The organism is Terribacillus halophilus (assembly GCF_900101385.1).
Taxonomy (GTDB): Bacteria; Bacillota; Bacilli; order Bacillales; family Amphibacillaceae; genus Terribacillus; species Terribacillus halophilus.
Window position 1 is genome coordinate 56545 of record NZ_FMZB01000011.1, and the last position, 56484, is coordinate 113028.

The 56484-nt window shown below is 45.8% G+C and carries 65 protein-coding genes and 1 riboswitch (2 of these 66 cut by a window edge); of the genes, 58 read left to right on the top strand and 7 right to left on the bottom strand.

Annotated elements, in window-relative coordinates; genetic code table 11:
• The 3 genes from BLQ53_RS16030 to BLQ53_RS16040 form a co-directional block, all read left to right on the top strand.
• Positions 1 to 188: the end of an ATP-binding protein gene (locus tag BLQ53_RS16030; RefSeq protein WP_280137079.1), read on the top strand. The gene continues 1612 nt to the left of window position 1, outside the view; the window shows 188 of its 1800 coding nt (coding positions 1613-1800); the start codon falls outside the window, past its left edge; the stop codon is at positions 186 to 188.
• A gap of 18 nt (positions 189 to 206) precedes the next feature.
• A riboswitch (cobalamin riboswitch) is annotated at positions 207 to 385 on the top strand.
• A gap of 75 nt (positions 386 to 460) precedes the next feature.
• Positions 461 to 853, top strand: a complete 393-nt coding sequence (locus tag BLQ53_RS16035; RefSeq protein ID WP_093728322.1) for a DUF4430 domain-containing protein — start codon at positions 461 to 463, stop codon at positions 851 to 853.
• Positions 853 to 1386, top strand: a complete 534-nt coding sequence (locus BLQ53_RS16040; RefSeq protein ID WP_093728323.1) for an ECF transporter S component — start codon at positions 853 to 855, stop codon at positions 1384 to 1386. The genes BLQ53_RS16035 and BLQ53_RS16040 overlap by 1 nt, the downstream gene beginning before the upstream one ends.
• Positions 1387 to 1402: 16 nt before the next feature.
• Here the strand turns inward: BLQ53_RS16040 and BLQ53_RS16045 are convergent, their stop codons facing one another.
• The gene (locus tag BLQ53_RS16045) at positions 1403 to 1651 is read right to left on the bottom strand and encodes a ferredoxin (protein ID WP_093728324.1); all 249 of its coding nucleotides are present in this window, start codon (positions 1649 to 1651) and stop codon (positions 1403 to 1405) included.
• Positions 1652 to 1755: 104 nt separating this feature from the next.
• On the opposite strand from BLQ53_RS16045, the gene BLQ53_RS16050 reads away from it, so the two are divergent.
• The 25 genes from BLQ53_RS16050 to BLQ53_RS16170 all read left to right on the top strand — a co-directional run bounded on the left by BLQ53_RS16050 (position 1756) and on the right by BLQ53_RS16170 (position 25475).
• Positions 1756 to 2754: a YpbB family protein gene (locus BLQ53_RS16050; protein WP_093728325.1), complete on the top strand. Its 999-nt coding sequence runs from the start codon at positions 1756 to 1758 to the stop codon at positions 2752 to 2754.
• Positions 2751 to 4271 (top strand): RecQ family ATP-dependent DNA helicase, encoded by a 1521-nt coding sequence (locus BLQ53_RS16055; RefSeq protein WP_093728326.1) that lies wholly within the window; start codon positions 2751 to 2753, stop codon positions 4269 to 4271. Before BLQ53_RS16050 ends, BLQ53_RS16055 begins: the two co-directional genes overlap by 4 nt.
• A gap of 27 nt (positions 4272 to 4298) precedes the next feature.
• Positions 4299 to 4598: a hypothetical protein gene (locus BLQ53_RS16060; RefSeq protein ID WP_093728327.1), complete on the top strand. Its 300-nt coding sequence runs from the start codon at positions 4299 to 4301 to the stop codon at positions 4596 to 4598.
• Between the two features lie 196 nt (positions 4599 to 4794).
• Positions 4795 to 5376 carry a genetic competence negative regulator gene (locus tag BLQ53_RS16065; protein ID WP_093728328.1) on the top strand — a complete coding sequence of 194 codons (582 nt, stop codon included), beginning with the start codon at positions 4795 to 4797 and terminating at the stop codon, positions 5374 to 5376.
• Positions 5377 to 5537: 161 nt separating this feature from the next.
• Positions 5538 to 6809, top strand: coding sequence for a Glu/Leu/Phe/Val family dehydrogenase (locus BLQ53_RS16070; RefSeq protein ID WP_244499370.1), 1272 nt, complete (start codon positions 5538 to 5540; stop codon positions 6807 to 6809).
• 93 nt (positions 6810 to 6902) lie between these two features.
• On the top strand, positions 6903 to 7880 hold the full coding sequence (locus tag BLQ53_RS16075; RefSeq protein WP_093728330.1) for a YpdA family putative bacillithiol disulfide reductase: 978 nt from the start codon (positions 6903 to 6905) through the stop codon (positions 7878 to 7880).
• A gap of 18 nt (positions 7881 to 7898) precedes the next feature.
• Positions 7899 to 8858, top strand: coding sequence for an asparaginase (locus BLQ53_RS16080; protein WP_093728331.1), 960 nt, complete (start codon positions 7899 to 7901; stop codon positions 8856 to 8858).
• A 100-nt stretch (positions 8859 to 8958) separates the two neighbouring features.
• Positions 8959 to 9636: a glutamic-type intramembrane protease PrsW gene (gene prsW / locus BLQ53_RS16085; RefSeq protein WP_093728332.1), complete on the top strand. Its 678-nt coding sequence runs from the start codon at positions 8959 to 8961 to the stop codon at positions 9634 to 9636.
• Between the two features lie 91 nt (positions 9637 to 9727).
• A complete protein-coding gene (gene sleB, locus BLQ53_RS16090) occupies positions 9728 to 10564 on the top strand; it encodes a spore cortex-lytic enzyme (RefSeq protein WP_093728333.1) in 837 nt (278 codons plus the stop codon).
• Positions 10565 to 10579: 15 nt separating this feature from the next.
• On the top strand, positions 10580 to 11929 hold the full coding sequence (ypeB, locus tag BLQ53_RS16095; protein ID WP_093728334.1) for a germination protein YpeB: 1350 nt from the start codon (positions 10580 to 10582) through the stop codon (positions 11927 to 11929).
• 84 nt (positions 11930 to 12013) lie between these two features.
• Complete coding sequence (locus BLQ53_RS16100) at positions 12014 to 12688, top strand: flagellar brake protein (RefSeq protein ID WP_170829740.1); 675 nt, start codon at positions 12014 to 12016, stop codon at positions 12686 to 12688.
• Between the two features lie 84 nt (positions 12689 to 12772).
• The gene (gene cmk, locus BLQ53_RS16105; RefSeq protein WP_093728336.1) at positions 12773 to 13453 is read left to right on the top strand and encodes a (d)CMP kinase; all 681 of its coding nucleotides are present in this window, start codon (positions 12773 to 12775) and stop codon (positions 13451 to 13453) included.
• A gap of 12 nt (positions 13454 to 13465) precedes the next feature.
• Positions 13466 to 14050 (top strand): lysophospholipid acyltransferase family protein, encoded by a 585-nt coding sequence (locus tag BLQ53_RS16110; RefSeq protein WP_093728337.1) that lies wholly within the window; start codon positions 13466 to 13468, stop codon positions 14048 to 14050.
• A gap of 108 nt (positions 14051 to 14158) precedes the next feature.
• Complete coding sequence (rpsA, locus tag BLQ53_RS16115) at positions 14159 to 15304, top strand: 30S ribosomal protein S1 (protein WP_093728338.1); 1146 nt, start codon at positions 14159 to 14161, stop codon at positions 15302 to 15304.
• 104 nt (positions 15305 to 15408) lie between these two features.
• Positions 15409 to 15996: a YphA family membrane protein gene (locus tag BLQ53_RS16120; RefSeq protein ID WP_093728339.1), complete on the top strand. Its 588-nt coding sequence runs from the start codon at positions 15409 to 15411 to the stop codon at positions 15994 to 15996.
• A 105-nt stretch (positions 15997 to 16101) separates the two neighbouring features.
• Complete coding sequence (gene der / locus BLQ53_RS16125; RefSeq protein ID WP_093728340.1) at positions 16102 to 17412, top strand: ribosome biogenesis GTPase Der; 1311 nt, start codon at positions 16102 to 16104, stop codon at positions 17410 to 17412.
• Positions 17413 to 17433: 21 nt separating this feature from the next.
• The gene (locus BLQ53_RS16130; protein WP_093728341.1) at positions 17434 to 18471 is read left to right on the top strand and encodes an NAD(P)H-dependent glycerol-3-phosphate dehydrogenase; all 1038 of its coding nucleotides are present in this window, start codon (positions 17434 to 17436) and stop codon (positions 18469 to 18471) included.
• 51 nt (positions 18472 to 18522) lie between these two features.
• On the top strand, positions 18523 to 18789 hold the full coding sequence (locus BLQ53_RS16135) for a stage VI sporulation protein F (RefSeq protein WP_425288313.1): 267 nt from the start codon (positions 18523 to 18525) through the stop codon (positions 18787 to 18789).
• Positions 18790 to 19127: 338 nt separating this feature from the next.
• Positions 19128 to 20606, top strand: coding sequence for a stage IV sporulation protein A (gene spoIVA, locus BLQ53_RS16140; protein ID WP_093728343.1), 1479 nt, complete (start codon positions 19128 to 19130; stop codon positions 20604 to 20606).
• 226 nt (positions 20607 to 20832) lie between these two features.
• Positions 20833 to 21105 carry an HU family DNA-binding protein gene (locus BLQ53_RS16145; protein WP_093728344.1) on the top strand — a complete coding sequence of 91 codons (273 nt, stop codon included), beginning with the start codon at positions 20833 to 20835 and terminating at the stop codon, positions 21103 to 21105.
• Between the two features lie 137 nt (positions 21106 to 21242).
• Positions 21243 to 22034, top strand: coding sequence for a heptaprenyl diphosphate synthase component 1 (locus BLQ53_RS16150; protein ID WP_093728345.1), 792 nt, complete (start codon positions 21243 to 21245; stop codon positions 22032 to 22034).
• Between the two features lie 2 nt (positions 22035 to 22036).
• Positions 22037 to 22756: a demethylmenaquinone methyltransferase gene (locus BLQ53_RS16155; protein WP_093728346.1), complete on the top strand. Its 720-nt coding sequence runs from the start codon at positions 22037 to 22039 to the stop codon at positions 22754 to 22756.
• Between the two features lie 35 nt (positions 22757 to 22791).
• A complete protein-coding gene (gene hepT, locus BLQ53_RS16160; RefSeq protein WP_093728347.1) occupies positions 22792 to 23763 on the top strand; it encodes a heptaprenyl diphosphate synthase component II in 972 nt (323 codons plus the stop codon).
• Between the two features lie 65 nt (positions 23764 to 23828).
• A complete protein-coding gene (ndk, locus tag BLQ53_RS16165; RefSeq protein WP_093728386.1) occupies positions 23829 to 24278 on the top strand; it encodes a nucleoside-diphosphate kinase in 450 nt (149 codons plus the stop codon).
• A 423-nt stretch (positions 24279 to 24701) separates the two neighbouring features.
• Positions 24702 to 25475 carry a CheR family methyltransferase gene (locus BLQ53_RS16170; RefSeq protein ID WP_093728348.1) on the top strand — a complete coding sequence of 258 codons (774 nt, stop codon included), beginning with the start codon at positions 24702 to 24704 and terminating at the stop codon, positions 25473 to 25475.
• A gap of 229 nt (positions 25476 to 25704) precedes the next feature.
• Here the strand turns inward: BLQ53_RS16170 and BLQ53_RS16175 are convergent, their stop codons facing one another.
• The gene (locus tag BLQ53_RS16175) at positions 25705 to 25938 is read right to left on the bottom strand and encodes a DUF2798 domain-containing protein (RefSeq protein ID WP_093728349.1); all 234 of its coding nucleotides are present in this window, start codon (positions 25936 to 25938) and stop codon (positions 25705 to 25707) included.
• Positions 25939 to 26050: 112 nt separating this feature from the next.
• Here BLQ53_RS16175 and BLQ53_RS16180 point away from each other — a divergent pair, with 112 nt between their 5' ends.
• The 12 genes from BLQ53_RS16180 (at position 26051) to BLQ53_RS16235 (ending at position 36425) form a co-directional block, all read left to right on the top strand.
• A complete protein-coding gene (locus BLQ53_RS16180; protein ID WP_212733374.1) occupies positions 26051 to 26344 on the top strand; it encodes a MerR family transcriptional regulator in 294 nt (97 codons plus the stop codon).
• Positions 26345 to 26457: 113 nt separating this feature from the next.
• The gene (aroC, locus tag BLQ53_RS16185; RefSeq protein ID WP_093728351.1) at positions 26458 to 27624 is read left to right on the top strand and encodes a chorismate synthase; all 1167 of its coding nucleotides are present in this window, start codon (positions 26458 to 26460) and stop codon (positions 27622 to 27624) included.
• Positions 27624 to 28703 carry a 3-dehydroquinate synthase gene (aroB, locus tag BLQ53_RS16190; protein WP_093728352.1) on the top strand — a complete coding sequence of 360 codons (1080 nt, stop codon included), beginning with the start codon at positions 27624 to 27626 and terminating at the stop codon, positions 28701 to 28703. The genes aroC and aroB overlap by 1 nt, the downstream gene beginning before the upstream one ends.
• A complete protein-coding gene (gene aroH / locus BLQ53_RS16195; protein WP_093728353.1) occupies positions 28700 to 29074 on the top strand; it encodes a chorismate mutase in 375 nt (124 codons plus the stop codon). Before aroB ends, aroH begins: the two co-directional genes overlap by 4 nt.
• Entirely contained in the window at positions 29071 to 30171 is a 1101-nt protein-coding gene (hisC, locus tag BLQ53_RS16200) for a histidinol-phosphate transaminase (RefSeq protein ID WP_093728354.1), read from the top strand. Before aroH ends, hisC begins: the two co-directional genes overlap by 4 nt.
• A gap of 1 nt (position 30172) precedes the next feature.
• Positions 30173 to 31270 carry a prephenate dehydrogenase gene (locus BLQ53_RS16205; RefSeq protein WP_093728355.1) on the top strand — a complete coding sequence of 366 codons (1098 nt, stop codon included), beginning with the start codon at positions 30173 to 30175 and terminating at the stop codon, positions 31268 to 31270.
• A gap of 11 nt (positions 31271 to 31281) precedes the next feature.
• Positions 31282 to 32571 (top strand): 3-phosphoshikimate 1-carboxyvinyltransferase, encoded by a 1290-nt coding sequence (gene aroA, locus BLQ53_RS16210; protein ID WP_093728356.1) that lies wholly within the window; start codon positions 31282 to 31284, stop codon positions 32569 to 32571.
• Between the two features lie 115 nt (positions 32572 to 32686).
• The gene (locus BLQ53_RS16215) at positions 32687 to 33940 is read left to right on the top strand and encodes a tetratricopeptide repeat protein (RefSeq protein ID WP_093728357.1); all 1254 of its coding nucleotides are present in this window, start codon (positions 32687 to 32689) and stop codon (positions 33938 to 33940) included.
• Between the two features lie 44 nt (positions 33941 to 33984).
• Positions 33985 to 34554 carry a ReoY family proteolytic degradation factor gene (locus tag BLQ53_RS16220; RefSeq protein WP_093728358.1) on the top strand — a complete coding sequence of 190 codons (570 nt, stop codon included), beginning with the start codon at positions 33985 to 33987 and terminating at the stop codon, positions 34552 to 34554.
• Positions 34555 to 34699: 145 nt separating this feature from the next.
• Positions 34700 to 35281: a lipoprotein heptaprenylglyceryl N-acetyltransferase LhaT gene (gene lhaT / locus BLQ53_RS16225; protein ID WP_093728359.1), complete on the top strand. Its 582-nt coding sequence runs from the start codon at positions 34700 to 34702 to the stop codon at positions 35279 to 35281.
• Positions 35282 to 35351: 70 nt separating this feature from the next.
• Positions 35352 to 35672: a sporulation protein YpjB gene (locus BLQ53_RS16230; RefSeq protein ID WP_093728360.1), complete on the top strand. Its 321-nt coding sequence runs from the start codon at positions 35352 to 35354 to the stop codon at positions 35670 to 35672.
• Between the two features lie 66 nt (positions 35673 to 35738).
• Positions 35739 to 36425, top strand: coding sequence for a zinc metallopeptidase (locus BLQ53_RS16235; RefSeq protein WP_093728361.1), 687 nt, complete (start codon positions 35739 to 35741; stop codon positions 36423 to 36425).
• 29 nt (positions 36426 to 36454) lie between these two features.
• On the opposite strand, the gene BLQ53_RS16240 is transcribed toward BLQ53_RS16235, so the two are convergent.
• Together BLQ53_RS16240 and BLQ53_RS16245 are read right to left on the bottom strand one after the other, a co-directional pair.
• Complete coding sequence (locus BLQ53_RS16240; protein ID WP_093728362.1) at positions 36455 to 36979, bottom strand: type 1 glutamine amidotransferase domain-containing protein; 525 nt, start codon at positions 36977 to 36979, stop codon at positions 36455 to 36457.
• Between the two features lie 66 nt (positions 36980 to 37045).
• On the bottom strand, positions 37046 to 37918 hold the full coding sequence (locus BLQ53_RS16245; protein WP_093728363.1) for a YitT family protein: 873 nt from the start codon (positions 37916 to 37918) through the stop codon (positions 37046 to 37048).
• A 144-nt stretch (positions 37919 to 38062) separates the two neighbouring features.
• Between BLQ53_RS16245 and BLQ53_RS16250 the strand changes: the two genes are divergently transcribed.
• The 15 genes from BLQ53_RS16250 to nth all read left to right on the top strand — a co-directional run bounded on the left by BLQ53_RS16250 (position 38063) and on the right by nth (position 51492).
• Entirely contained in the window at positions 38063 to 38401 is a 339-nt protein-coding gene (locus BLQ53_RS16250) for a nucleotide pyrophosphohydrolase (RefSeq protein WP_093728364.1), read from the top strand.
• Between the two features lie 4 nt (positions 38402 to 38405).
• Entirely contained in the window at positions 38406 to 39212 is an 807-nt protein-coding gene (dapB, locus tag BLQ53_RS16255) for a 4-hydroxy-tetrahydrodipicolinate reductase (RefSeq protein WP_093728365.1), read from the top strand.
• A gap of 10 nt (positions 39213 to 39222) precedes the next feature.
• Positions 39223 to 39636, top strand: coding sequence for a methylglyoxal synthase (mgsA, locus tag BLQ53_RS16260; protein ID WP_093728366.1), 414 nt, complete (start codon positions 39223 to 39225; stop codon positions 39634 to 39636).
• A complete protein-coding gene (gene bshA, locus BLQ53_RS16265) occupies positions 39633 to 40760 on the top strand; it encodes an N-acetyl-alpha-D-glucosaminyl L-malate synthase BshA (protein WP_093728367.1) in 1128 nt (375 codons plus the stop codon). The genes mgsA and bshA overlap by 4 nt, the downstream gene beginning before the upstream one ends.
• Positions 40757 to 41926 (top strand): CCA tRNA nucleotidyltransferase, encoded by a 1170-nt coding sequence (locus BLQ53_RS16270; RefSeq protein WP_093728368.1) that lies wholly within the window; start codon positions 40757 to 40759, stop codon positions 41924 to 41926. Before bshA ends, BLQ53_RS16270 begins: the two co-directional genes overlap by 4 nt.
• Positions 41910 to 42890 carry a biotin--[acetyl-CoA-carboxylase] ligase gene (locus BLQ53_RS16275; protein ID WP_093728369.1) on the top strand — a complete coding sequence of 327 codons (981 nt, stop codon included), beginning with the start codon at positions 41910 to 41912 and terminating at the stop codon, positions 42888 to 42890. Before BLQ53_RS16270 ends, BLQ53_RS16275 begins: the two co-directional genes overlap by 17 nt.
• Before the next feature lie 4 nt (positions 42891 to 42894).
• Positions 42895 to 43725: a 3-methyl-2-oxobutanoate hydroxymethyltransferase gene (gene panB / locus BLQ53_RS16280; protein ID WP_093728370.1), complete on the top strand. Its 831-nt coding sequence runs from the start codon at positions 42895 to 42897 to the stop codon at positions 43723 to 43725.
• A gap of 2 nt (positions 43726 to 43727) precedes the next feature.
• The gene (gene panC / locus BLQ53_RS16285) at positions 43728 to 44597 is read left to right on the top strand and encodes a pantoate--beta-alanine ligase (protein ID WP_093728387.1); all 870 of its coding nucleotides are present in this window, start codon (positions 43728 to 43730) and stop codon (positions 44595 to 44597) included.
• A gap of 16 nt (positions 44598 to 44613) precedes the next feature.
• The gene (gene panD, locus BLQ53_RS16290; RefSeq protein WP_093728371.1) at positions 44614 to 45000 is read left to right on the top strand and encodes an aspartate 1-decarboxylase; all 387 of its coding nucleotides are present in this window, start codon (positions 44614 to 44616) and stop codon (positions 44998 to 45000) included.
• Positions 45001 to 45077: 77 nt separating this feature from the next.
• On the top strand, positions 45078 to 47843 hold the full coding sequence (gene dinG / locus BLQ53_RS16295; protein WP_093728372.1) for an ATP-dependent DNA helicase DinG: 2766 nt from the start codon (positions 45078 to 45080) through the stop codon (positions 47841 to 47843).
• Positions 47844 to 48044: 201 nt separating this feature from the next.
• Entirely contained in the window at positions 48045 to 48218 is a 174-nt protein-coding gene (locus BLQ53_RS16300; protein WP_093728373.1) for a YpmA family protein, read from the top strand.
• Positions 48184 to 48714 (top strand): cell wall elongation regulator TseB-like domain-containing protein, encoded by a 531-nt coding sequence (locus tag BLQ53_RS16305; RefSeq protein WP_093728374.1) that lies wholly within the window; start codon positions 48184 to 48186, stop codon positions 48712 to 48714. Before BLQ53_RS16300 ends, BLQ53_RS16305 begins: the two co-directional genes overlap by 35 nt.
• 39 nt (positions 48715 to 48753) lie before the next feature.
• Positions 48754 to 50046, top strand: coding sequence for an asparagine--tRNA ligase (gene asnS / locus BLQ53_RS16310; RefSeq protein ID WP_093728375.1), 1293 nt, complete (start codon positions 48754 to 48756; stop codon positions 50044 to 50046).
• Positions 50047 to 50116: 70 nt separating this feature from the next.
• Positions 50117 to 50821, top strand: coding sequence for a DnaD domain-containing protein (locus tag BLQ53_RS16315; protein WP_093728376.1), 705 nt, complete (start codon positions 50117 to 50119; stop codon positions 50819 to 50821).
• Positions 50822 to 50838: 17 nt separating this feature from the next.
• Positions 50839 to 51492 (top strand): endonuclease III, encoded by a 654-nt coding sequence (gene nth, locus BLQ53_RS16320; RefSeq protein WP_093728377.1) that lies wholly within the window; start codon positions 50839 to 50841, stop codon positions 51490 to 51492.
• 48 nt (positions 51493 to 51540) lie between these two features.
• Here nth and BLQ53_RS16325 read toward each other — a convergent pair whose 3' ends face one another.
• Together BLQ53_RS16325 and recU are read right to left on the bottom strand one after the other, a co-directional pair.
• The gene (locus BLQ53_RS16325) at positions 51541 to 54153 is read right to left on the bottom strand and encodes a PBP1A family penicillin-binding protein (RefSeq protein WP_093728378.1); all 2613 of its coding nucleotides are present in this window, start codon (positions 54151 to 54153) and stop codon (positions 51541 to 51543) included.
• The gene (recU, locus tag BLQ53_RS16330) at positions 54153 to 54761 is read right to left on the bottom strand and encodes a Holliday junction resolvase RecU (protein WP_425288314.1); all 609 of its coding nucleotides are present in this window, start codon (positions 54759 to 54761) and stop codon (positions 54153 to 54155) included. The genes BLQ53_RS16325 and recU overlap by 1 nt, the downstream gene beginning before the upstream one ends.
• Positions 54762 to 54852: 91 nt before the next feature.
• Here recU and BLQ53_RS16335 point away from each other — a divergent pair, with 91 nt between their 5' ends.
• A complete protein-coding gene (locus BLQ53_RS16335) occupies positions 54853 to 55815 on the top strand; it encodes a DUF2515 family protein (protein ID WP_093728380.1) in 963 nt (320 codons plus the stop codon).
• 18 nt (positions 55816 to 55833) lie between these two features.
• On the opposite strand, the gene BLQ53_RS19085 is transcribed toward BLQ53_RS16335, so the two are convergent.
• Positions 55834 to 55944 (bottom strand): spore protein, encoded by a 111-nt coding sequence (locus BLQ53_RS19085; protein ID WP_212551786.1) that lies wholly within the window; start codon positions 55942 to 55944, stop codon positions 55834 to 55836.
• A 137-nt stretch (positions 55945 to 56081) separates the two neighbouring features.
• Here BLQ53_RS19085 and BLQ53_RS16340 point away from each other — a divergent pair, with 137 nt between their 5' ends.
• Together BLQ53_RS16340 and BLQ53_RS16345 are read left to right on the top strand one after the other, a co-directional pair.
• The gene (locus tag BLQ53_RS16340; protein ID WP_093728381.1) at positions 56082 to 56297 is read left to right on the top strand and encodes a hypothetical protein; all 216 of its coding nucleotides are present in this window, start codon (positions 56082 to 56084) and stop codon (positions 56295 to 56297) included.
• Positions 56298 to 56342: 45 nt separating this feature from the next.
• Positions 56343 to 56484, top strand: partial view of a DUF1798 family protein gene (locus BLQ53_RS16345; protein ID WP_244499371.1) — the start only. Its footprint extends 266 nt past the window's final position; the window shows 142 of its 408 coding nt (coding positions 1-142); it begins with the start codon at positions 56343 to 56345; the stop codon falls past the right edge of the window.

Consider the following 56484-nt stretch of genomic DNA (forward strand, 5'->3'; position numbering starts at 1 on the left):
TTGTTTTCGAACGATTTTACAAGGCAGACAAATCGAGGACGAGAAAGACTGCAAGAACCGGTAATGGATTAGGTCTGGCCATCGCTAAAAATATCGTGCAGGCCCATGATGGTACGATCAAGGTGACGAGTAAGCTTCATGAGGGAACTACATTCACCATTCGTCTTCCACAGGATACAAACCAATAATAATATGATAAAATAAGCTGGATTCAAAGCATGCAAGGTGTCGAATGGACTTGATAGGGAATACGGTGTGACTCCGTGACTGTCCTCGCAGCTGTGATTACCGACGAACAGGACAAAACCACTGTCTGTTATGATGGGAAGGGTTCTTAGTAGGTGAAGGTATCAGTCAGCAGACCTGCCCTGTGTGTTTTTTGTTTCACCGCTTCGAGGACTGAGCGGGTGGAGCGGCAGCTTCTGATGCTCTTTCCTTTCCAAAAAGGGAGGATTTTTTTATGAAGAAAGCACTACATATGCTCTCGGCACTACTGCTGGCAGCAGGTATACTGGCGGGCTGCGGGACGACAGAAGAGCCCAAGCAAAAGAACCAGCAGGCGGAACAAAAGACCGAACAGCAGGTCACTGTTACGCTGACTGAGGACGGCAAGGAGATTTCCTCAAAGGTAGTCAGCTTTGAGGAAGGCGACAGTTTGATGGATGTGATGAAGGAGAACTTTGACGTGGAAGATGATGGAGGCATGATCACATCCATTAATGGTCATAGTCAGGATAAAGGCAAGAACAAATACTGGCTGTATACAGTCAATGGAGAGATGGCAGAGGTCGGGGCTGCTGACCTGGAGCTGTCAGAAGGCGATGACATTGCTTTCAATTTGCAAGCTTCTTAATGTTCTCTACTCGTAAACTGACGCTGATGGCAATGCTTACAGCACTAGCAGCGGTAGGAAGGATATATGCCAATGTGCTGTTTCCCTTTCTGTCGAATATGCAGCCGATGACGAGTGTCATCATCATCTGTGCGCTGCTTTTAGGGCCGATTGCTGGTATCATTATTGCTGTGCTGTCAACACTGCTGTCGAATATGATACTAGGGATGGGGATATGGACAGTATGGCAGATGCTTGCTTGGGGATTGATCGGGCTGTCATTCGGTCTCATGGGCAAGCTTTGGAGAAATCCGCCGCCGTTGATACCGATGACCATTGCCAGCATTCTTACAGGATATGCGTACGGATTTTTGATTTCCCTGCCGAATGTGTTCATAATGGAACATTTCTTAGCCTATTATGTAGCAGGCTTAAGCTTCGATACGATGCATGCAATCGGCAATGGAATCTTCTTTTTCATCCTGTACCCAGTCCTTCGCAGGTTATTTGCCAAGTGGATACCTGCCCCAATGAAAAGAACCACTTCCTCTTGATGAGGGAAGTGGTTCTTCATATATGAGATAATGCTTCTTTTCCGATTACTAGATCACTTAACTTGATCGACTCGGTCGGACAGCCTTCATGGGCCTCCATTACATCCTCCTGCAATTCCTCGGGTACTGAGAAAGTACCGGTATTGCGGTCAAGCAGGACAAATGCCAGACCTTCATCATCATAATCGTATACATCAGGCGCGACAGCTCCGCATGTACCGCAGGCAATACATGTATCCTGATCGACATATGTATACATTGCCATCTGCGCTTTTCCCCCTTCCGCTTTCAACAAAGCTGCTTCTTGCTTTATACTAAGTGTATCGCGTACCGAAACGGAATACAAGCTAACAGAAAGGTTTGATTCGCATGCTACTGGCGTCCATCATCATGCATGCCGCCCAGCCCATCCGCAAAGAACGGAGTGCGGCTTCCATTTATCATCTGCTGCAAGGCAAGCGTTCCGCTCAAACGCTGCAAGATGCCCATATGTACGGTCTTACCCATTTGTTCGGCATTTATCCAAAGCTATCAAGACAGCTGTTCGACCAGGTGGCGGCCAGTGTAATGAATGAAGCGGAACGATATGAAAACCAAGACATCCCATATTTTGAAGGCATGACCTATCAAACTCAAACGGAGTCTTTCTTATACCGCTTGCTGCTGCTCATTCAGCTGCTCTCCAATCATGTAAGGGAGGAAAAGCGGTACATACCTGTAACCGATAATCCGGCTGTCAAGCATTGGATAAAGCAATGGTACCGACAGGAGCAGCACCGATTGGATGATTGGCGCAATGCCATATATAAGGAGCTTTACGACCTGCTCGGAAAATTACCCCCGCTGCAAGCAGCATTATTCGTAGATCGACTGACCGGATACCAGCACATCGGCTTGACACCCGGACAGCTTGCAGGAAAGTACAATATCCATGAAACGGATGTGCTATTGTACCAGACATCGACAGTTCACCATCTTCTGCATCATGCTGAAAATAAGGCTGCGATTTTTCCGTATCTTGCTGCACTAACGAATCAACCTGTGCACAAGACGCGTACGATCACCTCCACTGCTCAAAAGACACGGACAATGCTCGAGCGGGGCTTGACGCTGGATCAGATTGCAGCAGTCAGGGGCTTGACGGAAAATACGATCAAGGATCATATTGTGGAAATGGCTTGGCTGGATGGAGAGGAACTGTCCAGGAGATTCCTTTCCGATACCGATGCCAGCATCATTCTGGAATGTGCGGCCGGGGCCGGTACGAAAAAACTTAAACAAATACACGCTTTATTGGATGGAAAATATAACTATTTTCAAATCAGATTAGCGTTGGCATTACGTAGAGGACATGGGGTGGAAGCATGAAGACAGAGCTGCAGCAAGCATTGCAGACCTATTATGGATACGGGACTTTCCGGACAGGTCAGGAGGAAATCCTGGAGAGTGTCATGAAAAACCATCATACATTGGGAGTCTTACCGACTGGAACGGGTAAGTCTGTCTGTTACCAGCTGCCTGCTTTCATGCGAAGCGGACAAGTTATCGTGGTTTCCCCATTGCTGTCGCTGATGGAAGATCAGGTAAAACAATTGCGTGCCAGGGGATTCAAACGGGTTGCTGCCCTTAATAGTTTTCTTGATTTTGAAGATAAGCAGCAGATCATGCGGAAACTGCATAACTATGATTTATTGTATGTCTCTCCGGAAATGCTTCAAAATGAGTATCTGATCAAACATTTGCAGCAGTTGCACATCCAATTGTTTGTCGTTGATGAAGCACACTGTATCTCTCAATGGGGACAGGAATTCCGGACGGATTATCTGCGTCTGGCCGAAGTGATTCGGAATCTTGGCAGTCCGCCGGTACTTGCATTGACCGGTACAGCCACTCCTGAAGTCCAGGCGGATATTCAGCATTTGCTCGGTGATTTGGACATGGATGAGCATATCTATCCAATGGATCGGGAAAACACTTCTTATTTCGTACAGGAAGTGCAGGATCAGCAGGAAAAAAATGAAACGATGCTTGCGCTGCTCCATAAAATACAGGCACCGACCATCATCTATTTTTCCAGCCGCAATATGGCAGAAAGCACAGCAGCCATCATCCGGGCAAAAATGCCGGAGATGCCTTGTGCATTTTATCATGGGGGCATGGAAAACGAGGACAGGATCCTGATCCAGCAGCAGTTTTTGGCCGGTCAGCTGCAGATCATTTGCTGCACAAGCGCATTTGGCATGGGAGTGGATAAGGAAGATGTGCGTCTGATCATCCACTATCATTTGCCAAGTGACAAAGAATCCTTCATCCAGGAGGTCGGCAGAGCTGGAAGGGATGGAAAAGAAAGTGTCAGTGTAGTACTTTATAGTCCAGGAGATTGGCAAATTCCGATACATCTGATCGAACAAGACCTGCCGGAAAAATCTACGATCCAGCAAATGATGCGTTTTCTGTATCAAAGGGTAAAAGCACATCAAATCGAATTGCCTGCGTATGAATTGGTCGTCCAGCATATTCCCATCAGTGAGACGCAATGGCGATTTTTACTTTATCAAATGGAGAAACATGATATAGTAAAGGGAAATCATCTGCTTTATGGAGCGAAAGCTTGGAAGGATTTCCTGGATCAAATAGAGAAGTTTGTTGGAGACAGGAAAAAGCATAAGCTGAAGCAGCTGCAGGGGATGAAAGACTGGGTCTATACGGATACATGCAGGCGACAGTCACTTTTTGCAGCATTCCAACAAACAGTGCGCCAAGCTAAGGGGCGCTGCTGTGACAATTGCGGCGATACACTTGCTGGATGGCAGGTGAGCTTCACGAAACCGCAGCCGGAACGAATTGGCTGGCGTGAACAGCTGCATCACCTCCTGTATCAGTGAAAACGGAAATGGAAGGATGGACACTTCATGGCAAAGACAGAAGAGAAGGACCAGAATCTAGAGGAACTGGTTGCGTCGGTGACGCAGTCTCCGGATGAAGAAGAATCACAACCTGGACAAGAGGAATCGGAAACTGAGGTCCAGCGCATCGACGTTCTTAATTTACCGCCGCGCCGTGCAGTTCATGACGGGCAGCGGACAGGCTTTCGACTGCATTGGAACGGAAGCCTTGCCAGGTTCATCCTCCTGACGGTCATCGTTTTGGCGGTGATTGGTTTCATCTTGCTGTACACGGATGTGCCGCAGTCGATCCCGACCTTGTTCTAGACCGTTTCCAGTTTGGACAACAAGGGTATTTTTAACACAAAGATTAATATACTAATTATACGTACAAATCCTTTCTGTTCGAAAGCTAGAGCGTATCAGCAAAATGGACGCACCCATCTGGGGTTGTGCCGCGTACAAAACATAAAGCGAATCATATGCTATCTATATCTAGAATGGCATCCAAGGGGGAAAAGTGATGAAGTTAGAGCGCGTATCATTAAATCAATTCAAGATCTTTCTTACCTTCGACGATTTAATCGAGAGAGGCTTGACTAAAGAAGATCTGTGGCATGATCTTCCAGGCGTTCATCAGCTTTTTCACGATATGATGTATGAAGCAAGCGATGAATTGGGCTTTGAATTGGAAGGAACACTTCTTGTTCAGGTGCATATTCTGCAAGCGCAAGGGATGCAAATCATCGTTACACAGTATCCGCAGACGGAAGACTTCGAAGAAGAAGAGGATTATATCGAGATGAAAGTGACACTGGACGAAAGCAGGGAGCTAATCTTCTCATTCACTGATTTTGAGGATATCATCAGCGTTTCGCGTCAGCTGGACCAAATCGGCATCGAAGACGCCGCTGTGTATTTTATGAATGATCTATATTACATGGAGATCCGGACATTGCTTCATCCGTCCGCAAGGGAAAACTTGATTGCGGTCATGTCGGAATTCGCCAACCCGAGTATCGTTACCTCGGTCCGCCTGAACGAATACGGCAAGATCATTTTTGAAAAAGATGCAATACGGCAGATATGCACGTATTTTGCATAAATCGATGAAGGTACCGGCGCCTCTGCCGGTATCTTTTTAAATTCGATCAAATAATCAGTTCTCATTATCCATACGTCTGCTTTTTTGTTAGAATGGATGTGGAGATCAGAAGTGATTATATTGTTATACAAGATGGGGAAATATATAGGAGGTACAGAACAGTGGCCGACAAAGCTGCGGAATCTACCAACAACAAGCATAGGGACTTATTAGAATCGACACAGAGGGTCGTTCAATCTGCTTTACAGAAACTTGGCTACCCGGAAGAAGTGTATGAATTACTGAGAGAGCCAGTTCGATTGATGACAGTGCGTATACCAGTGCGGATGGATGATGGCAGTACAAAAATTTTCACCGGGTACCGGGCCCAGCACAATGATGCAGTCGGTCCTACCAAGGGCGGTGTGCGTTTCCACCCGGAAGTAAGCGAGGATGAAGTGAAGGCATTATCAATTTGGATGAGTCTGAAAGCAGGAATCGTCGACTTGCCTTATGGCGGCGGTAAGGGCGGCATCATTTGTGATCCCCGCGAAATGAGTTTCCGAGAGCTTGAAGGGGTGAGCCGTGGATATGTACGGGCCATCAGTCAGATTGTGGGCCCGACGAAAGATATACCAGCACCTGATGTGATGACCAATTCTCAAATCATGGCATGGATGATGGATGAATACAGCCGGATGGATGAATTCAATAATCCAGGTTTCATCACTGGAAAGCCGATTGTACTTGGTGGTTCAGAGGGCAGGGAAACAGCTACTGCCAAGGGTGTCACAATCTGCTTAAGGGAAGCTGCCAAGCAAAGGGGCATCAGCATCGAAGGAGCTCGGGTCGTCATCCAGGGTTTCGGAAATGCCGGCAGTTATCTGGCTAAGTTCATGCATGAAGCCGGGGCCAAAGTAATCGGTATCTCAGATGCTTATGGAGCACTGCATGATCCGGATGGGTTGGATATCGATTATTTGCTTGATCGGCGCGATAGTTTTGGAACGGTGACCAACTTATTCAAGTCCACCATCTCCAATAAGGAATTATTGGAGCTTGATTGCGATATACTGGTGCCAGCAGCAGTGGAAAACCAGATCACCAAGGATAATGCACATAACATTAAAGCCCAAATCGTCATTGAAGCTGCGAATGGGCCGACTACGTTCGAAGCAACCGAAATATTGACTGAACGCGGTATCCTGTTAGTTCCGGATGTGCTTGCATCGGCAGGGGGCGTGACTGTCTCCTATTTTGAATGGGTGCAAAACAATCAAGGTTACTATTGGGAAGAGCAGGAAGTGGAAGAAAAATTGGAGAAAGTCATGCTGAAAGGATTTCAAAATGTCTACCAGACTGCACACACAAGGCGAGTCGATATGCGCCTGGCAGCTTACATGGTCGGGGTTCGGAAGATGGCGGAAGCTTCCAGATTCAGAGGCTGGATCTAATTCCATCAATCGTAAAGATGCTCTTATCCTGAACGTAAGGGATAAGAGTTTTCTCTTTTTCTTTAGGAAAAGAGACAGAAAGGAGCAGTACATATGCAAAAAGAGCAAGTAATCATCATTGGAGCAGGGCCATGCGGTTTGTCTGCAGCAATCGAGCTGCAAAAAGTCGGCATCGAACCGCTTCTGATCGAAAAAGGCAATGTCGTTAACAGCATTTATCGCTACCCTACACATCAGACATTTTTCAGTTCCAGTGAACGGCTGGAAATAGGCGATATCGCCTTTGTTACCGAAATGAAGAAACCAGTCAGGAATCAAGCGCTTGCCTATTACAGGACAGTGGCGCAGCGTCGGGATTTGCGGATACATACATTCGAGCGTGTCACACAGGTATCTGGCAGTAAACATGACTTCACGGTAACGACCAAGACAATCGGAGAAGAAGAAAAACAGTACAAAGCCGATTATGTTATCGTTGCAACAGGGTATTACGACCAGCCTTATTTGATGCAGGTGCCTGGTGAAGAACAGTCCCATGTTTTTCATTATTTCAAGGAAGCCCATCCGTATTTCGGCAAGAATGTGACGGTGATCGGCGGAAAGAATTCGGCTGTCGATGCTGTGCTTGAACTTCATAAAGCAGGTGCCAATATCACTGCTCTCTATCGCGGCAGCACGTACTCCAAAAGCGTGAAGCCGTGGATCCTGCCGGAATATGAATCATTGGCTCGTAATGGGTACATCGATCATAAATTTAATGCACATATTAAAGAAATCACAAAAACACAGGTCATTTATGAAATGGAAGGAACGACGCATGCCGTCGATGCTGATTTCGTCTTTGCGATGACAGGCTATCGTCCTGATTTGAAGCTGTTGCAACACATGGGCATCTTAATCCATCCGGAGACAGGCAAGCCTGACCATAATCCGGAAACGATGGAGTCCAATGTTCCTGGCATCTTCATAGCTGGGGTAATTGCAGCTGGTAATAATAACAACGAAGTGTTCATCGAGAATGGACGTTTCCATGGCGGACAGATTGCCCGGTCGATTGCATCACGCAACTGAAGAAAGGGAGAGCTGCATATGAAAGGGAAAGTTGTATTGGTAACTACAGGCGGTACGATTGCCAGTGTGCCGAATGAAGAAAGCGGGAAGCTCGCTTCTGGTGAAATGACTGGTGATCAGCTGCGGAGTCAGATTGACTTGCCAGATCATATCGAAGTGACGGTTGTGAATGCATTACAGAAACCGAGTATGCATATTACATTCGATGATCTGCTAACGTTAAAAGAAATGATTGAGAAGCAATTCGAGGATCCGGAAGTCAACGGTATCGTAGTTACGCATGGAACGGACTCTTTGGAAGAAACAGCTTATTTTCTTGATTTGACCATTCAGGATGATCGGCCTGTCGTAGTGACCGGTTCACAGCGAGCAATCCATGAACTCGGATCGGATGTTTTCATCAATCTGCGCCACGCAGTGCTTGCGGCCAATGATGATCAGTTGATTGATTGCGGAACAGTGGTTGTCTTTAACGAGCGCATTTTCCCGGCTAAATATGTAAAGAAAGAACATGCCTCTAATATACAGGGCTTCAATGCGTTCGGATTCGGCTATTTGGGCATTATCGACAATGATAAAGTGTATCTTTACCAAAGACCAGTCAAACGGTATACATATGAGCTGAAGCGCAAACTGCCGGACGTGGATATCATTAAGTGCTACTTGCGGGCAGACGGAAAATTCATCAAAGCAGCGCGTGAAGCAGGTGTCCAGGGGATCGTGCTGGAAGGGGTTGGGCGAGGGCAAGTTGCGCCGAAAATGAAAGAAGAGATTCTCCTTGCCCTGCGAGATGGTATTAAAATCATCCTGACGACCGCATCGGAAGAAGGCAACGTTTACACCACTTATGATTACGAAGGCAGTGCTTATGATCTGCATAAAGCCGGTGTTCTGTTAGGTAAGGACCAGGATAGCAAAAAGGCACGTATAGAACTCGCTATTGCGCTTGCATCCGATCAAATGGACAGACTTCTATAGACCTCAGGACCTATTTCCTGTTTCTTTCCAGCAACATATTCCAAAAGGATTGAGCACATGGTACGATAAAGGTAGTTTGTTAGTTGGAAGAGGTGCTATCATGCTTACCATCCTTTCCGCTGCGATTGCCCCAGCACTTGCGCTGCTTACCTTCTTCTATCTGAAGGATCGTTTGGAGCCCGAGCCGCTCGGCATGGTATTGCGGACTTTTCTATATGGCGCGCTGCTTGTATTTCCAATCATGTTCATTCAATATGCATTGAAAGCAGAAGGAGTCAGTACGCATCCACTCGTCTATTCTTTTTTTACCATCGGATTCATGGAGGAATTCTTCAAATGGTTCATTTTCCTGTATACTGCTTTCCGGCATACAGAAATGGACTCTGTTTATGATGGAATCATCTATGGTGTCAGCATAAGTTTAGGTTTTGCTACGGTAGAGAATGTTCTTTATTTATTTGCTCATGGTGTTGATTATGCTTTTACACGTGCCCTGTTCCCAGTATCATCCCATGCCCTGTTCGGCGTATTGATGGGATATTACCTCGGCAGGGCAAAGTTTGGGAGCAGTCATCCCCGTTTGCGCGTGTTTGGTGCGATGTTGATTCCTTTTTTGCTGCATGGATTGTACGATTACATCCTTTTGGCAGTGACATTCAACTGGGTTTTTGTACAGGCACCATTCATGATCATTCTTTGGATCATCGGACTGCGTAAAGTGCGAGCAGCAATCCGCCATCCTATTGAACAGATACAAATGAAAGAGTCAGGCAGCTAATCTGTCTGACTCTTTTTTTGTTGCATAATATGGACGCTCTGGAAGAAAGCTATCGGTAGTCAGATCATAGTTAGGTTGGAGGAAATGAACAATGGAATTCAAGAAGTTTCGGCTTTGTAAATTGTTTTGTGCTGCTCTGCTCCTTTTAGGTTTAATCCTGTCGGCACCTGTGCAGACCAGTGCCTTTTCCGAACAGGTGATCCAGCACGGAGCCACAGGGGATGACGTGGTGGAATTGCAAGCCCGTTTGCAATATGCAGGATTCTATAATAAAAAAATAGACGGCGTTTTCGGCTGGAGTACGTATTGGGCATTGCGCAATTTCCAATATGAATTCGGAATGGAAATCGACGGTGTCGCAGGCAAGCAGGCAAAAGATAAATTGGTATCCATTACAAATTATGATAAAGCCTTTGTCATGCGTCAAATCCAAGAAGGAAACACATTTACCTATTATGGCGGCACACCGCAGGAGCAGCAAGTGAAAAAGCGCGGTAACGGCGGTAATGGAGGTAATGAAGGCAGTAAGGCAAATCCGTCGAATACATCCGCGGTCAATGTTCCCAATGGTTATTCCCAGAATGATATCAAACTGATGGCAAATGCTGTCCATGGGGAAGCACGCGGAGAACCATATGAGGGACAGGTGGCAGTCGCAGCCGTCATCCTGAACAGAGTGGAAGATCCATCGTTTCCGAACACGATTTCAGGTGTCATCTTTGAACCAAGAGCTTTTACGGCAGTTGCGGATGGGCAAATATGGCTGACGCCGGATGAAACAGCCGAACAGGCGGTAATCGATGCAATCAACGGCTGGGATCCATCAGGTGGAGCGATTTATTATTTCAATCCGAACACAGCCACTTCCCCATGGATTTGGGGCAGACCGCAAATCAAAACGATTGGTGAGCATATTTTCTGTATGTAGAAAGGAGAGCGAAGAATGTACAAATGGGTGATAATCGGAGTTCTTGCTTTGGCGCTTACAGGAACCGCAATCTGGGGTATGAATGAACGTCAGGAAAAGAACGACATTAGGATGCAGGCAGAAAACAACTATCAGCGTTCCTTCCACGAGCTGACTTATCGGATTGACACGCTGCATGATAAAATCGGAGCGACGCTCGCAATGAATTCCAGGGATTCTCTGTCACCGCAATTGGCGGAAATTTGGCGGTTATCCTCTGAAGCGCATACGGATGTCGGTCAGCTTCCGCTGGCACTGATGCCCTTTGAAAAAACGGAGAAATTTTTGACCAACATCGGGGATTTTACGTACAAAACAGCTGTAAGGGACTTGGACAAGGAACCGTTGTCCGAGGAAGAAATGCAGCGCTTGGAGAAATTGCATGATAACGCAGGGCAAATCAAGGATGAACTTCGGAATGTCCAAAATACTGTCCTCGGTAATAATTTGCACTGGAGCGATGTGGAAATGGCATTATCGGATGACGAACCGGATCACTCGGATAATGCCATCATCTCAAGCTTTGAGACAGTAGAGAATAGTTCAGGCGGTTTCAATGAAGAAAAGGACTTTAACAATGGTGCTTTGCCCGCCTCCAATGAAGAACATAAATTCGAAGGCGTCACCGGTGAGCGAATCAACCAGAAACAAGCGAAAACAATTGCAGCCAAAGCCTTCGATTTGAATTCTATCAGTGGTATCACAGGGGGAAAATCAGGCAAGGGTTCAGATGTACCGCTTTACAGTCTCTCATATAAAAAAGATGGGGAAAGCGGCTATGCTGATATCAGTCAAAAAGGCGGCCATATCCTCACATTGATGATGCAGCGGGATCGAGAGGATCCGAAATTAGGCTTGCATGATGCGCAGCAAAAAGCGCAGGACTTTCTTGTTAAGCAGAAATTGACGGAAATGGAAATGGTCCAGAGCAGTCAATACGATTCCGTGGGTATTTTCTTTTTTGTACCTGTCCAGGACGATGTACGCATTTATGCAGATATTGTCCAAGTCAAGGTCGCGCTCGATAATGGCGATATTCTGGGCTATAATGCCCGTGACTATTTCATGAATCATCATGAGCGTGACATAGCCAAACCAAAGCTGACAGAAGAACAAGCGACCGAGAAACTCAATCAAAATGTCCAAGTACAGGAAACCCATCTTGCCTTGATCGAGAACGATACACATGAAGAAACGCTTGTGTATGAAATCATGGGCACACGTAATGATGAAACGTATCGTATCTATGTAAATGCGGATACAGGACAGGAAGAAGAAATCGAGAAACAGACGACGACAGAAGCGCGTTTCTTGCAAAGTACGTAAAGGGGATGGCAAACAGCCTTCCCCTTTTTGATTATTTTTGCAATAATAGGAAGAAAGAACGATTCAAGGGAAGAGGAGAGACGTTTGCTGAAAATCGGTAGTACTTTGTTATTAGAAAAGACAGATGTTTCAAATAGTGAAAAATATCTACGATATCGGACTAAAGTAATAGAGTTGGCGGACGATGCGATTTATATCGACTACCCGATAAATGAAGAAACAAAAAGGACAGACATTTTTCCGGTCGGAACGGTTTTCAAGGCCTTATATGTAACAGAAGAAGACAACGCCTATACATTTGTGACAACATTAAAAGGCAGGGAAATGCTGAAAGTTCCTGCTTTGATGCTATCCATACCCAAAGAAGGTGAAATCCGGAAAATACAGCGTCGTCAGTATGTGCGGATTTCCGCATGCACGGATGTGGCACTTTATAGTGAGGAAAGAGAGATCAACCCTGTCTCATCCATTACGCTTGATATCAGCGGGGGCGGGTTATCCATGCTGCTGCCGGAAAACCATGGGTTCCAGGAAAAGATGAAGGTAAAGTTGTATCTTGCCTATACCTTGCAAAAAGACGGACCAAATTTTTTGACCGCACCCGGACACATTGTCCGCATCGCCCGCAATGATAAATCAGGCAAAATCCTGGCCAGTATTCAGTTTGACAATATCCAGGAACGGGACAGACAAGCAATTATTCGTTTTTGCTTCGAGCGTCAGCGGGAACAGCGAAAAAAAGGACTGCAGATGATGTAGACTTCAAATAGACCAAGCCGCTATCCTATGTTATGCTTTATTAGGTTTTATTTCCGATTACGATGAGAAAAAGGATTGAATTGAATGAAGTCGAAAAATATCGCTATCGCAATTGATGGACCTGCTGCTGCAGGCAAGAGTACCGTATCCAAGTTGGTTGCTAAGAAATTACAATTCGTCTATGTGGATACTGGTGCTATGTATCGGGCGCTTACGCTGACAGCACTCGAAGCAGGAGCCGATTTGGAATCAGAAGAAGCGTTGCTAACCTTGCTGCAAGGGATAGATATCGTCCTAATGCAGCATGAAGACGGTCAAAAAGTGCTTGTGAACCACAATGACGTGACCGAAGCAATTCGTACGAATGAAGTGACGAATAATGTATCCGTCGTTGCCAAACATCCGCTGGTACGAAAAGAAATGGTGAGACGCCAGCAGAATCTTGCAGCTGATAATGGCATTGTCATGGATGGCCGTGACATCGGAACCCGGGTCCTTCCGGATGCCGACGTAAAGATTTTCATGATCGCTTCTGTCGAAGAACGTGCAGAGCGTCGTTATAAAGAAAATATCGCCAAAGGGTTCGAGGCGGACTTGGCGCAGTTGAAAGAAGAAATACGCCTCCGGGACAAGCTCGATTCCGAAAGGGAAGCATCTCCACTTGTAAAAGCGGAAGATGCTGTTGAAATCGATACAACTTCCCTTTCAATCGAAGGTGTTGTCGAGAAGATTCTTGATGCTGTTTACGACGTTATCGGGAGATAAGGAGAGGGAATCATGTCATTATATACCGTTGGTAAGGTGATTGTAAGTGCCGTCCTCTATCCGATTTTCCGTATTAAAGTATATGGAAAAGAACATGTTCCAAAGGAAGGTCCGGTTTTAGTCTGTTCCAATCATATCTCCAATTTCGACCCGCCTATATTGGGTATTACTTGTCCGCGGGACATCGCTTTCATGGGCAAAAGTGAGCTTTTTAAATTCAAGCCGCTCGGTTTTTTAATGAAGCATTTAAATGTCTTTCCGGTCAAACGCGGCATGCAGGATCGGAGTGCGATCCGTGTGGGCTTGGATATCCTTGCAGAAGGCAAGACAATGGGACTATTCCCAGAGGGGACCAGGAGCAAAGATGGCAAGCTCGGTAAGCCGCTTCCTGGAATAGGATTCTTTGCGATGCGTTCAGAAGCGAAGGTGGTGCCTTGTGCGATTATCGGCTCCTATAAAGGGGTAAAGGCATTGAAAGTAATCTATGGACCGCCGATCGATATGGAAGAGCTGAGAGCGAGGAAAGCACCAGCTAAAGAAGTGTCGCAGGTGATCATGGATGAAATCCAACTTCTGATAAACAAGCATGTCGGATAGATGCCCTATCACTTGACAAATATCTTCAAATGTTAGAAGTTAGAAAAAAGGACATTTCTATGTTTTTTTACTTATGTTTTGTCTTGTAAACTGAAGGAGGTCTCTTTGATGGATGAAATGAATGAGCAAGCTACTGATTTCAAGGAATTGTCTGTAGGTGATACTGTAACCGGTAAAGTGGTGAAAGTAGAAGATAAACAAGCTTTGGTAGACATCGGCTACAAAGTGGAAGGTATCCTGCCAATCAGTGAATTATCCAGTCTTCATGTAGAGCGTGCTGCCGATGCAGTGAGCGAAGGTGAAGAGTTGACACTAAAAGTGAAAAAAGTGGATGACGAAGAAGTCGTCCTTTCCAAGCGCGCTGTTACCGCTGAACTTGCTTGGGAAGACCTAGAAGCGAAATTCGAATCCGGAGAAGTATTCGAAGCAGAAGTCAAGGAAGTCGTCAAAGGCGGTCTTGTCGTTGATGTGGGTCTGCGCGGATTTATTCCAGCTTCACTTGTGGAAACATATTTTGTCGAAGAGTTCGAAGATTACAAAGGCAAACCGCTTACGCTGAAAGTGGTCGAGCTGGATCGCGAACAAAACCGTGTTATCCTTTCGCATCGTGCAGTAGCGGAAGAAGAAGAAGCTTCCAAGAAACAGGATGTACTGGACAGCCTGGAAGCAGGTCAAGTGATTGACGGTACAGTACAGCGTTTGACTGATTTCGGTGTCTTCGTCAGCATCGGCGGCGGAATCGACGGTCTCGTACACATTTCCCAACTTTCCCACGAACATGTGGAAAAGGCATCGGATGTGGTGACAGAAGGCCAGGAAATCAAAGTCAAAGTGCTTAGTGTCGACAAAGACAGCGAGCGCATCAGCCTATCCCTGAAAGAGACACTCCCTGGACCATGGGAAAACATCAGTGACCGCGCACAAGCAGGGGACGTTCTTGAGGGTGAAGTGAAACGTCTGGTAAGTTTCGGCGCATTTGTCGAAGTATTCCCTGGCGTCGAAGGTCTTGTCCACATTTCCCAAATCGCCAACCGTCACATCGGTACGCCGCAGGAAGTATTGGAGCCAGGACAAAAGGTACAAGTGAAAGTACTTGATGTGAACGAGTCTGAAAAACGAATGAGTCTGAGCATCAAGGAATTGGAACAAGATGAAAATAATGCTGTCATCAAGGAATACGAAAAAGAAGAGGAGCATTCCGGCTTCCAGCTTGGAGATATCCTCGGTGACAAATTGAACAAGTATAAGCAGTAAGAAAAAAGACCAAGATTGCCTCGGGGCATCCTTGGTCTTTTTTTGCCCCCGACGTATAGTTTTCCTCCTCTCTTGTCATAATGCTGATAAAAGGAGGAGAAAAGATGGAGGGGTTTTACTTTTTTTGGGCAACATGGATCAGCTGGGTCCTGGTGACTTTCTTTATGAGACATTCATTGGCAAGGACATTATTTGGATTTGCTATACTACTTACAATATCATTATCCGGTTTTTCCTTTGATTTTGCTGGTCACCGAATTTTTGCAACCGTTTTTCTGCTTGCTGTTATCGGTTACTTATTTATATTTGCCAGTAAACGAGTGGGCCGTGGCACCTTTGGAAGTATTTGTCTGGGGATTGGTTATACTGGCATGTTGCTTTGGGAACTGACAAATCCTATCGCACTGCCGATTCCACGTACTCTTATATTTTCACTGATTTTATTTGCACTTGTCTTTTACCTGACTAGGGATTTTTACTTGCAGCTTGGTATCATTTGCTTAGGATTTGCCATGGGGGAAGTGATGTATCTACTTTTATTGGATATCTATGGACTTCATCAGGAAGCAGGCGGTTTTAAAGCATTGGATGTATTGGGTACCGTTTTGTTATTGTTGATAGTTGCTAAACTTGCCGGTGAGCTGAGAAAATATCTGCGGAATAGATCGAAATGGACTGCCAAACGTACATGATGTCGAAATATATTGTTTCCCTATGGCGCTTTTGCTAGAATGAAACAGTTAGGTTGCAACAGAAGGACCAGCACATAAAGGAAAGTAGGAAAGGATGTTCCTTTCATGAGGAAATCAGTAGTTGCCATTGTAGGCAGACCAAACGTAGGAAAATCAACCATATTCAACCGTCTTGCCGGGGAAAGGATCTCGATTGTCGAAGATACACCTGGTGTGACACGTGACAGAATCTATACGGAAGCAGAGTGGCTGAACCAGCCATTTAACATAATCGACACCGGCGGTATTGAAATTGGAGATGCACCATTTCTAGTGGAAATCCGTGAACAGGCAGAACTTGCCATTGCAGAAGCAGATGTCATCATCTTTATGGTGAATGGACGCGAGGGGATAACGGGAGCGGATGAAGAAGTAGCGAAGATTTTATTCCGTTCCAATAAGCCGGTTGTGCTGGCTGTCAATAAAGTCGATAACCCGCAGATGCGGGATCAGATTTATGAGTTTTACAGCCTCGGCTTTGGAGAGCCATTCCCGATTTCTGGTACACATGGTTTAGGTCTGGGTGATTTGCTTGACGCAACTGTCCAGCATTTCCCTGAACGTGCGGAGATGCAGGAAGATGAAGAGACGATCCATTTCAGTTTGATCGGCAGGCCGAATGTCGGTAAATCATCCCTGGTGAATGCACTGCTCAATCAAGAGCGTGTCATCGTAAGTGATGTTGCAGGGACGACTCGTGATGCAGTCGATTCAACATTTACCAGAGAAGGACAGGATTTCGTCATTATCGACACTGCCGGTATGCGCAAACGCGGAAAAGTATATGAGACGACAGAGAAATACAGCATCCTCCGTGCTTTGAAAGCGATTGAACGCTCCGATGTCGTCCTTGTTCTAATCAATGCAGAAGAAGGTATTATCGAGCAAGATAAGAAAATTGCCGGATATGCACATGATGCGGGTAAGGCAATTGTAATTGTGGTTAATAAATGGGATACCGTTGAATCAGATGAGAAAAAAATGAAAGAGTTCGAAGATGAAATCCGGGCGCACTTCCTTTACCTGGATTATGCTCCGATCGTCTTCTTGTCCGCCAAGACGAAAAAACGGATTCATACACTAATGCCAGCGATCCTGACGGCGAGTGAGAACCATGCCAAACGCATTCAAACGAATGTGTTGAATGATGTGATCATGGATGCCTTGGCGATGAACCCGGCTCCGACATATAAGGGTCAGCGTTTGAAAGTGCTTTATGCCACCCAAGTGGCGGTCAAGCCGCCAGCTTTTGCAGTATTCGTCAATGATCCGGAATTGATGCACTTTTCTTATGTCCGTTTTTTGGAGAATCGCATCAGGGAGGCATTCGGATTCACTGGTACACCAATCAAGATTTTCCCAAGAAGAAGATCCTAAACAGGGACGAGGAGGATTTATATGACACAACGAATAGCAGCAGTACTCGGTGCCGGCAGTTGGGGAACCGCCCTTGCCATGGTTTTGGCGGATAATGGGCATGAGGTCAGGCTTTGGTCGCATAATCCAGAACAGGTCGCAGCAATCAATGGAGAACGGCTGAACGAGAAATACCTGCCTGGAGTGATTCTTCCTGCGTCCATTACCGCATATAGAGACTTAGAAGACGCTGTACGCGATGCGGATGCTGTCATACTCGTCGTCCCAGCAAAAGCTACTCGTGAGGTGGCGTCAAAGCTGTCATCGTATCTGCCAGCGGACGCTGTCATCGCGCATGCTACGAAGGGAATCGAGCCAAAAACAAGCAAGCGGGTTTCCGAGATGATCGAAGAAGAACTAAAAGCTGTCGATCATCGTCCTGTCGTTGTTCTATCTGGTCCAAGCCATGCCGAAGAAGTGGCGAAAAGGCAGCCGACAACGTTGAGTGCTTCCTCTGTCGCAATGGAAGAAGCAAAGAAAATCCAAGAGCTGTTCATGAATGAGAATTTCCGTGTATACACGATCACGGATATGGTCGGTGTGGAACTTGGCGGGTCGTTAAAAAATATCATTGCGCTTGGAGCAGGTATTTCTGATGGTCTTGGATACGGAGATAATGCCAAAGCGGCCTTGATAACAAGGGGGCTCGCAGAGATTGCCCGGCTTGGTACGAAGCTCGGGGCGAATCCACTGACATTCATCGGTTTATCCGGCATGGGAGATCTTATTGTGACATGCACAAGTGTACATAGCCGGAATTGGCGTACTGGCAATATGCTCGGTAAAGGCATGAGTTTGGAGGAAGCACTTGCCCAAATGGGGATGGCTGTCGAGGGTGTCCGGACGACAGAGGCCGTGGCGGAGCTTGCTGACAAAGCTGGTGTCGATATGCCGATTACAAAGGGTATCAATCAAATCCTCTTTCATGGCGCCAAAGCAAAGGACATCGTCGATCAGCTGATGACACGTCTGCCGAAGCATGAAATGGATGATCTTCAAGATGTACTAAATGCCCGCTAACGTTTTTTCACTCCTTGCATATACTGTTTCGTAGCTAATCTGCAAGGAGGAATGAATGTGGCAGACTTTCAGAAAAACCTGATTGACCAGATTCAGAAAAAATCGAATGTGAAGGCTGATGATATCTACAAGGTAGCCAACTCCGTAAAAAGTGCGAACTTCCAAGATGAGGCAACGGTGCGCGGTTTGGTGAAGCAATTGGCTGCGATGGCAGGCAAGCCTCTTTCACAAGAGAAAGAAGATAAAATCGTCAAAGCGATCATCGGCAACAACATGCCAGCCGATATGAACACATTGAGCAAATTATTCAAAAACTAACAGCGGCAATTGGGCAGAACAACTTACCATCCCTTGCCCTTTACGCATAAACTAACTCGCACCAGCATATTTTTCTAGGTTGCCTTGGGTATATTTAGTCTATTTCAAGAAGAAGCTTCTGCTTCTTCTTTTTTTATTGGTATGAACCCCTGGGCTTGCGCATAGATTATCGGCAGAGGGCAATATGCTGTTCGTCCTTTCCTGCAGAAAATGCCCTTTGATGCCAGCAGGCAAGGAATCCATTATTTCTAGCATATTTGGATAGGACAACATCATAAACTGCTAGTGTATGTAGCTAAGACTGTCCATGCATCGAAAGTAGATCGGGAGGGGATCTTTTGGAAAGAGTAGATATTTTTAAAGATATCTCGAAACGGACAAATGGCGATATCTACCTTGGGGTGGTAGGGGCTGTCCGAACTGGGAAATCGACTTTTATCAAGAAGTTCATGGAGCTGGTTGTCCTGCCTAACATGGAAGATGAAGCTGAGCGGGCTCGAGCCCAGGATGAATTACCCCAAAGCGCTGCGGGTCGGACAATCATGACAACAGAACCGAAATTCGTCCCGAACAACGCCGTCTCCCTTAAGGTGGACGAAGGTCTCGAAGTTAGTGTCCGGGTTGTCGACTGTGTAGGATATACAGTGGAAAGTGCGAAAGGTTTCGAGGATGAAAATGGACCACGTATGATCAATACGCCTTGGTATGAAGAGCCTATTCCTTTCCATGATGCGGCAGAGATCGGGACTCGCAAGGTCATACAGGAACATAGCACCATTGGTGTCGTCGTGACAACGGATGGCTCGATTGGTGAGATTCCCCGCAGTGACTATGTGGAACCGGAAGAGCGTGTCGTATCTGAGCTGAAGGAAGTCGGCAAACCATTCATCATGGTCATCAACTCTGTCACACCGCATAATCAAAACACAGAGCTGCTCCGCCAGGAACTGAGTGAGAAATATGACATCCCGGTGATTGCGATGAGCGTGGAAAGCATGACAGAGCATGATGTGTATAACGTGCTACGCGAGTCTTTGTATGAGTTCCCGGTTTTGGAAGTGAATGTCAATCTGCCAAGCTGGGTCATGGTACTTAATGAAGATCATTGGCTTCGTTCCAATTATCAAGCGGCCATCCAGGAAACGGTAAAGGATATCAAGCGCCTCCGTGATGTGGATCGTGTGGTAGGATACTTTGATGAATATGATTATATCGAAAGAGCCAATTTGGCAGGAATGGAGCTTGGTGAGGGGATTGCCGAAATTGATTTACATGCTCCGGATGCTTTGTACGATCAGGTACTAAAGGAAATCGTCGGCGAAGAAATCCGCGGTAAGGATCATCTGCTGCAGCTTATGCAGGATTTCTCACATGCCAAACGGGAATACGATCAAGTGTCTGATGCACTGCATATGGTCAAACAGACAGGTTATGGTATCGCTGCACCGAGTTTGCAGGACATGGCTTTGGATGAACCAGAAATCATCAGACAAGGCTCCCGTTTCGGTGTTCGGTTGAAGGCAGTGGCGCCTAGCATCCATATGATCAAAGTGGATGTCCATTCCGAATTTGCACCGATTATCGGAACAGAGAAACAAAGTGAGGAACTGGTACGTTATCTGATGCAGGACTTCGAGGAAGATCCGCTTTCCATCTGGGATTCAGATATCTTCGGCCGTTCCCTCAATAGCATCGTACGAGAAGGAATCCAAGGAAAAATCAGTTTGATGCCAGAGAATGCCAGATACAAATTGAAGGAAACACTGGAAAGAATCATCAACGAAGGATCGGGCGGTTTGATTGCGATCATACTATGAGCGGCAAATGAGCCGCTTTATTTTTTTGTCAAAAATAAACTGTAATAGAGATAAATTTAAGGTTTTATGGCGTTTTGTGTTGAATTATGCTGCTAAGTCGTTTATTATAAGCGTTGATATCGCAACGCGAGCGGTATTGATAGGTATAAAACCTATCTTTATGGTGAACAAATGATAGCAAATGCTATTGTTTTTCTGTTCAAGGTAATGTCAGGGAGGTGTAAACATGAATAAAACAGATCTAATCAATACTGTTGCTGAGAAAAGCGATCTTTCCAAAAAGGATGCTACGAAAGCTGTCGATGCGGTTTTCGATTCAATCATGGATTCTTTGAAACAAGGTGACAAAGTACAATTGATCGGTTTCGGTAACTTCGAAGTACGCGAACGTGCTGCACGTAAAGGCCGCAACCCGCAGACTGGAAACGAAATCGAGATTCCAGCGAGCAAAGTTCCAGCGTTCAAAGCCGGTAAGGCCCTGAAAGACAGTGTGAAATAATTACATATGGGCTAGGATAAGGGATGCCTGAATCTATCAGGTGTCCCTTTTTATTTGACGAGCTTGCAGACAAGACGAATCGGGACATGCTGTGCTATAATACTTTTTATACAGTTTGAAATACGAAAAGGGCGCAGGTGATTGTTTTGTCCTATGCATCCATGGAAGAGCTACATACATTACGAAATAAAATAGAGAAGCGCATGCAGCTGGCTTATCTGGACGAGAATACAGAGGAACCATTCTTGGATGATAATAAGCTGTTGGCATTGCAGACGCTATTTGGTCAAACGAACCTGCCCGATAAGCAGCAGACAGACTATGCGGTTACGATCATGCTGATTCAGATGGCTTTGGATACACATGATAAAGTGATCAGGATTACCAAGGCCGACGAGACCGATGAAGAACGGAAGAACAGACAGCTGACGGTGCTGGCAGGTAATTATTACAGCGCGCTCTATTATCAGATACTTGCCGGGCTTGGCGAGATTGATATGGTGGCGTTACTGGCAACCAGTATCAAGGAAATCAATGAACAGAAAATGTCGCTTTACTATGATACGACAACAGCGGGAGCGTTCTTCACAAAGCTCGGACGTCTGGAAGGCAGCTTGTTCCGGACAGCAGCTTCCCGCTACACGGATACAGCAAGGCTTGAATCGCTGGATGACTATTTCTTGATCAGCAAGCTAAAGCGGGAAACAAAGGGAAACAAGCAGACGCCCCTCTCCCTGAAGCTTGCTGCAATCCTCGAAAATCAAGAGAGTGGCATGACTGTGACAGAAGCGATACACGAGGAGATGGAAGCTGCTAAAGTCAGACTCCTAGCAAAGCTGGATCTACTGCCGCCAGCCTATGCGCTGCTTTCCCGTAAGCTTTTGCTTCAGGGGAATCGGCAAAAAGAGTTATATCTGGAAGAAGGGTAATTATGGCACAAGAAACGAAAGAACAGCGTGTACATCACGTATTTGAAAAGATATATGACCGCTATGATTTTATGAATTCCGTCATCTCCTTCAGGCGTCATCGTGCTTGGAGGCGAAGTGTGATGAAAAAAATGCAGGTACGGCCGGGCGATAAGGCTTTGGATGTATGCTGCGGGACCGGAGACTGGTCCTTTTCGCTGGCAAAAGCCGTCGGACCGAAAGGACACGTCACAGGTCTTGATTTCAGCAAAAATATGTTATCTGTAGCCGAGAAGAAAAACAAGGAAAATCCGCATGAACAATTATCATTTCTTTGGGGAAACGCAATGGAACTGCCTTTTGAGGATAATTCCTTCGATTTTGTGACCATCGGTTTTGGCTTGCGGAATGTTCCGGATTACCTTCAAGTATTGAAGGAGATGAACCGGGTAGTAAAGCCTGGCGGTAAGGTGGTGTGCTTGGAAACATCACAGCCGACAATGGTTGGGTTTAAACAGATGTATTATTTTTATTTCAAGCGGATCATGCCAGTGCTTGGTAAGCTTTTGGCAAAAAGCTATGATGAATACAGCTGGCTGCAGGAATCTGCAAAGGACTTCCCCGGGAAGAAGGAGCTCCGTGCATTATTCCAGCAGGCAGGATTGACGAACGTGAAGATTAAGACATATACAGGCGGCGTAGCGGCTATGCACATGGGAGAGAAGCCGGCGGTCAGAAGCTGACTGGTAATATGTCTGGACGGATGAAGGTGACATGAATGAAACTACCGATGATCTACTCATATTTAAAAAAGGACTTGGACAAGATCGAGGATGCGATGACTAATACGATTCGAGCAGAGCATCCTGTCCTGGAAGATGCGTCGGTACAGCTTCTCCGAGCCGGCGGGAAACGGATTCGGCCGGTTTTTGTTTTGCTCAGCGGGAAGTTCGGTACATATGAGCTTCCTCGGATACAAACCGTTGCTGTCGCACTCGAATTGATCCATATGGCATCTTTGGTCCACGACGATGTCATTGACGATGCTGAACTCCGTCGAGGCAAACCGACTGTAAAAGCGAAGTGGGATAATAAAGTGGCAATGTATGCAGGGGATTATATCTTCGCTCGTTCTCTGGAATACCTTTCAAAGCTCGAAGAACCAAGGGCACATCAGATCCTCGCACATACGATAGTGGAGCTTTGCATCGGAGAAGTGGAACAGATCAGGGATAAATATCGGATCGAGCAGCATCTGAAGGACTACCTCCGCCGAATACGCAGGAAGACGGCAATCCTAATCGCTGCCAGTGCCCGGCTCGGAGCGATTGCCTCTGGTGCACCGCTTGGTTATGAAAGCGCATTGTATCGGTACGGTTATTATGTAGGGATGAGCTATCAGATCATTGATGATGTGCTTGATTTCACAGCGTCCGAGACCGATCTGGGTAAACCGGCCGGAGGCGACTTGCTTCAGGGCAATATGACGCTCCCCGCACTTTTGGCTTGCGAAGATCGCTTCTTCAAGGAACGGCTCACACAAGTCTTCCGCGATCCGGAAGCAATCGATCGGGAGACCTTGGAACCATTTATCCAGCATATCAAAACATCCGATGCCATCGAGAGGTCGCTTGCGATCAGTGACCGTTATTTGGAGAAGGCATACCGGGAATTGGACAAGCTACCGCCAACAAGAGATCGGAATACATTGAAACAAATTGCAAGACACATAGGGAAGCGCAGCTCCTGATTGTAAAACGCTTACACTTTTGCTATTATTACTGTGAAGTTCATAAAGAGGGAGCTGCAGTGAAAATGGAAAAAACATTTTTGATGGTGAAACCGGATGGTGTGCAACGAGGACTGATTGGGGAAATCGTAACGAGATTCGAAAAGAAAGGCTTGAAGCTCCTTGCAGGGAAGATAATGGTTGTGTCGGAAGAACAAGCAAAAACGCATTACATAGAACATGAAAGCAAACCCTTTTTCGAATCACTGATAAGCTATATTACATCCGGCCCCGTATTTGCGATGGTCTGGGAAGGTAAGGATGCCATTACGCTGACACGGAGTATGATCGGGGCAACCAAACCAACGGAAGCAGCGCCTGGTACGATCAGAGGCGATTATGCAGTGGAGATGAGCCGCAACCTTATACATGGTTCTGACAGTGCAGAAAGCGCTGAACGCGAAATAGCGAATATGTTCGACCCAAATGAACTGATCCAATATGAACAAGTTATAGCGAAATGCCTTTACGAATGAAATCAAAAAGGCTGAGATTACCGTCTTCAGCTAGGTGATAACCCGAACTATGACGCAATTCTTTAAACAAAGATTTGCGCATGTTCGGGTTTTTTAATGATAATCTATACTAGCTAAGCAGATTACGGAGACTCCTCAAAATGCATTGTAATACTTTCGACACTTTCCTTCTCCCACAGGAATAGCACGAGTTGGAACATTTTCTAACAGCGCTTTTTCCATTTAAATGCGCTGGTCTTAGGAACTAGACAGCCACGAGAGGCTGAAGCCGTAGAAAGCAAAGTGTTTTTACGAAAGGGTGCTCACGAGAATGATTGTTTTTGCATACTAGGTATTTCGATCATTTTTTATTATTTTCTCCTACCAACTATCCATTATATACAGTAAAATGGGACTAGATACATATAGACAGGAGAACATGACGTGGCAGCAGATTATGAATACTTTGTACAGCAGATTAAAGCAAATACTGGCATTGATTTATCTCAATATAAAGAAGCACAGATGCTAAGGCGTTTGACTACGCTTCGCGAAAAAAGGGGCTACCCGGATTTTAAGGCATACTTCCAGGCAATTCGTGGTGATGCAGTGCTAATGGACGAGTTCCTGGATCGCATGACTATCAATGTGTCTGAATTTTACCGTAATTATCAGCGGTGGGAAGTGCTGGAGCGCCGGATCCTCCCGGAACTGCTTAAAAAAAAGAAGCCGCTGAAAATATGGAGTGCCGCTTGTTCTACCGGCGAAGAACCTTATACATTGGCCATCTTGCTCGAGCGTTACGCAAAAGGTATAGCCTACACGATCCATGCTACTGATCTGGATCAACGTGTGCTGGAAACAGCGAAAATCGGAAAGTACAACGAAAGGGCACTGAAAGAAATGCCAGCGGCAATCAAATCCGCATACTTCACCCAAGATGGGCCCATATTCCAAATTAAAGAAGAATTAAAGCAGCATATACAATTCAAGCAGCATAATCTGCTTGCGGATGCTTATGATACAGATTATGATCTCATCATTTGCCGGAACGTCCTCATTTACTTCACAGAAGAGGCAAAAGCAGCTATCTACCATAAGTTCAGTAAGTCACTGGCGTACAATGGCTATTTGTTTGTAGGCAGTACAGAGCAGATCTTCAATCCCAGTACGTACGGGCTGCGGGCTGTGGACACATTCTTCTACCAAAAGCAATAAGACCCGAACGATCGTATCCGGTCAAACAAAAATCCGAACTATGATGCAATTTAACAATGAAATTTGCATAAGTTCGGATTTTTTTAGTTAAACTGCCGGCATACTGTAACGCCTTCGCACAGTATGTCAGCTTGAGAAAGCTCGCCAGCCGCGATCGCGGAGCATTTCCGGTGCGGCAATTCAGAGCAGCACTTTTCATCTATCGATTCCTTAATCTGATTGGCATGTTTTATTCTTTAACTTTTATGATCCTTGATACATGACGAATGACGAACTTCGGCAGGAAGAAGGAAATGGTAAACACGAGCAGGAAGGCAATAATCCAAGATCTGAACCAAGTGACGTATGGAAAAGCATGCAGACCTGAATTGACAGCTGTAAGTGTAAATGAAATGATAGCGGTCATGATGGTTGCAGTGACGACACTGCATAGAATGCGATGGGTTTTTGAATTTACAAACATGTTCGTACTCCTTTTGTAACTAATCTCCGATAATTATATATAATCTTCATAAGTTGTCAAATATACTATTTATCGTATAATGGGCTTACATCGACAAAAGGGGTGGGGGACAGTGGATGAAATAGATTATGGATTGCTTAAACAAATGGCGGTGACGATAGGGGATGCATCCAAAATTAGTGACATCCCGATTCGCAAGCTGCGGTATTGGGAAGACAAAGGTTATATCGACAGCGTAGAGGAAAAATCGAATGTAACGAGAAGATTCGATTATTATGCCATCAAGAAGATTATCCTGATGAAAGAACTGATCGAAGATGGGTATACAGTGGAAGCTGCCTCTCAAAAGGTAGAAATCCGTATGAAGAGGCTTCGAATAGCATTTGATGAACTAAGCAGAAAATAATGATAAGTTTGTGTGCACGTTCGGAAATATTGTCAGAATTGTTCCCACTTAAGAAACAAGTTATGTTATAGTAAGTAAAATTACAAAGTAACAGATATAACGGAGGAATATACATGCGCTACTTAACTGCAGGTGAATCACATGGTAAACAACTTACAACGATCGTAGAAGGTGTTCCTTCCTATTTACCATTGACGGCCGCGGATATCAATGCATCCCTGCTTGAAAGGCAGAAGGGACATGGCCGGGGCAAGCGAATGCAGATTGAAAAAGACCTAGTCGATATTGTCGGCGGTGTCCGTCATGGTTACACCCTGGGATCCCCGATTGCACTGGTTATACATAATGACGATTTCAAGCACTGGATAGATGTAATGGGAGAAGACCCGGTCGAGGACCCCCAAGCAGTCCGGCGGATTGTCACACGTCCAAGACCTGGGCATGCAGATTTGAACGGTGCCTTGAAATACGGTCATCGGGATATGAGGAATGTGTTGGAGCGCTCTTCGGCTCGCGAGACTGCAGCACGCGTGGCTGCAGGTGCAGTGGCCAAGAAGCTCCTGGCTGAACTGGATATCCATCTTGTCGGCTACACAAAGGAAATTGCCGGCATCAAGGCAGTCGAGTTCCCGGAGTATACATATGAAGAAAGAGACAGTATTTCAAAAGCCTCTTCCGTACGCTGCCTTGATCCCGAGGCTGCCGAGCAGATGACAGAAGCGATCGATCAGGCGAAAAAGGACGGAGACTCCATCGGCGGCGTGGTGGAAGTTTATGTGGAAGGGTTGCCGGCAGGTATTGGCTCTTACGTCCATTACGATCGAAAGCTTGATGGTCGTATTGCAGGCGCAGTGGCGAGCATCAACGCATTCAAAGGTGTGGAATTCGGCATTGGTTTCGAAGCGGCGAGACTGCCGGGCAGTCAGGTGCATGATGAGATTGCCTGGGATAAAGAAAAAGGCTATTACCGGAAAACGAACAGACTCGGCGGCTTGGAAGGCGGCATGACAACTGGAATGCCTCTCATTATCAAAGGTGTCATGAAACCGATCCCGACGCTTTATAAACCATTGCAGAGCGTGGATATCGAAACGAAAGAACCGTTCAACGCGAGCATCGAACGTTCGGACAGCTGTGCTGTTCCGGCGGCAGCACTGGTAATGGAGCATGTTGTTGCCTTCGAAATTGCAAAAGCAATTCTGGAACAATTCCCACATGACCAGTTTCCTAAGCTCAAGGAAGCAATCGAAAACTATCGGGAAGAAATCCGGGTGTTCTGATGGAACAGATAACAGTCAAAGCGAGTCAATCAAGTTATAAAGTTTCCGTAGGAGCGGGAATCAGACATAGATTGGCTGATTTCCTCCCCAAAACTTATCAAAATGTATTCATTGTGTCAGATACACGTATCGCCCCGCATTATCTTGATGATTACATAGCGTCACTTTTGCCGAATGCGAAAGTGACGAAGAAAATCATCGAACCGGGCGAAGCGGCGAAAAGCAAGGAAATGTATTTCGATATATTGGACAGCATGTTTGAAGCGCAGCTTGATCGCAAATCGCTCGTCCTTGCTCTTGGCGGAGGGGTCATCGGGGATTTGGCTGGATTTGTCGCAAGTACGTATATGAGGGGAATTGATTTCATCCAGCTTCCGACAACGATCCTGGCACATGATTCCAGTGTCGGCGGTAAAGTTGCGATCAATCATGAAACCGGTAAGAATCTGATTGGAAGCTTCTACCCGCCAGTGGCTGTTGTCTATGATGTCGATACGATTACGACTCTTCCGGAAAAGGAAGTGCGCAGCGGCTATGCAGAATTGATTAAAGAGGCTTATATCGGAGATGGAGCCTTCCTTGACCAGCTGTTTGCACGCGAGAAACTCGACAAAGGCAACCAGGACCAGCTGATAAAGGATTTGTCATCAGGCATCAAGGTGAAAACGAAAATCGTTGAAGCCGACGAAAAAGAAAATGACATGCGCAAGTTTTTGAATCTGGGTCATACACTGGGCCATGCGATTGAAGCCGAAGCAGGATATGGCACGTTTACACATGGAGAAGCTGTTGCGATTGGCATGCTGTTTGCATTGGAATTAAGCGAGAAAAGATTCGGCGCAAATCTGTTGCTCGATGAATTCCAAAGCTGGCTGGAGCGGAATCAATACCCTTTGTATTTGCCTGATCTTTCTGCAGCAAGACTCGTCACTAGGATGCAAATGGATAAGAAATCGGAAAATAAGGAAGTCCACATGGTGCTGCTGCGGGAAATCGGACAGCCGGTGACGGAAAAAGTCGATCACGACACGCTTTTTGATGCTGTCACATCTTTCCTAGAAAGGATGAGCAGAACATGATACGGGGTTTCAGGGGAGCCACTACTGTAGCGGATAACGAAGAAAATCAAATCATAGAAGCCACTGCAGCGATGCTGGATGAGATGGTTGTGAAAAATAGCATCGAACCGGACGACGTGGTACAAGTACTCATTTCAGCTACACCTGATCTGACCAAGACATTCCCTGCAAAAGCAATGCGTGTCTTCCGTGATGATTGGACTTATGTACCTGTCATGTGCATGCAGGAGCTGGCAATCGAAGGCGGTTTGCCGAAATGTATCAGGGTTATGCTGACAGCACGCACTGATTTAGCGCAGCAGGAGATTCATCATGTTTATCACGAGCAGGCAATCACATTACGTCCCGATTTAAAGGAGGAGCATCAATGAGAGCGAAACAGATTTTGAATGAATTGACAGCTTACAAACCAGGAAAACCGATGGAGGAGGTTCAGAAGGAATTCGGCTTGGATCGTATCGTGAAACTTGCATCCAATGAAAATCCATATGGCTTTTCCCCGGAAGTGAAAAAAGCTTTGCCGACGTTTGCCGATGATCAGGAAATCTACCCAGATGGATATGGTACGGCATTGAAAGCGAAATTGGCAGAACACTTCGATGTAGGACTGGATCAAATCGTTCTTGGCGCAGGATCTGATGAAATCATCATGATGCTCTGCCGTACTTTCCTGGCTCCTGGTTTGAACACGGTGATGGCGCATCCATCCTTCTCCCAATATCCGCACCATGCTTTGATCGAGGGGGCTGAGGTTAGGGCTATCGAGACAAAAGACGGGTTCCACGATCTTCCTGCCATGCTGGAAGCAGTCGACGATAAAACAGGTATCGTTTGGCTCTGTACACCGAATAATCCGACAGGAAACCATATAGCCAAAGCTGAATTCGAGAATTTCCTTCGTCAAGTTCCAAAAGAAGTGTTGGTAGTAGCAGATGAAGCGTATATCGAGTTCCTGGAGACGGATGACTATTTCGACACTCTTGCTGCATTGGATGAATACCCGAATCTGATTACGCTTAGAACTTTTTCTAAAGCATACGGACTCGCTGCGCTTCGTGTCGGTTACGGTATCGGCCATCCGGAAGTCATCCATAAAATCAACGTGGTAAGAAGCCCGTTCAATAATACGACGATCGCACAGAAAGCGGCAATTGTAGCGCTTGACGATCAGAATTTCATCAAAGAATCAATTGCAAAAAACAATCAAGTCAAACATAGCTTCCTTGCATTTTGTGATGCGCATCAGATCAAATATTACGAATCCCATACAAACTTTGTCCTTATATATGATCTGCCCGTAAGCGGGGATGCCGTCTTCCAGCATATGCTTTCCAAGGGATTCATCGTTCGTTCCGGCGATGCGCTCGGTATGCCGAATAGTGTCCGAATTTCACTCGGCAATGAACAGGATATGGCTGAATTCACTGTTTTGCTTGAACAATTCCTGACAAGTGTGAAAGAAAGCTGATATGGATACGGTTGTTATCGCGGGTCTCGGATTGATCGGCGGCTCGCTAGCCCGTAATATTCAACTGCATAAAGAAGTCCATCTGATCGGGGTGGACCAGAAGGATAGTACCTTGCAGTACGCCCTTCAGCATGGCATCATCGATGAGGCATCTTCCTCTTTTCAAGCAGCCGCTCAAAAGGCTGATATCATTTTGCTTGCAGCACCAGTTTCCAAATCTGTCGAGCTGCTGAAAGAGCTTGATACTATGAAACTGGATAAAAAAGTGCTCGTGACGGACGTTTCCTCAGTCAAAGGACCGATTTTTCGTCAGGCCGCTTCCCTGCGTTCAGATAAAATCGTCTTCATCGGCGGACATCCGATGGCTGGATCCCATAAGCATGGAATCGAGGCGTCCAAAGCGCATCTTTTCGAAAATGCCATCTATGTCCTGACGCCCGTTCAGCGGGCAAAAGAAGGTGACCTTGATCTGTTGAAGGATCTGCTCGATGGTACGAAAAGCACTTTCATCACATTGTCTGCTGAAGAACACGATGAAATGACAGGAGTTGTCTCACATTTCCCGCACTTGATTGCATCGGCATTGGTGCAGCAAGCCAAGAAATGGGAAACAAAGCACAGCTTTCTCCCGAAACTTGCAGCAGGCGGGTTTCGGGACATTACCAGGATCGCTTCCAGCAATCCTGGTATGTGGCAGGACATCTTCTTTCAGAATAAAGAAAAGATGGCTGTGTTGCTCGATGATTGGATTGAAGAAATGCAAAATTTCCGTAAGCTTCTGCTTGAGGATCATAGACAGGAAATCCATGCATATCTAGAAGAAGCGAAGCATTACCGGGATGGTTTGGAACCTCGGAAAAAAGGTGCGATTCCAGGTTACTATGACTTGTATGTCGATATTACCGACCGGCCAGGAGCCTTGCAAAAGGTACTCACCATTGTCGCCGATGCTGGCTTGAGCATTGTCAATATCCAAATACTCGAGCTTCGGGAAGGCCTGACAGGTGTTCTTCGCCTCAGCTTTGCCGAGCAGAAAATCCAGCTGAAGGCAAAAGGTGTGCTGGAAGTGTTTGGATATGAAGTAAAGATTGAAGATTGAAGGTGAAAATAGTGACAGATATCCGTTTGCAACCGATAGAAAAGGGGCTTTCCGGTTCCATTACCGTTCCTGGAGACAAGTCCATTTCCCATCGGAGCATCATTTTTGGTTCTTTAGCCAAAGGGAAGACGACTGTCCGCCATTTCCTAAGCGGTGAGGACTGCCTTCGGACAATTAATGCTTTCCGTGCGCTTGGCGTTTCGATTGAGCAGGATGGCGAGACCGTCATCCTGGAAAGTGAAGGAAAAGATAGCTTCAAGGAACCATTGCAGCCGATTAACTTCGGAAACTCGGGAACAACAGCACGTCTTTTGCTTGGTGTTTTCGCTGCCTTGCCATTCCATATCACGGCGTATGGGGATGCATCTTTGACAAATCGGCCAATGGACCGTGTCACCAAGCCGCTTCGCCAAATGGGCGCGAAAATAAATGGACGCGAAAAAGGTAAGTATTTGCCTTTGGCAGTTGACGGACAGAAGCTGTCGGAGCTTACATACCACACACCCGTTAAGAGTGCCCAAGTGAAATCCGCCTTGCTGCTGGCTGGTCTTTTAGCTGATGGTGAGACACGGATTACAGAAGATGTCAAGACGAGGGACCATACCGAACGGATGCTACAAAGCTTTGGTGCAAAGATCGATGTGACCGGTACGACTGTCACGGTTAAAGGCGGTCAGCAGCTCGTTGGTACGGATGTATATGTTCCAGGTGACATTTCTTCAGCCGCATTTTTCCTTGTGGCTGCCTGTTTGGTACCAGGCAGTGATATTACCTTATCCAATACCGGACTGAACGAAACACGAACCGGCATCCTGGATGTATTGCGGGATATGGGAGCCGATATGGAAATCAAAGAGCATAAAATCCAAGCTGGTGAGCGCATCGGGGACATTAGGATACGCTATCGATCGTTGAAAGGAACAGAGATTAGCGGAGGTATCATTCCCCGGCTTATCGATGAATTGCCTATCTTAGCATTGCTCGCCACCCAAGCTGATGGAGATACGCTCATCAAAGATGCCGAAGAGCTTCGATTCAAAGAAACAGATCGAATTGAGGCAATAGCTTCTACGCTGCGAAGTTTTGGGGCGGAAGTGGAAACGACGCCTGATGGCATGCGGATTCCAGGGAATCAATCTCTGCAAGGTGCATCTGCTGATTCTTTCGGTGATCATCGTATCGGAATGATGATTGCCATCGCCAGCTTGATCGCAAATGGAGAAACTATCCTTACTGATGCAGATAGCATCAACATCTCTTATCCATCCTTTTTTGCGGATTTACGTGCACTGCAAAAATGAATATGTCTGATTCCCAACAGGGAATCAGGCTTTTTTACTGTTCTAAAGCACTTGCTTTAGGTTACACTGAAGAAAGACTTAAAAAGCCGATAAGCGTGTAAAAGGAAGTGTCAAAATGGAAGAATTACAAAAAGCGATAACATACATGGAGAATGATCAACCCCAGGAAGCAGTTGATACATTGGAGGCATATTTGCCACGTGCCAATGAAGAAGAGAAATTTACCATTGCAGAATTATATATGCAATGGGGTATGCATGAAGAAGCAAAAGCCGTCTTGCTTCAACTGGAACAAATGTTCCCTGGTGAAATGGAGCTCAAGATGATGCTTGCTGAGCTTCATATCGATTTGAATGAAGACCAAGAGGCAATCGATAAGCTTGATCAGATTGTCGAAGATGACGACTATTTTGTACCAGCGCAAATGCAGCTCGCTGATTTATACGAAGCGCAAGGATTATTCGAAGTGGCGGAGCAGAAATTATTAGCTGCCAAGCGCTTCGATCCATCTGAAACTGTCATCGATTTGGCATTGGGTGAGCTGGCGTTATCAACAGGCTCTTACCTGAAGGCGATCACTTACTATGAAAAGGTTTATGAAAAAGAAACCGTAATGGGGGATATCGATGTTGCCCTTCGTTTGGCTGAAGCTTATGCAGCTACAGGTGAATTTGAAAAAGCATTGACTTATTATCAGGAAACGGATGTCGAGGATGTGGAGCAGCTGTTCAGTTATGGTTTCACGGCCTTCAAGTTATCCAGATACGACATTGCCATCAGTACTTGGGAAAAGTTGCTTAAAACGGAAGCTGACTACCTGTCTGTCTATGAATATCTAGCCAAAGCCTATGAAGAAGAAGGCTTGATGGAAAAAGCTTTTGAGACCGCAGAGAAAGGTTTGGCGTTGGATGAATATAATCAGAAGCTTTATTTCACAGCAGGTCGTCTCGCCAGACAGCTGGGCAAGAATGATCGCAGCTACTTCCTGATTCGTCATGCAATCGCGCTTGACCCGGGATATAAAGAAGCGATTCTATATTTGATCGAAAATTTCAAGCTGGATGAAGATCATGAGGCAATCATCGAGTTATTGACACATATCCTGGAGACAGATGAAGAAGATGCGGCGTACCGTTGGGAGCTTGCCCGCGCCTATAATGAAACTGAAATGTTCGATGAGGCATTAAAGGCATACAGGGAAGCATATACTAACTTCAAAGATGATAGCGATTTTCTAAAAGAATACGGTTATTTCCTATTGGAAGAAGGGAGGATGCAAGAGGCTGTCGAAATACTAAAAGAGTATCTTCGCTTGGAGCCATCAGATATCGAAGTGGAAGAGAATATCAACCGGCTCTTGTCTCAATAAATGCATTGAATTGAAATCATTTCGCTTTCTGGGAGGGGGCACATATGAATATTTCCGTTACCATGCAGGATAAGAAGGCGTTCATTCGCTGGTTTTTGGATAATTACCAATTGAAGCGCAGGGAAAGTGTCTGGATCTTGAATTACTTGATCAATCATGATTCGTTTCTTGATAATGTACATTTCATTCGCGAAGCAAGATTCAGTCCCAGAGGAATCATCATATCCGCCCATTGTTCCGAAGAAGTACCGTTCCGTTTTTACAAAGATAATATCGTCACGACAGATGCGGAAAAATCATTCCATGATATCCGTATGAACAAGAAAGATCCTGTCTATATTCAACTCAATTTCAAGAATTCCCATCAGAGCATGGAATATGTCGCAGTGCTAGAAGACAATCCTTTCTTGCCGGAGGATCATTATGTAACAAAAGAAGACCGGCAGCTGGCAGCGAAACTTCTTGATGCATCACATTATCAATACAAAAAGAAAAAACTGCAAGAAGCAATTGATTTGGCTCTTGATAAGAGAGATGAAGATAAATTCCGATTGTTGAGCAGGGCGATGCGTCAATTGAAAGAAGAAGCAGAAGAAAAAATTGAACACATGTAAAGGGATGCGCTTAATTAGCGCATCTATTTTTTTATCTTTCTAGTTTAAATTTCCGATAGAAAAGAATATTCTGCTAAAATAAAGTGACGGCTCATGCATGGGCTGTTTGCAATACATAATTGAAATGAAAGGATAAGTACATCATATGTATCGTCTTCTTTTCCATCGTTATAGCATCATAGCATTATTTATCATCAATCTTTTCGGGACGATTTACGGGTTTATGTGGTATGGCTGGCAGCTCAAAATAACGCCGGCGATTTTTCTGCCCTTTGTACCGGATAGTCCAACGGCCAGTCTCTTTTTCACTATTTTTCTAGGCTTATTATTAATCGGAAAACAAAACGGTTATATCGAAGCACTGGCAGTCACTTCTTTGTTCAAATATGGTATCTGGGCGGTCGTGATGAATATTTTGACTTTGGCAGTAGCCGGAACACTTTCCTGGCAGGGGTATATGCTGATTGCCTCTCATTTAGCAATGGCTGTCCAAGGCATTCTGTATGCACCGCTTTATCGAGTGAAATTGCGTCATCTAGCATTGGCTGCTGTCGTTATCTTGCATAATGATATCATTGACTATGTTTTCGATATGATGCCGATATACGGCAATCTGACTGATTACAGTGATGTGATCGGGTATTTTACTTTCTGGCTGAGCATCGTTTCCATCTTGGTCGGTTATCTGGTCACACAGCGGAAGTCGTCAACTTATCCAAATAAATAAGGCTGATACCGACATACATTATCATTTGCCAGCATAGGCTGTAGGAACTTCTAAAAAAGAGGGGATGCTTATGAAAAAGCTGCTTCTCGTCGTTGTTCTGACAGCCTCTTTTTTTGTACTTGCCAACATTGCCGAATTGATGCTGCAGCCGCAAACGGAGGCTTTATCGTCATCTTCCGACAAAATGGAACAAACGTTTGATCAACAATTCAATTCACTGCCTGCATACTTGTATAGCATTGCAGTACCTGATAAAAGCAGTTATGGAACGGGACGATTCTGGGGAATACTTGGTATTAGTGCAAGCATAGTAGGGACGCTGATTTATGTCGGCTATAAGAAGTATCGAGCTGAAAATGACAAAAGTGTGAACAAGGATCCTAATAGTTGATTTTTTTTGAATTCTTGACTAAAATTGACCTTACTAAGTTCCAAATATTTTTATGGAGGAATGTATATGTCACTAGGTGCTTATATTATCTATATAGCACTGCTTCTGATTATCCCATTATGGGCTCAATCAAAGGTTAAAAGTACGTACAAGAAATATTCGAAAGTAGAAACGTCTTCTCTGATGACTGGTGCACAGGTTGCGAGAAAGATTCTCGATGATAACGGAATATATAATGTGCAGATCGAGGAAACACGTGGTATGCTCTCTGACCACTATGACCCCCGTCACAAAGTGGTCCGTCTATCCACCGACAACTATCATGGTCATTCCATGGCAGCGGCAGCTGTCTCTGCCCACGAAGTCGGACACGCAATACAGGACGCAGAAGGGTACGGCTTCCTTAAATTCCGTACAGCGCTTGCGCCAGCAGCTGCTTGGGGGAATAACCTTTCCTTCATGCTTATCATTGCAGGGGCGATTTTCGGAGCTCTACAACTAGTAGGTTTCGGTATTGCACTATTCAGTATCGCGGTATTGTTCCAGGTCGTAACATTGCCGGTCGAGTTCAACGCATCGAACCGCGCGATGGCCCAGCTGGTTTCCACCGGAATCATCCGCAATGACGAAGAGCGTTCTACGAAGAAAGTATTGAATGCAGCAGCAATGACTTATGTTGCAGCGGCTCTAGTAGCTGTAGCCGAGCTTGTGCGCTTCATCCTTATGTTCTTCGTCGGAAATAGCGAAGAGTAAGAAAGGGCATCCCGCAACGGGATGCCTTTTTATTGTGGCTGTATGACTTTGATCAGTTCGCGCAGATAGTCGGGCAGATCAGGCGGACGTCGGCTGCTGATGATGTGACCATCGACGACGACTGCTTCATCATGCCAGATGGCTCCGGCATTTGTCATATCATCCTTGATTCCTGGCGTGCTCGTCACGTTTACACCTTCCAGAATACCTGCAGATATCAACACCCAGCCAGCATGACAGATTTGGCCGATCGGCTTTTTATGCGTATGGAAGTGACGGGTGATTTCCAATACAGAATGATAGCGGCGCAATTTATCCGGCGACCAGCCCCCCGGGACAAGCAACGCATCGTACGCATTCGGATTGACTTCATCAAATGATACATCCGATGTCGCAGGAACGCCATATTTACCTTTGTAGACTGTATTTGCTGCTTCACCTGCCAAATGCACTTGTGCACCAGCCTCGCGAAGTCTCAACACAGGATACCATAGCTCCAAATCTTCAAAATCATCACTTACAAAGGACAGTATTTTCTTACCAGTAAGATCCATGATTTCACCTCTTTCGTTTATTCCTCTTCACTTTACCAATTCATTCGTATGAATGCATGCAAAACGCTAGTCTGTATGATAAGGCTTTTTATTTTCATCCAGCGTGAAACCTTCGCCCATCACATCATGCACCTCACTGAGCGCTACAAAAGCATGCGGGTCGACTGAGGTGATGATCGCTTTGAGTCTAACGATTTCGTTGCGGGCAACCACGCAATAAAGGACATCCCTTTTTTCACCGGTGAAACTGCCTCTGCCGTCAAGAACGGTGACACCCCGGTCCATCTGTTTCAGGATCTGATTGGCGATATCGGCACTTTGTGTGGAAATGATGGTTGCTCCCCTTGCCGAGTAGGCGCCTTCCTGAATGAAGTCGATCACCCTGGCGCCGACAAATACAGCAACCAGCGTATACATCCCCCGAATCAAATCAAGATAGGTGAGAACAGAGGTGACGATGACGACAGCATCGAACATGAACATTGTCCGTCCCATCGTCCAGCCGGCATACTTGTTAACCAAGCGGGCAATGATGTCGACTCCGCCTGTAGTGCCTCCATATCTGAAGATGATGCCAAGTCCGACACCGATGAATACCCCCGCTAATAACGAGGCAATCAGCAAATCATTCCCGAGATCAATATGGAAGTCATATGTTTGGAATAAGCGGAGGAACAAGGAAACAGCCACTGTGCCGATGATCGTATAGGCGAAAGTTGTCCGACCTAAGAATTTCCATCCGATCAAAAATAACGGAATGTTCAGCACCAGATTCGTAATAGCCGGATCCCAGTCAAATTCGAATAGTAAAATGAGCGTTATTCCGGTGAATCCGCCTTCCCCCAGTTTATTTGCAATATTGAAATGTACAATACCGAATGAAAAGATGGCCGCGCCTAACAGGATGAACAGGATGTTCCTCAAACGCAGTCTTAACATAATCCACCTCCTAAGATGACAATTCTTTCTATATTATAGACAACAAAACCCTTCTCTACAAATATGCCCATTAGGTAAAAATATTTGTCAAACGCCTTATTTTTAGGCTAACATGGTAATGATATAGCGAAAGGAAGATCGCACATGAACACTGCATATACAACCAAGGAAATACAAGCGCGCGTCGAGGCTTATATTTCCCAGTTCAAAGAAGGTTATTTCTCGCCGCTCAGCATGCTTGCCCGCATGACCGAAGAAGTCGGAGAGCTGGCCCGGGAAGTGAACCATACATATGGCGAAAAGCCAAAGAAAGCGAGTGAAGCGGCCAATACAGTTACAGATGAGCTCGGAGATATCATCTTTGTACTGACTTGCTTTGCCAATTCCCTTGATATCGATCTCTCAGAAGCATTCGAGAAATCGATGACGAAGTTCGAAACCAGGGATAAAGACAGATGGACGAAGAAGACACAGGAGGATTGACAGAATGATTAAAGATACAATCAGAATCATAGTGGCAGGACCAAGGGGACGGATGGGGTCGGAAGCATTGCAGCTTATCGATCGGACAGCTCATTTTGATCTAGTGGCAGCAATTGACCGGAAAAACGGCGGGAAACGTATCAGTGATATCGATGGCTTGCCTTCCAGCGATGCAGTTATCTATGAGGATGCAAAAGCGTGCTTGAATGAAGTCAAAGCAGACGTACTTATCGACCTGACCATTCCAGAAACAGGCTATAAACATATGAAGCTTGCTATCGAACACGGTGTGCGCCCAGTAGTCGGTACCTCTGGTTTTACAGAAGAACAAGTAAAAGAGCTTGAAAACCTAAGTGAAGAAAAAGGTGTAGGAGCAATCATTGCACCTAACTTTGCAATTGGCGCTGTATTGATGATGCAATTTGCAAAACAAGCGGCGAAATACTTCCCGACAGTGGAAATCATCGAAAAACATCATGATCAGAAACTTGACGCTCCAAGCGGTACAGCAGTCAAAACGGCACAGCTTATCCAAGAAGTACGTGAACCGGCGAAACAAGGTCATCCTGATGAGAAAGAAACGATAACAGGAGCACGCGGCGCGGATGTGGATGGCATGCGTATTCATAGCGTCCGGCTTCCGGGTTTGGTCGCTCACCAAGAAGTTATTTTCGGTGCACCGGGCGAGCAATTCACAGTCAAACATGATAGTTTCAACCGCGCATCCTTTATGTCAGGTGTGGAACTTGCTGTAGAACGCGTCATGAAGATGGACATCCTTGCATACGGATTAGAAAATATATTGGAATGAGGCGATAGACATGCATATTGCTTTAATTGCCCACGATAAGAAAAAACCTGAAATGGTCCGTTTTACGGTTGCATATAAGGAAATGCTGAAAAAACATACCCTGTATGCTACAGGCACAACTGGTACACGAATCAAGGAAGCAACTGGTTTACCAGTGGAATTGTTCCAGTCCGGCCCGCTTGGGGGAGATCAGCAGATCGGCGCCCGCATCGCAACGAATCAAATGGACTTGATCATCTTTTTCCGGGATCCACTGACTGCACAGCCGCATGAACCTGACGTGAGTGCGCTTATGCGGCTTTGTGATGTGCATCGCATTCCGCTTGCCACCAACCTGGCAGCTGCCGAAATATTCATTCGCGGATTGGACCGGGGCGATTTTGATTGGCGCAAAATCATTCGTGACCGTGAGCCGGAGCTATGAAAAAATTAAAAATCGGAATCACATGTTATCCGACGCTCGGCGGTTCCGGCGTCATCGCGACAGAGCTCGGCAAGAAGTTGGCCAAAAAGGGACATGACATTCATTTTATTACATCCAGTGTCCCTTTCCGGCTGGATATGCTGCTTCCAAATGTGTTTTTCCATGAGGTGGAGATGAGTCATTACCCTGTATTTCAATACCCGCCTTACGATCTGGTATTGGCTAATAAGATGGCAGAGGTAATCGATGAAGAAAGATTGGATATTTTGCATGTCCATTATGCTGTTCCTCACGCCATTTGTGCGATTCTGGCCAAAGCAATCGCCAAGCACGATGTCAAAATCGTAACGACTTTGCACGGGACGGATATAACTGTACTGGGAATTGATAATGGTTTGCGTAAGATGATCATCCATGCGATCGAAGAAAGTGATGTCGTCACTGCCGTGTCAAAGAGCCTTGTGGATCAGACTAGGGACATGCTCGACATAGTCAGTCCGATAGATGTCGTGTATAATTTTGTGGACGAAGAAGTATATCGCCCAGCTGATGTAAGTGATGTGAGACAGCAGTTTGGTATCGCAGAAGATGAGAAAGTACTCGTACATATAAGTAATTTCCGGAAAGTGAAGCGTGTACAGGATGTTGTACAGGTTTTTTCTTATGTACAAGAAAAAATGCCGGCTAAACTGCTGCTAATCGGAGACGGTCCTGAGTACTCGGATATTTTGCGGGATGTACAGCAGCGCGGATTGGAAGATAAGGTCCTGTTCCTGGGTAAGCGCAATAATGTCGCTGCTCTTTTAAACATGGCAGATATCATGCTGCTTCCTTCTGAAAAAGAGAGCTTCGGTTTGGTTCTTTTAGAAGCGATGACTTGCGGAGTACCTTGTATCGGAACGGATGTCGGCGGTATTCCTGAAGTAATAGAGCATGGAAAGAACGGCTTTTTGGCGCAGCTGGGTGATGTGAAACAAATGGCAGACTATGCATTGTATTTGTTGACAGATGAGAAGCTTTGGCAGCAGTTTTCCGAAGCCGCGATCCAGCATGCAGCCCAAGCTTTCCATTCCGAACAGATTGTTGCACGATACGAAGCAATTTATGAAGAGGTTTTGCCATGAAAATATTTGATAAAGCATTCCGGGTCATGCAGCAGCTTGAATCCCGTGGTTATGAAGCATACCTGGTCGGAGGTGCTGTAAGGGATCATCTCATCGGCAAACAGGTCGGGGATTTGGATATTGCAACATCAGCCACCCCGAATCAGGTCATGCAAGTCTTCGATAAAGTCATTCCGATTGGTATTGAACACGGAACCGTACTCGTACGTTTTGAGGGGGAAAGTTTCGAGATCACCACTTTCCGGACAGAGGGCGCATATTCCGATTACCGGCATCCCGACTCTGTGCATTTCGTTACGGATGTCACAGCTGATCTGGCACGTCGTGATTATACGGTCAATGCAATCGCAATGAACAGGAACGGAGAATTGGTCGATCCTTTCGATGGCAGGGATGCAATAGAAAGGCAAGAGCTTGTCACTGTCGGCAACGCCTATGACCGTTTCCATGAAGATCCTTTACGGATGATGCGAGGTGTCCGATTCGTCTCCCAGCTTGGATACAAGCTGGATGACGACGCCCGCAACGTGATAAAAGAGCAGCGTTTATGGCTGACACGCATAGCAATCGAACGTGTGGCGATTGAAATGGAAAAATTATGCGGTGGTAACTATGTAAAAACGGCTGCACACCTCCTTGATGAAACTGGATTATGGGAAGCGATGCCGATTTTCTGTGATCAACCCGAACTGATGAGCGAAGTGGCTTCAAGGATCAAGCCTCTGGGAAGTTTCGCAGAGTGGATTGCTCTTTGTTCCTTATTGAGCGGCATATCAGTCATGGAATGGGTCAAAGAATGGAAGCTCTCCAAGAGCATCAAACAAGATGCTCAAAACCTGGTGCAGATGATTCATAGCGATATTGATGCATGGTCTGTTTACCAACTGCCGGTTCATCTTGACCCAGGCTATTGCTGTTTAATGGAGATTTGCAAGGAACGAGATGTGCAGGATGAACTTTCTTCCATCAGGAGAAAACTGCCTATCTCCAATGGTTCGGAATTGGCTATATCCGGCGGGGATTTGATCAGCTTATTTCCTGACAGGAAAAAAGGCAGCTGGATCCGTGATCTTTTGCTTGCTTCTGAAAAAGCGGTGGTGGAGAACCGGATCAAAAACGAAAAAAACAAGCTGAAGGAGTGGATCATCCATGGACACGACGCGTAATCGTCTCATAAGAATCCTTCAGGAACATAATACCTCGCATGTTTCCGGTCAGTATTTATCGGAACAGCTAGGCATATCAAGGGCAGCCGTCTGGAAGCATATGAAAGCGTTGGAAGCGGACGGATATGACATAGATGCTGTCCCGCGCAAGGGCTATCAAGTAAGACGATCACCAGATAAGCTAAGTAAAAACACGCTGAACTGGCAGCTTGATACCGAATGGATCGGTCGGAAGATCATATTTGAAGAGGAGCTTGACTCGACGCAAGTACTGGCCAAATCATTGGCCGATCAAGGGGCAGTCCATGGCACGGTTGTACTAGCGGACCAGCAGTTAAGCGGCAAGGGAACGAAGGGGCGCAACTGGCATTCCCCTGCCGGTACGGGCATTTGGATGAGTTTGATCATCCGGCCGGACTTTGGACCGCGCGAGGCCGCGCAGCTAACACTAGCTGCAGCAGTTGCCATTGCGCGAACCTTCCATAAGCAAGGGATAAAGGCTGCTATCAAATGGCCGAATGATATTTATCTTGGTGATAAGAAACTTGCTGGAATCCTGACGGAAATGCAGGCTGAGCAGGATTATATTCAGCATATCGTACTTGGTATCGGCATCAATATCAACCAGACAGAGACGGAAATAGCGCCTGATATCCGTCAAAAGGCGACTTCATTGCGTATCGAGACTGGTAAGGAATGGAACAGGCAAGAGCTGATTCATCTGATTTGGAAAGAGTTTGAAGAAGTCTATTACCTATATACAAACAAAGGATTTCAAGTCATCCGGGATGAATGGATGCAGTATGCGCTGCGCCTGGGACACCGCGTAATAGCAACTACTCCTTCTGCAGTCTTCGCAGCAGTCTTCAAAGGAATCGGCGAAGACGGCGAGCTTTTATTGGAAAATGACGATGGCAGCATACAGAGGCTGTATTCTGCCGAATTGGAATGGAAAGAGGAGTAACGCGATGAAAACGAGACTGGATTTTCAAAAAATGAAAGAAAATAACGAAAAGATCACCATGGTCACAGCTTATGATTATCCAACTGCCAAATTGGCACAGCAAGCTGGTATCGACATGCTTTTAGTCGGAGATTCACTTGGAATGGTCGTCCTCGGCTATGACAGCACTATTCCTGTGACGGTCGAGGATATGATACACCATGGGAAAGCTGTCACAAGAGGTGGAAATGATACATTTGTCGTGGTAGATATGCCGTTTATGACCTATCATGTGTCGGTAGAGGCAACTGTACCGCAAGCGAAGCGCATCTTTCAGGAAACAGGTGCACAGGCCCTCAAGCTCGAAGGAGCTGATCAAGTCATCCTCGATAGCATAAAAGCATTGGCGACGGGCGGTATTCCGGTTGTCGGGCATCTTGGTTTGACACCTCAGTCTGTTCATATGCTGGGCGGTTATAAAGTACAGGGAAAAAACGAGCAGACAGCCAAACAGCTGCTTGAGGATGCACGAAAAGTAGAGGCAGCCGGAGCAATCGCTGTCGTTTTGGAATGTGTTCCCAAACAATTGGCGGCACTCATTGCGAAAGAACTTTCCATCCCTGTCATCGGAATCGGTGCAGGAGCAGAGGTGGATGGGCAGGTGCTTGTCTTCCATGATCTGAGCAGATATGGTGTCGACCGTTTGCCGAAATTCGCCGTAAGCTATGCGGACTTGAACGAAACCGTCACGAATGTGTTCACCACGTATCGTGAGAATGTAAAACACGGTATTCTCCCGAATGACGAACAGAGTTTTACCATGGACGAAGCAGCATTACCGAAAGTAGGTAAATGACGATGCAGATCATTACGACATTAGAAGCGTTACAGCAGGAGAGAAAGCAGCTTGCAAAAGAGCATAAATCCGTCGGTTATGTAGCGACGATGGGCTTTTTGCATGAAGGTCATCAGGCCTTGATGAAACGCTCCAAGGCGGAGAATGATATAACCGTATTAAGCATTTTCGTCAATCCGCTACAATTCGGCGAAGGGGAGGATTTTGAAACTTACCCGCGTGATGCCGAGCGTGATCAGCTCATCGCAGAACAGGAAGGCGTCGATATCGTCTTCATGCCCGAAGCTGCAGCTATGTATCCAGACGATCGCACAATCAAGCTTCAGGTTACCGATCGTGTCGATGTTCTGTGCGGTAAATCAAGACCTGGTCACTTCGATGGAGTCGTCACCGTTTTATCGAAGCTTTTCCACTTGATCCAGCCGGATCACGCGTATTTCGGGCTGAAGGATGCACAGCAAGTCGCAGTTGTCCAAGCATTGGTCCATGACCTTAACTTTCCGCTTGAAGTTGTGCCAGTGCCAACAGTCCGTGAAGCAGACGGATTAGCGAAAAGCAGCCGGAATGTTTATTTATCAGAGCAAGAAAGACAAGCCGCACCAGCAATTTATCGAGCGTTGCAGCAGGCGAAGCAGAGTATTCAAGGCGGGGAAAAAGATGCTTCGAGAATTGTGTCTGCTGTAAAAGAATTTATAAACAGCGAAACAAATGGTAGAATAGACTACGTTGAAATTTTGTCTTATCCGGCATTGCAGCCGGTGAGGAAAATAGAAGCACGTATCATCATCGCGGCGGCTGTCTATTTCGATAAGGCGAGGTTGATCGATAATCTTGTATTGGAAGCAGACGGCTCTATCATGGACCGTTTTTGATATAGGGGGAAATAAGATGTTTCGCACAATGATGAAAGCGAAGATACATCGCGCCCGGGTGACGGAAGCGAATCTGAATTATGTCGGCAGTGTTACGATTGATACGGATATTCTGGAGCAGGTAGGCATACTGCCTCATGAAAAAGTCCAGATTGTGAACAATAATAATGGAGCCCGTCTCGAAACATATGTCATTCCGGGTGAGCGGCATAGCGGTGTTATTTGTCTCAATGGCGCTGCTGCACGTCTTGTGCAGAAAGATGATATAGTGATCATTGTTTCATATGCCATGCTCTCTGATGGGGAACTGGCTGATTTCAAGCCAAAAATCGCCCTGATGAACGAAGATAATACCGTTCAGGAGATCATCGAGGAAGAACCGCCGCTCACTGTCATGATGTAACGGCGGAAAGAAATGGACGATAAGACTCTTATCATAGATAAGGGTCTTTCTTTTCTAAGCAGTATGGAGGGTGGAGTATGGATAAATTTGTAGTGGTGGATCTAGAAACAACAGGACATGCGCCGTCGAATGGCGATAAAATCATAGAGGTCGGGATTGTCGTCATTCAAGGACGTGTGATCACGGATCAATTTCAGACGATGCTGGATCCCGGTATGTCGATTCCACCTTTCATTTCCCAGCTTACCGGTATTGCCGATGAAGATGTAGCTGGAGCTCCGCAATTCGAGGATGTAGCAGGAGAAATTTCGGCTTTTTTCAAAGACAGCTATGTGGTTGCCCATAATGCGAACTTTGATTTGCGATTTTTGAATAGTGCCCTGGAATTGGCAGGACATGCGCCGATCAAGCGACCGGTACTCGATACGGTGGAGCTTGCTCGTATTTTGCTGCCAACCGCACCCAGCTATAAACTGAGTGTTTTGAGCGAGCATTTATCTTTTGAACATGATCAGCCTCACCGTGCGCTGTCTGATACACTTGTAACAGCAGAACTTTTGCTGTCCTTGCTGGATGGATTGGCTAAGCTGCCATATGAGACAGTATCGCATCTGCTTTCACTTGAAAAAGCATTGAAGAGCGATTTACGAGGCTTGCTTGAGAATCGGCTGGAAGAGCTCGCTTTTGAAGGAGCTGAAGATGATGTGCTGGAGGTTTACCGCGGGCTGGCAATTCGGAAAGTGCCTGAGAATGAAGAAACAGCTTCTTCTGTCACACAGTCTTTCGGTGAGATAGCGGATCAGCTGTACCGAGAAGATGGCTGGCTTTCTGCGGGAATGAAAGAATATGAGCCGAGAAAAAGTCAGGTTGAAATGAGTGAGCAGATTTTTGATGCCTTTCAATCAGATAAACACGCACTGTTGGAAGCGGAAACCGGAACTGGTAAATCACTCGCCTATCTCTTGCCAGCTGTTTATTCAGCAGTCAAAAGCAATAGCAGAATCGTCATCAGCACACATTTGACACAACTGCAAGCACAGCTGATGGACAAGGAAATACCCCTTTTGCAGCGACTGTTGCCATTTACTTTCAAAACCGCACTGCTGAAGGGAAAGCAGCATTATTTGAGCCTCAGTCGATTTGAATCCGAGCTGCAGCAAACAGCAAATGACAACTATGATATTGCGCTTACCAAGGCAATCTTGCTTGTTTGGCTGACAATGACGGAAACCGGGGATATTGATGAGGTGAACTTGCCTTCAAGCGGGAAGCGATTCTTCTTGCACATGTCTGCAGATGCAGAAGACACACAAGATCCATTTTCACCTTGGTTTTCCCGCTCCTTTTATCAGCGGGCCAAAAAAGCAGCATGGCAGGCAGACGTGATAGTGACAAATCACGCCTTGCTTTGCAGTGATATGCAGGAAGAATATCAGCTTTTGCCATCGTATCAGCGGGTCATCATCGATGAAGCGCATCATTTCGAAGCAACGGCTGCGAAGCATTTCGGCCTGGCATTGGATTATGTGTCGATTCACCATATGCTGTCCCATGCGAATACAGTTTATGAAAAAGCGACGGATGAGCTGCCCAATACACAGGCAGAGATGCTGATTTGGTCAAGCTTATGGGATCAGACTAAAGTGGAAGCCGATGATATGTTCCGCTATATTCATGATTTCGTTTTATCGCAGCATAAAAAAAAGCTGGGCACCAACGATATAGGCAGGCTTCAGCTGCGGCTAGATGAAGTAAGGGAAACGAAGCAGATGCTTGTCATTGCGGAAATGAGCAGCAGGCTGCTCTTCGGTGTAAGGGATTGTATCCACCATCTCCTGCAGCTGGTGAAAACAGCTGATAAGCAAGGCGAGAAAAAGATCTCTGATTCATTGCGTAATGCAGTCGAGCAGCTGCAGGGAATCATCGATAACATTGAACGCATGTTCCTCGTATACGATGACGAAGAGGTCAAGTGGATCGAAGTCGATATGTATGGCGCACGTAATGCTGTCTATTTGTACAGCGAACCATTGGATATTGCGGATTTATTGCTGGAGCATTTCTTTGCCGAAAAGAAAAGTGTCGTACTGACGAGTGCGACTCTGACGATGAAGCAGTCCTTCGAGTTTATTCAAAATCAGCTGGGATTGGATGATCAGACAATCACGAGACGTTTTGATTCCCCTTATTCCTATCAAGATCAAGTGCAGCTGCTTGTACCGAATGATTTCCCCGATGTCAGGGGGAAAGATAATTATCCTTTCATCTATGCCGTGTGCGAAGCCATTCTCAGCCTTGCATCGATAACCGATGGCCGTATGCTGGTGTTATTCACTTCATACGATATGCTGAAAAAAGCTTATGGACTACTAAAGGAGCTGACAGAAGATCAAGACTATACATTGATTGCTCAAGGTATTACGAGCGGCAGCCGCGACCGGTTGAAAAAGAACTTCCAGAGCAATAAAAAAGCCATCCTTTTCGGAACAAGTTCTTTTTGGGAAGGCGTGGATATCCCGGGGGGGGATTTAAGCTGCCTGGTCATTGTCCGCTTGCCATTCCAGCCGCCCGATCATCCAATTTATGAAGCAAAAGCTGCTAAATTGAAAGCGGAAGGGAAAAATGCCTTTATGGAGCTTGCATTGCCAAATGCGGTAATCCGCTTCAAGCAAGGCTTCGGCAGGCTGATTCGTTCCTCGAGCGACAGAGGCATTGTATTCGTCTGTGATGACAGAATGATGAAAGCAAGATATGGCAGTTATTTCACAGCTTCCATACCAGATGTTCCGACGCATTATAAACGTACAGGCGAACTTTTGGAACTGGCAGCGGAGTGGTTATAAAAAAAGTGCGCCGCTAAGGACGCACAACTGCTGGGGAAAAGGAAGAATTTTGTTGAAAAAACTTTGAACTCGTCTTAGAATTACACCATGACTACTGGTATAATAAGAATTGGATTGCTTCTCAACATACATTAGTTTGCTGCAGAAAGCCATCACTATGAGTAACAAATCATGTAAATGGATTGCTCGGAGGTTACAATGATGGAAAATAATAAGATGGAAACATTGTCCACCGTACGTGTACAATACAGCAGCGACCTGTACAAGCTGGTCGATTCCCTGAACCGTACACTGAAGGAAAAGGACTTAATGTTCGGATTAGCATTGGATGAGGAAGATCATGATACGGCGATATTCACGATTTACCGTACCTAAATGGACCAAAATCACACTGTTCAGTGTTCTGGCTGTTTTGCTGATTATGCTCGGCTGTGGTATATACGTGTACATCACGGCTCAAGATGCCCGAACAGACGGCTTTGAAGCTTCAGAGGAATTTGTGCTTGAGAACACGGATTTAGATTCCGCAGATGAAGTGACACGCTTTAATGGCGAGCATGTATATCATGTCGTAAAGGGTAAGCAGGCTGACGGGACAGAAGCTATCGCTTATGTAAAGAAAGGCGAGAAGGATCCGGAGCAAATCATCTATACCACTGATACAGCTGATGAACAGCAAGCCGAGAGCAGCTGGCAGTCAGCTTGCGGCGCGGACTGTGATTTAGACGATGTCCGGCTCGGGTTATACGATGGTTCTCCTGCCTGGGAAGTGACCTATCGTGATGGGCAGGATCGCCTTGGCTACAGCTATTACAATTTGGATGGTACAGAGCAGCTGGAAAGCTTTGCTCTATCAAACCAATATCAATAACACAACTACATATGTAGGACAGACAATGGAGGGTTCTTTTTGAAGACAACGATCGCTAAGCTTAGTGAACATGTAGGAGAAGAAGTAACAATCGGGGCTTGGCTCCGCAATAAACGATCCAGCGGGAAGATTGCATTCCTGCAGCTGCGTGACGGAACAGGTTTCGTTCAAGGCGTCGTCGTTAAAAGTGACGTTTCTGAGGAAGTTTTCCAGACAGCGAAAAATATGACGCAGGAAACGTCTCTTTATGTTACAGGAAAAGTAGTGGAGGATAGCCGTTCTTCCTTTGGATATGAAATCCAAGTCAGCAATGTGGAAGTAATCCACGCTGCAACAGATTATCCGATCACACCAAAAGAACATGGTACTGAATTCTTGATGGATAACCGCCACCTGTGGCTCCGCTCCCAAAAACAGCATGCGGTGATGAAAATTCGTAATGAAATCATCCGTGCCACTTATGAATACTTCCATGTAAATGGTTATACGAAGATCGATCCGCCTATCCTGACAGGTTCTTCTGCAGAAGGCACAACTGAATTGTTCCATACAAAATATTTCGATGAAGAAGCATATCTTTCCCAAAGCGGACAGCTTTATATGGAAGCAGCAGCAATGGCATTCAATAAAGTATTCTCCTTCGGTCCGACATTCCGGGCAGAAAAGTCCAAAACAAGACGCCATTTGATTGAATTCTGGATGATTGAGCCGGAGATGGCGTTCGTCGAACATGAGGAAAGCTTGGAAATCCAGGAGAATTACATCAGCCATCTTGTCGCTTCTGTACTGAAGAACTGTAAACTGGACCTTGAAATCCTTGGACGTGATACAGAAAAATTGGCTAAAGTTACAGCGCCATTCCCTCGTATCACATATGATGAAGCAATTGAATTGCTGAAAGAAAAAGGCTTCGATGATATCGAGTGGGGAGAAGATTTCGGGGCTCCACATGAAACTGCTATTGCAGAAAGCTACGATAAACCAGTATTCATTACGAATTATCCAGCGGCAATCAAAGCGTTCTACATGAAGCCAGATCCAAATCGGGAAGAAGTCGTATTATGCGCTGACTTGATTGCACCCGAGGGTTACGGAGAAATCATTGGCGGTTCCCAGCGTATCGATGATCTTGAACTGATGGAAAAACGCTATGAGGAGCATAATCTGACTGGCGATGCATACAACTGGTACTTGGAATTGCGCAAATACGGCAGTGTGCCGCACTCAGGTTTTGGTCTTGGACTTGAGCGGACAGTTGCTTGGCTATCCGGCGTGGAGCACGTGCGTGAAACGATTCCTTTCCCACGTCTATTGAACCGCCTATACCCATAACATATAGTTTAACTGACGATCCCTTGTCCTATGACGAGGGATTGTCCTATTAAAGGAAAGGAGACCCCAGATGAATAACAACTTAAACTACCAAAGAATGCTGGCAAATCCATTTTCCTTTCCCGGTATCTTGATGGATCGATATGCTGCTCTTGGATTGAACGAGACAGAAATGATGGTCATTCTGCATATTTGCTTTTTTCAGCAGCAAGGCATCATGTTCCCGACTACAGATGAATTGGCAGCGAAAGTGACGCTGACTGAAAGGGAAGTTGCTCTTGTTTTGCGTAAGCTCGTCCAGCGGAACATGCTGCAGATTGAAGATGTGCAGGAAGAAAACGTGCGCAGCCAAGCATACAGTCTAAATGGATTATGGCATTTAGTATTTGCAGAAACCGTTTATCCAGAACCTGAAAAGAGTACGGACAAAGAAGAAGAGGCCGCCATATTCATACTTTTTGAGCAGGAATTCGGCCGGCCATTATCGCCTTTTGAAATCGAAACGGTCACCCTATGGCTGGATGAGGATATGCAGCCGCCATCGCTGATCAAGGCAGCCTTACGAGAAGCGGTGCTGATGAGTAAACTGAATTTCCGCTATATCGATCGTATTCTGCGGGAATGGAAACGCAAAGGCATCCGTTCAGTGGAACAGGCTCGCAAACAGAGCAAAGCATTTCATGAAAACCAGCGGCCGGCTGCTGCTGTGCAAGCAGACCAACAAGCACCAGCCCGCGATGTGAGTATTTACTACAACTGGCTGGAAGAGGATTGAGGAGGAAAAGCTGACCAATGCTGAACAAAACACAGATACGACGGGCACTGGATGTCATGCGGGATATGTTCCCGGAAGCAGCCTGTGAGCTGGTGCATAAAAATCCATTTGAGCTTGTCATCGCCGTACTGCTTTCAGCGCAATGTACCGATAACCTTGTCAATAAAGTAACAAAGGAATTATTCCAAAAATATAATACTCCAGAAGATTATTTGGCTGTTTCCCTCGAGGAGCTGCAGCATGACATCCGTTCCATCGGTCTTTATCGCAATAAAGCTAAAAATATCCAAAAGCTATGTCAGACATTGATCGACCACTATGATGGAATCGTACCTGACACACGTGACGAACTGGTCAAGCTTGCTGGAGTAGGGCGCAAGACAGCCAATGTGGTAGCGTCCGTCGCATTCCATGAACCGGCTATTGCCGTAGACACCCACGTTGAACGAGTCTCCAAGCGGCTTGGATTTTGCCGCTGGAAAGATAATGTCACCGAAGTGGAAAACACATTGATGAAAAAGGTTCCGCGTGATGAGTGGAGCGATACACATCATCGCATGATCTTTTTCGGCCGCTATCATTGCAAAGCAAGAAATCCGAACTGCCTTGCATGCCCGTTGAACGACATTTGCCGAGAAGGAAAAAAGCGGCTCAAAGCAGAAGCAAACTAAAAAGACAGTCACTCCAATTTGAAGTGACTGTCTTTTTTTATTGTTTCATCATTGTTGGTTCTCTGTATTGCCAGAGCTTGGGCCTGTATCACCATCTTGGCCGGAGCCATCTCCCTGATCACCTTGATCAGTTTCGCCGTCCGTGCTGGCTGGATCTTCACTCTGACCAGAATCTTCATTCCCATTGCCGTTACCATTTTCACTACCGTTGTTATTGCCATTATTCTGGTCACTGTTTTCATCGGCGTTTTGGTCTTGATTCTGATCTTCATTTTGATCCTGGTTCTGCTCGTCCTCATTTTGCTGTTCTTCTTCGTTCTGATCCGGTTGGTCCTCAGCGTTCTCATCCGGATTTTCTTCTTCCGCGTTCTCATCTTCGCCAGGAACAGTGACGGAAGTGGTTTTCGCCTCACTAGTCTCCCCATCAACAGAAGCCGTGACTGAGATGTTATAGGTTTGTCCAGCTTCGACGTTCTCAATGACAGCCGAAGTATCCGAAGTCGTCTTGGAGCCGCTTGGATCGGCTTTTACACTGAATTCAGCATCGCCGTCATAATTCCAGCTGATATTGATGCTGTTGCTTCCTTCGTCATAGCTTGCAGAAAGTCCGGTAACCGGATCGATTTCTTCTTCTTCATATCTTTCTGAAGTAGCACCAGGCAGATGACCTTTCAGGAATAACTCCGTCAAGATTTCGGAAGAGGGGGTGCCAGCACTTGGAGAAGCAGCGGGGCGAGAGCCTTTTTCGACTTTCGCCTCCACTACGCTGCTGGGTTTTTTAAAACTTTCTGTGTCCTTGCCTTGATGGACTTCGGTCATGATTTGTTTGAACAGCTGCTTGGCAACATTTGTGCCAATGACACCATTACCATCTTGTATTACCTTATTACCTTTGTCGTAACCAGTCCAGATGGATAGGGTGTAATTAGTCGTCAGGCCATTCATCCAAGAATCAGGACTTCCTTGTTGATCTTTAAGATTCGTTGTACCAGTCTTACCGGCAATATCTAATCCGGCTACATTTGCCATGGTACCAGTACCTTCTGTCATAACAGAACGCATCATATCGGTAACCATGTAAGCTGTAGAATCGCTCATTGCAGCTTCAGAATCTGGTTTCATATCTAGCGTGCTTCCATCGCTGAATTCAATTTTCGTAATGGCGTATGGTTCTGTATAAACTCCCTCATTACCGAATGCCGCATAAGCACCGGCTATATCAATGGTATGGAACTGTGCTGCGCCGCCTATACTATCTCCATTCTTGATACCATCTTCGAATTCCAGACCCAAACCATTTGCAAATTGTTCTGCGTTTTCTGCACCAACAGCTTGGAAGGTCTTGATTGCTGGAATATTATACGATTTTGCCAAGGCAGTTCTTGCGCTCATCCAGCCATGGAACCGGTCATCATAGTTGCCAGGAGTCCAGTCTCCAATTGTAATAGGCTCATCATTGATTTGTTCGTACGTAGATGTATATATGCCGTTCTCAAATGCCGGAGCGTAATCCAAAATAGGTTTCATACTTGAACCCGGCTGACGTCCGTCACCTTGAATGGCATAATTAAATCCACCAAGTTCGTTGTTTCGATTACCTCCGATGGCACGTATTGCACCGCTCTTCGTATCAAGCAGCGTAATTCCAGCCTGCAGTTCTTCATCCGGCCATACTATGCTACTGTCTTCACTCAATGCGTTCTCCACAGTCTCCTGCGCATCCGGATCCAAAGTAGTATAAATCTTCATACCATCAAGGTTCAGATCCGTATCCTCAAAGCGTTCACTAAGTTCCTTTTGTACTTGATCAAGGAAAGCGCCGTATTTGTTCTGCTGCGGCTGCTTCTCGGTAAGCAAATCTTCTACTTTCGTCTTTTTCGCTTCGTCTGCTTCTGCCTGTGTAATCTTTTCATGCTGCACCATCAAATCAAGCACAGTATTCATGCGTTCCTGAGCTAAATCAGGATTTTCAAATGGGTTATACGCGGTAGGGCGCTGCGGCAATCCAGCCAGCAATGCTGCTTCCGGAAGGGTAAGATCGTTTAGGTCTTCTTTGCCGAAGTATGTGTCAGCTGCCGTAGCGACTCCATATGCATATTGACCGTAGAATACTTTGTTCAAATACATCTCCAGGATTTCTTCCTTGGAATATTTACGGTCAAGCTGGAAGGCAAGCCACCATTCCTGCATTTTTCTTTTGATGGTTTTCTCAGGTGATAAGAAGGAGCGTTTGATGACCTGCTGGTCGATTGTACTTCCGCCTTCTGCACCAAAACCATTCTTAAAGTTCGAAAGCAATGCTCCTCCGGTACGGATGATATCAATTCCGTTATGCTCGAAGAATCGTGAATCTTCCGTTGCTGTGACAGCATCGATCAGCTGCTGCGGCAGCTCATCATAGGTTACTTTTCTTCTGCTTTCCGATCCCATTTCCGCAAATTCGTCCCCATTCATATCATAGACGATGTTTGAAGCAGGATCGGCTAATTTCTCTTCGTCCAGTTTTGGTGCTGTAGCTGCGTAATAACCAAATACTGCACCACCGGCCACAACGCATAAAACACCTATTAACACAATCGTAAGTAAAATTTTCTTCCAAATAGGTCTTTTTTTCTTTTTCTGTTTTCTTCTTGATGCACGAGATTGGCCCTTTTCTGCCATTACTCCTCTTCCTCCGTTCTAAAATGAAGCTGGTCGATGATGTGCAAGTAATCGACCTTTGCCTGATACTTCATCGGGATCAGAAATCCTTCCTTACAGATGATATCATAAGGTATGGATTTTCTTCCCCCATCATATTGACGTTTCCACCACGGAAAAAGTTTCTCTGCTTCGAAAAAAAATGTTTGATCATGTGCGGTGAAGCGCATGATTACGAAGCAGATGCCTCCCTGGCTGCATACATGCTCCATGTGGGCAATCTGGTGATCATGGAAATTGGAGAGAGGGAAACTGGTCTTGTTTTTCGTGACCTTTGCTTCAAAATCTACATATTTTCCACGATAGATGCCATTATAATCCGTAGTAGATGCTTGTTTGAAATACGCTTCCTTTATGACCGCTGCACTTCGTTTTGGGTAATCGACTTGGACAATCTGCACTGGGGTTGGTTTTTTGTGAATGACGGCTTTTTGCCTGGCAAGGTAATACTCGTTTGTTTCATTGATATCTCCCTCTAAAGTCATCCCCCTGTTACCAAAGTCAATATGCTGCGAAAGTCTTGATGCAGCAGTCTGTCTGATGATCTTTTTCCCATTAGGATACTGCACGTTTTCTCCCCCCACTATAGGAATGATCATACCATAATCCTTAGAATACTTCACTCTGCGCCTGTAACTCAACTAATAAAGGGGCAATTCGATGACATTTACTGACATAGCGGAGCTGCTTGCTTCCATCGAAGAGAAAACAGCCTCTGCAAATCTAGATAATATCCGAAGAACGATGGCTTATCAAGCTTTTTATGAAAGGAATCCCGAGATACGCTGGGCATTTTTGGCATCCATGGTTTCCAGGAACGCTGGTTGGAATATGACCGACTTGCAGTTGGACATGTTTAGATGCTTATTATCTGCCCGAATTAGAAAACAACTTTTCTCTCTTTACGAACGTGCCAATTGGCTGATCTTCTCCGATGCCTATCCGCAACTGTTGCTTTATGAGGCTCACAAGCAAGGGAAAATCGATATGACCTGCCATCTGCGTCATTTTCATGTCTCCGCCTTTATGAAAGAAGCATGGCAGCTGTATCTGGATGAAAATGATGGGCAGCGTTTGCTTTACAGCCTTATTGTCAATGAACAGCATGTCATCGGATCGCCTGTCATCATCCAGCCATTTTATCAAGAGCATATCTTCAGGCGATGGCCGTATCTATTTCAGGATTTGTTTCGTTTGAATGCAGTGTTTTTTCCGACATTGGATGGGAAATTATATGGTTTATATGCACATCATTTTACGAGTATCGATGATCGGATACGGATGGGCAAGGAGTTGAGTCAGCTGCTCTTTCATGACCAGCTTCACCAGGCATTCGTCCAGTTCGCCCAGAAAACGCCTCATACGGCATCTCGAAATGATTATGAACGTTTTGGCCGTTTTAGAACAGCTGGCAGCGGTCCCTTGCGTCAATGCTATCCGGTCATTTCACACCAGGATAGTATTCGTAAGGACTGGTACAGGAATGGGGGCATCAAACAAAATTGGCTGAAAGCTCCTGCAGACAAAGAATTCCGGCCGACCGGTTCCGTATTTTATTGGAAGCGAAAAATGATGGCTTTAGCTGCTGTCTTCTTTAAGAAAAAAAGCAAAGCGGTCCAGTGATCGCTTTGCTTTTTCCTCTTATATGGAAGGACGATTCGGTCCATCAAGCTTCTTATCATATCCGTCGCCGGCAGTACGGGCTGTCGGGCGTTTCTGGTCGGTCGATGTCTTCTTTTCCTGCTTTTTCATCATTCACCCTCCTTTACTGTTAGGATGGGCGAAAGAGCTCTGAATCATGCGGATGCCCACGTATTTTTTGTTGTTTTGTCAGTTGTGCAGGAGAAGTCTTATCTTACCAGAAACTTATAAAAAAAGGGGGCAAACGGATGAACAAGCAAAACGGTGTGACAAAAGAGGAATTACAGCTGGCCTTGTTCCAGCTGGAAGGCACTTACCGGAGATTGGATCAAAGGCTCACCGTACAGGCAAACCGTTCCAGGATGTCATGGAAACAGCCATTGATTGAAAAGGTGCTTCAAGTCGAGTCCCATCTGGATAGAAAGCAGGATAAATGGAGTCAAGAGCATGGTAAATTAGCCTGACTGCTTGTATAATGGAACAACACGATAAGCAGAGAAGGGGTTGCATTGACGACATTACGCATTTATAACAAGCAGTTATCCGAATTGCTGGCCCGTCTGAAAGAGCGTTTCCTGACGCACGAGCCGCCAAGTGATAAACACGATAGAGCTTTCTTCGAGCTGGTAAAAGCCGAAACCGGACCAATGT

Bases quoted from the DNA above. Each gene is read 5' to 3' on its own strand.
- rpsA (WP_093728338.1), top strand. From the start codon at position 14,159: ATGGATGAAATGAATGAGCAAGCTACTGATTTCAAGGAATTGTCTGTA.
- BLQ53_RS16145 (WP_093728344.1), top strand. From the start codon at position 20,833: ATGAATAAAACAGATCTAATCAATACTGTTGCTGAGAAAAGCGATCTT.
- sleB (WP_093728333.1), top strand. From the start codon at position 9,728: ATGGAATTCAAGAAGTTTCGGCTTTGTAAATTGTTTTGTGCTGCTCTG.
- BLQ53_RS16060 (WP_093728327.1), top strand. From the start codon at position 4,299: ATGGCAAAGACAGAAGAGAAGGACCAGAATCTAGAGGAACTGGTTGCG.
- mgsA (WP_093728366.1), top strand. From the start codon at position 39,223: ATGCATATTGCTTTAATTGCCCACGATAAGAAAAAACCTGAAATGGTC.
- ndk (WP_093728386.1), top strand. From the start codon at position 23,829: ATGGAAAAAACATTTTTGATGGTGAAACCGGATGGTGTGCAACGAGGA.
- BLQ53_RS16135 (WP_425288313.1), top strand. From the start codon at position 18,523: ATGAATGTGGCAGACTTTCAGAAAAACCTGATTGACCAGATTCAGAAA.
- aroC (WP_093728351.1), top strand. From the start codon at position 26,458: ATGCGCTACTTAACTGCAGGTGAATCACATGGTAAACAACTTACAACG.
- panD (WP_093728371.1), top strand. From the start codon at position 44,614: ATGTTTCGCACAATGATGAAAGCGAAGATACATCGCGCCCGGGTGACG.
- BLQ53_RS16245 (WP_093728363.1), bottom strand. From the start codon at position 37,918: ATGTTAAGACTGCGTTTGAGGAACATCCTGTTCATCCTGTTAGGCGCG.
- BLQ53_RS16240 (WP_093728362.1), bottom strand. From the start codon at position 36,979: ATGGATCTTACTGGTAAGAAAATACTGTCCTTTGTAAGTGATGATTTT.
- BLQ53_RS16155 (WP_093728346.1), top strand. From the start codon at position 22,037: ATGGCACAAGAAACGAAAGAACAGCGTGTACATCACGTATTTGAAAAG.
- BLQ53_RS16075 (WP_093728330.1), top strand. From the start codon at position 6,903: ATGCAAAAAGAGCAAGTAATCATCATTGGAGCAGGGCCATGCGGTTTG.
- BLQ53_RS16175 (WP_093728349.1), bottom strand. From the start codon at position 25,938: ATGTTTGTAAATTCAAAAACCCATCGCATTCTATGCAGTGTCGTCACT.
- BLQ53_RS16220 (WP_093728358.1), top strand. From the start codon at position 33,985: ATGAATATTTCCGTTACCATGCAGGATAAGAAGGCGTTCATTCGCTGG.
- panB (WP_093728370.1), top strand. From the start codon at position 42,895: ATGAAAACGAGACTGGATTTTCAAAAAATGAAAGAAAATAACGAAAAG.
- BLQ53_RS16270 (WP_093728368.1), top strand. From the start codon at position 40,757: ATGAAAATATTTGATAAAGCATTCCGGGTCATGCAGCAGCTTGAATCC.
- ypeB (WP_093728334.1), top strand. From the start codon at position 10,580: ATGTACAAATGGGTGATAATCGGAGTTCTTGCTTTGGCGCTTACAGGA.
- BLQ53_RS16110 (WP_093728337.1), top strand. From the start codon at position 13,466: ATGTCATTATATACCGTTGGTAAGGTGATTGTAAGTGCCGTCCTCTAT.
- BLQ53_RS16340 (WP_093728381.1), top strand. From the start codon at position 56,082: ATGAACAAGCAAAACGGTGTGACAAAAGAGGAATTACAGCTGGCCTTG.
- BLQ53_RS16335 (WP_093728380.1), top strand. From the start codon at position 54,853: ATGACATTTACTGACATAGCGGAGCTGCTTGCTTCCATCGAAGAGAAA.
- BLQ53_RS19085 (WP_212551786.1), bottom strand. From the start codon at position 55,944: ATGAAAAAGCAGGAAAAGAAGACATCGACCGACCAGAAACGCCCGACA.
- lhaT (WP_093728359.1), top strand. From the start codon at position 34,700: ATGTATCGTCTTCTTTTCCATCGTTATAGCATCATAGCATTATTTATC.
- BLQ53_RS16305 (WP_093728374.1), top strand. From the start codon at position 48,184: ATGATACGGCGATATTCACGATTTACCGTACCTAAATGGACCAAAATC.
- BLQ53_RS16035 (WP_093728322.1), top strand. From the start codon at position 461: ATGAAGAAAGCACTACATATGCTCTCGGCACTACTGCTGGCAGCAGGT.
- BLQ53_RS16055 (WP_093728326.1), top strand. From the start codon at position 2,751: ATGAAGACAGAGCTGCAGCAAGCATTGCAGACCTATTATGGATACGGG.
- BLQ53_RS16080 (WP_093728331.1), top strand. From the start codon at position 7,899: ATGAAAGGGAAAGTTGTATTGGTAACTACAGGCGGTACGATTGCCAGT.
- dapB (WP_093728365.1), top strand. From the start codon at position 38,406: ATGATTAAAGATACAATCAGAATCATAGTGGCAGGACCAAGGGGACGG.
- BLQ53_RS16050 (WP_093728325.1), top strand. From the start codon at position 1,756: ATGCTACTGGCGTCCATCATCATGCATGCCGCCCAGCCCATCCGCAAA.
- prsW (WP_093728332.1), top strand. From the start codon at position 8,959: ATGCTTACCATCCTTTCCGCTGCGATTGCCCCAGCACTTGCGCTGCTT.
- BLQ53_RS16130 (WP_093728341.1), top strand. From the start codon at position 17,434: ATGACACAACGAATAGCAGCAGTACTCGGTGCCGGCAGTTGGGGAACC.
- aroH (WP_093728353.1), top strand. From the start codon at position 28,700: ATGATACGGGGTTTCAGGGGAGCCACTACTGTAGCGGATAACGAAGAA.
- BLQ53_RS16275 (WP_093728369.1), top strand. From the start codon at position 41,910: ATGGACACGACGCGTAATCGTCTCATAAGAATCCTTCAGGAACATAAT.
- BLQ53_RS16235 (WP_093728361.1), top strand. From the start codon at position 35,739: ATGTCACTAGGTGCTTATATTATCTATATAGCACTGCTTCTGATTATC.
- BLQ53_RS16250 (WP_093728364.1), top strand. From the start codon at position 38,063: ATGAACACTGCATATACAACCAAGGAAATACAAGCGCGCGTCGAGGCT.
- BLQ53_RS16045 (WP_093728324.1), bottom strand. From the start codon at position 1,651: ATGGCAATGTATACATATGTCGATCAGGATACATGTATTGCCTGCGGT.
- nth (WP_093728377.1), top strand. From the start codon at position 50,839: ATGCTGAACAAAACACAGATACGACGGGCACTGGATGTCATGCGGGAT.
- hisC (WP_093728354.1), top strand. From the start codon at position 29,071: ATGAGAGCGAAACAGATTTTGAATGAATTGACAGCTTACAAACCAGGA.
- BLQ53_RS16315 (WP_093728376.1), top strand. From the start codon at position 50,117: ATGAATAACAACTTAAACTACCAAAGAATGCTGGCAAATCCATTTTCC.
- BLQ53_RS16325 (WP_093728378.1), bottom strand. From the start codon at position 54,153: ATGGCAGAAAAGGGCCAATCTCGTGCATCAAGAAGAAAACAGAAAAAG.
- BLQ53_RS16215 (WP_093728357.1), top strand. From the start codon at position 32,687: ATGGAAGAATTACAAAAAGCGATAACATACATGGAGAATGATCAACCC.
- BLQ53_RS16230 (WP_093728360.1), top strand. From the start codon at position 35,352: ATGAAAAAGCTGCTTCTCGTCGTTGTTCTGACAGCCTCTTTTTTTGTA.
- der (WP_093728340.1), top strand. From the start codon at position 16,102: ATGAGGAAATCAGTAGTTGCCATTGTAGGCAGACCAAACGTAGGAAAA.
- aroB (WP_093728352.1), top strand. From the start codon at position 27,624: ATGGAACAGATAACAGTCAAAGCGAGTCAATCAAGTTATAAAGTTTCC.
- BLQ53_RS16205 (WP_093728355.1), top strand. From the start codon at position 30,173: ATGGATACGGTTGTTATCGCGGGTCTCGGATTGATCGGCGGCTCGCTA.
- cmk (WP_093728336.1), top strand. From the start codon at position 12,773: ATGAAGTCGAAAAATATCGCTATCGCAATTGATGGACCTGCTGCTGCA.
- dinG (WP_093728372.1), top strand. From the start codon at position 45,078: ATGGATAAATTTGTAGTGGTGGATCTAGAAACAACAGGACATGCGCCG.
- bshA (WP_093728367.1), top strand. From the start codon at position 39,633: ATGAAAAAATTAAAAATCGGAATCACATGTTATCCGACGCTCGGCGGT.
- BLQ53_RS16040 (WP_093728323.1), top strand. From the start codon at position 853: ATGTTCTCTACTCGTAAACTGACGCTGATGGCAATGCTTACAGCACTA.
- hepT (WP_093728347.1), top strand. From the start codon at position 22,792: ATGAAACTACCGATGATCTACTCATATTTAAAAAAGGACTTGGACAAG.
- BLQ53_RS16300 (WP_093728373.1), top strand. From the start codon at position 48,045: ATGGAAAATAATAAGATGGAAACATTGTCCACCGTACGTGTACAATAC.
- panC (WP_093728387.1), top strand. From the start codon at position 43,728: ATGCAGATCATTACGACATTAGAAGCGTTACAGCAGGAGAGAAAGCAG.
- BLQ53_RS16120 (WP_093728339.1), top strand. From the start codon at position 15,409: ATGGAGGGGTTTTACTTTTTTTGGGCAACATGGATCAGCTGGGTCCTG.
- BLQ53_RS16065 (WP_093728328.1), top strand. From the start codon at position 4,795: ATGAAGTTAGAGCGCGTATCATTAAATCAATTCAAGATCTTTCTTACC.